A 57,671-nucleotide genomic window follows, 5' to 3' on the forward strand; every position below is an offset into this window, starting at 1 on the left:
GATGTGACTTACGCATTGCTCGGCGAGCATTGGCAGGTATTGTTGCTTGATTCGCAAGTGGTTGGTGTACCTCATGGTCGGCTCAGTGACAGTCAGTTGGACTTTTTGGATCGTAAACTGACAGAGCATTGCGACAGACATACATTAGTGCTATTGCATCACCACCCAATGTTGGTGAATAGTGCATGGCTTGACCAACACTCGCTCAAAGACGCACACGAGTTTTGGCAGGTAGTGGAAAAGCACAACAATGTTCGCGCTGTATTATGTGGCCATATCCATCAAGAGTTGGATCATCTTCGCAATGATGTTCGCGTGCTTGCAACACCTTCAACGTGTGTGCAGTTTAAACCAAACTCCAACGAGTTTGCGCTTGATACTCGCTCACCAGGTTGGCGCGAGCTAGAGCTTTGTGCCGATGGTGAAGTAAAAACAACGGTAAAAAGGCTACCGCATGGCGCATTTCGTCCCGATTTTAACGCGGAAGGTTACTAATGAGCGCAAAGCGTCCACTGCTTCTTTATATCCACGGCTTTAACAGCTCACCAAAGTCGTTTAAGGCTCAAGCTATGTTGGCGTACTGCCAGCAGGCGAGGCCCGATATAAAAGTTGTCGTGCCGCAAATGCCGTGTTTTCCCGAGCAGGCTGCGCGCTACCTTGAGCAAATCGTGGGTCAATACCAAGCGGACTACCAGATAGCGCTGGTTGGAAGCTCGCTGGGCGGCTACCTTTCTACTTGGCTTAATCATCATTATGGCTTCAAAGCGGTATTGATAAACCCAGCGGTTAAACCCTACGAGTTATTGCTCGACTTCCTTGGTGAACAACAAAACCCGTACACCCACGAACGTTACATGTTGGAAGCGAAACACATTGATGAGCTCAAAGCGCTCGATGTGGAAACCATTCAATCACCTGACGACTTTTGGCTGTTGCAGCAAGAGGGCGATGAGGTCTTGGATTATCGTCAGGCGGTCGACAAGTATCGCCAATGCAAGCAAAGCGTCGAGGAAAATGGCGATCATAGCTTTGTCGGTTTTGAACGATTCCCTGAACAGATTATCCGCTTCTTAGGTCTGTAATCGTCGCTTTTTTCGTCTCCCCTTGAGGAGACAGTCATAATTTTCCCTCCAACTTCTGCGTGAAACTTGACAACACTTGCGTTGAGCCAGACTATGATGTGTCTGTACTTGCGCGTAGCCCGCAGTGGTGCACTATTCAACGATGCACGATTTAACACACGGGCCAGCGACACTAAGTCGCAATCTCTATTTATGCTGCTAAGTATCAATCATTATTTGAGTAAAATTTCCGTATTATGACAGAACAATATAATGCTGGAGCCATTGAGGTTCTCAATGGTCTTGAGCCAGTACGTCGCCGACCAGGGATGTATACGGATACAGCGCGTCCAAACCATTTGGGCCAAGAAGTTATCGATAACAGTGTCGATGAAGCGCTAGCCGGACATGCCTCTAAGGTACAAGTCATTCTGCATGCCGACCAATCGCTAGAAGTGATTGATGATGGTCGTGGTATGCCAGTCGATATCCACCCTGAAGAGAAAATTTCAGGTGTTGAGCTGATTTTCTGTAAGCTCCACGCGGGTGGTAAGTTCTCGAACAAAAACTATCAATTCTCCGGCGGTTTGCACGGGGTTGGTATCTCTGTGGTTAACGCACTTTCGAAACGCGTTGAAGTTGCAGTGCGTCGCGATGGTCAAGTGTATGAAATGGCCTTTGAGCACGGCAATAAAGTTCAAGAACTGACAGTCACTGGCACTTGTGGTCGCCGTAATCGCGGTACTAGCGTTCATTTCTGGCCTGATGCGAGCTATTTTGACTCGGCGAACTTCTCCGTCACTCGTTTGGTGAACAACCTGCGTGCGAAAGCGGTGTTGTGTCCGGGCCTTGAAATTACCTTTACCGACAAGGTGAACGGCAAAGACTACAAGTGGTACTACGAAGATGGCCTAAAAGACTATCTAGCGGAAGGCGTAAAGGGATACGCAGTTCTACCGGAAGCACCATTTACCGGCGAATTTGCTGCAGAAACGGAAGCGGCAACTTGGGCTGTGATTTGGCAGCCGGAAGGTGGTGAGATGATCACCGAAAGCTACGTCAACCTGATCCCAACCGCTCAAGGCGGTACGCACGTCAATGGCCTGCGCCAAGGCCTGCTGGATGCAATGCGTGAATTCTGTGAGTTCCGTAATCTGCTACCTCGCGGCGTCAAGCTGACCGGTGATGATGTATTTGAGCGTTGCTCATACGTACTGTCTATTAAGATGCAAGATCCGCAATTTGCCGGACAAACTAAAGAGCGCCTCTCTTCTCGTCAGTGTGCTGCGTTTGTTTCTGGCGTGGTTAAAGACGCATTTAGCCTATGGCTAAATGAAAAACCTCAGCTTGCTGAGCAATTGGCAGAAGTCTGTATTGCCAACGCGCATCGCCGTATGCGTGCCAGCAAAAAAGTGGTGCGTAAAAAAGTAGCTTCTGGTCCTGCACTGCCGGGCAAGCTGACGGATTGTTCACAACAAGATCTTAACCGTACCGAAATCTTTTTCGTGGAGGGTGACTCAGCGGGTGGTAGTGCCAAACAGGCTCGCGATCGTGAGTTCCAAGCTGTGATGCCACTGCGCGGTAAGATCCTCAATACGTGGGAAGTATCGGCAGACCAAGTTCTGGCGTCGCAAGAAGTTCACGACATTTCCGTGGCTTTGGGCATTGACCCGGATACTGAAAACCTTGAAGGCCTGCGTTACGGTAAAGTGTGTATTCTTGCCGATGCGGACTCGGATGGTCTGCACATTGCGACGCTTCTGTGTGCGTTATTTACGAAACACTTCCGTTCATTGGTTGCAGCAGGACATGTCTATGTCGCAATGCCACCACTGTATCGTATCGACTGTGGTAAAGAAGTGTTCTACGCCCTTGATGACGATGAAAAAGATGGCGTACTTGAGCGTTTGAGCAAGAAGAAAGCGAAGATCAACGTCCAACGATTCAAAGGTCTGGGTGAAATGAACCCACTGCAGCTGCGTGAAACTACGATGGATCCTAATACCCGTCGTTTAGTGCAGTTGACCATTGATGATGACGAAGCCACCAATGAGATGATGGATATGCTACTTGGTAAGAAGCGTGCTGACGATCGTCGTAGCTGGCTACAAAACAACGGTGACATGGCTGAGGTATAACAATGTCGACTGAAATGTCTTTTGATGGTGTAGAACAGCTGCCTCTGCGAAAGTTCACTGAAGACGCCTATCTGAATTACTCAATGTACGTGATTATGGATCGTGCATTGCCTTACATCGGTGATGGATTGAAACCCGTGCAGCGCCGCATTATCTATGCGATGTCTGAGCTGGGTCTGTCCGCATCGGCGAAATACAAAAAATCGGCACGTACCGTTGGTGACGTGTTGGGTAAATATCACCCACACGGCGACTCTGCATGTTATGAAGCTATGGTATTGATGGCTCAGCCATTCTCTTATCGCTATCCGCTGGTGGACGGTCAAGGCAACTGGGGTGCCCCAGACGACCCTAAATCGTTCGCTGCAATGCGTTATACCGAAGCCAAGCTGTCTAAGTTTGCAGAGGTTCTGCTGGGTGAAGTTGGCCAAGGCACGGTTGAGTGGCAGCCAAACTTTGACGGCACGATGAAAGAGCCGAAAATCTTACCGGCGCGATTGCCTCATATCTTGCTTAATGGCATCACGGGTATCGCAGTTGGTATGGCAACGGATATCCCACCGCATAACATGCGTGAGATTGCAGACGCGACAATTCATCTTATTGATAAGCCAAAATCTGAGCTTGCTGAGGTGATGGAGTTTGTTAAAGGGCCTGATTACCCAACGGAAGCTGAAATCATTTCACCGCAAGCCGATCTAGAGAAAATCTATCGTACTGGCCGTGGTAGTGTGAAGATGCGAGCTGTTTGGCACAAAGAAGGTGCCGAGATTGTCATCACTGCTCTACCGCATCAGGTGTCAGGCGCTAAGCTACTTGAGCAGATTGCGAACCAAATGCGAGCGAAGAAGCTACCTATGGTAGACGATCTTCGTGACGAGTCTGATCACGAAAACCCAACGCGTATCGTAGTAGTACCACGCTCAAACCGTATTGATTGCGACCAATTGATGAATCACTTGTTCGCATCGACCGATCTTGAGAAGAATTTCCGTGTGAACCTCAACATGATCGGTCTCGATAACCGCCCACAAGTGAAAGGTCTGATACAGATCTTAACCGAGTGGATTGAGTATCGCCGTGAGACCGTACGTAAGCGTCTCCAGTATCGCCTAGACAAGATCCTCTCTCGTTTGCACATCCTTGAGGGTTTGTTGGTTGCATACCTCAACCTCGATGAAGTGATTGAAATTATCCGTACTGAAGACGATCCAAAAGCCGTATTGATGGCGCGATTTGGCATCACGGATATTCAAGCGGATGCGATCTTAGACACCAAACTTCGCCACCTTGCGAAGCTGGAAGAAATGAAGATCCGTGGCGAGCAAGACGAGCTTGAGAAAGAGCGCGAGAAGCTTGAAAAGCTGCTTGGCTCTGAGCGTCGTATGAACACGCTCTTGAAGAAAGAAATTCAAGCTGACGCAGAGAAGTACGGTGACGATCGCCGCTCTCCAATCGTTGAGCGCGCGGAAGCAAAAGCGATGACTGAGCGTGATTTGGTTCCAAGCGAACCAATCACGGTTGTGCTGTCAGAGAAAGGCTGGATCCGTCACGCGAAAGGTCACGATGTCGATGCGAGCGGACTCAATTACAAAGCGGGTGATAAATTCTTAGCCTCCGCCAGAGGTAAGAGCAATCAGCCTGCGGTATTCCTTGGCAGTGATGGACGCAGTTACTCGTTAGAGTCACACTCGTTGCCATCCGCTCGTAGCCAAGGTGAACCGATTACCGGTCGACTCAACATCAGTGCTGGCTCGACAGTGCGCCAAGTGGTGATGGGTGAAGAAGATCAGCTATGGTTGATTGGCTCTGATGCGGGTTATGGCTTTGTGTGTAAAGGTAGTGATCTGCTATCGAAGAACCGTAGCGGTAAAGCGCTGGTAACTCTGCCACAAGCTTCTGAAGTGATGACGCCAGCAACGGTTGGCGATCTTGAGTCAGACGAAATCTTAGCGATCACCAACCAAGGCCGTATGTTGTTGTTCCCGATTAAAGACTTGCCACAGCTAGGTAAGGGTAAAGGGAATAAGATCATCAACATTCCATCGGCTAAGGCGAAGGCGCGTGAAGAGTTTGTTTCTCACTTGATGGCATTACCACAAGGTGTATCCATTACCCTTTATGCAGGCAAGCGCAAGCTTGGGCTGAAAGCGAGTGACCTGGATAACTTCCGCGGTGAACGCGGACGTCGCGGTGGCTTACTGCCACGAGGTCTTCAGCGTGTGACTCGTATTGAGATAGATACTGGCAACGCGCCAGAAAGTGCTATCGAAGAAGAGTAACCCAATAAAACAAAAAACCTCCGACAATGTCGGAGGTTTTTTTATATCTGCTTTAAAGAGCTAGGTCGAGTGATGTGTTAGTCTCGGCTGTCTTCTCCCACAGTGACCGGTAAGATAAGCTCTTTGCCGTCCCGCAGCAGTTTCACGTCAACCGTAGTGCCGGGTCTAAGGTCGGTAACTAAATCTAAAACGCCTTGACGGCCATTCAGTTTATTACCGTCAATCATTAGGACGATGTCTTGCACTTCAATGCCCGCTTTGGCAGCTGGCCCTTCGGGATCAAGCCCTAGCACTATGATGCCGCCAATGTGTTCATTGCCTAGTAGGCGAGCAGTGACAGAGTTAATATCTTGGCCATCAATACCAATGTAGCCGCGGATAACGCGCCCATCAGCGATGATTTTTTCCATGATTTTACTCGCCAGCTGGTAAGGAATGGCAAACGAAATACCGTAGGTTTCTAAATCGGTTGCTTGTTGGAATGAGGCGGTATTAATACCGACAAGTTCGCCCAGCGTATTCACCAATGCACCACCTGAGTTACCTTGGTTGATGGCTGCATCGGTTTGAATGAAGGCTTGAATACCTCCAGCGCTAATGGATGAGCGCCCTGTAGCAGAGATGATACCAAAGGTGGTGGTTTGCCCTAAGTTATACGGGTTACCAATCGCCAGTACCACATCGCCCACTTTTGGTGAGTAGTTTGGGTTGAGTGGGATAACAGGCAGGTTACCTCCTTCAATGCGCAGTACCGCAATGTCCGTGCGCTGATCTTTACCAACGAGCTGGGCGGCAGCAACGCGCCCATCTTGGAGTGCGACAATGATTTGGTCTGCATTGGCGACGACATGATAATTGGTAATGATGTAGCCTTTGTCGCTGACAATTACGCCGGAGCCTAGGCCTTGCGTTGACAGTGTGGTGCGATCGCTTTCTTTATACTGACGGCTGTAAATATTGACGACCGCAGGTGCCGCCTTGCGTACCGCTTGATTGAATGAGACTTGCTTAGATTGGTCGTATTCAGGTTGCGAGACGATATTATTCGGTATGACGTTTTGTCTGAGGGAAGGCACCGCCAGTAGCACCAAGAGTGCTGTGATAAGACCCATAGATACAGAGCGGATTAAAAAGTTCAGCATTGTTCCCTCGAGTTGAATCGAAAATATAGCCGCAATGTCAGACTTAGCAAACGGTTACCTTGTTAAGTTAGTAATAACTAACTCGCAAAACGAGATAATTTTATGAAATCAACCGAAAAAGTAAAAGACGTACAGCAGAGTTCGAAAGGATATCATTTATACCGCTGAGAATAAAAGAGCAGCCTCAATAGGGCTGCTCTATGACACAAAATTAACCAAGTTGAGTCGTGATTATCGAACGACCAGGTAGATGGTTCTGTCGCCGCGTTGAATGTTCAGTGCTAATACGCCAGGTTTTTTCTCGAGCAACTTACGCAGCTGAGCGACGTTTTTCACTCGAGTACGGTTCACACCGATGATGATGTCATCTTTTTGTAGCTCGTACTGAGCGGCAGGAGAGCCTTCTGCAACCGATGTTACCTTAACCCCTTCAATGGCATCGCTGCTGGTCGTGTTAGCAAACTCTGCACCAGTGAGTCCTTCATGAAGCTTGTCCGCTTTGGTCGCTGATTGAGTGGACTCTTTTAGCGTCGCTTCGAAAGATTTTTCTTTGCCATCACGAACCACGCCAAGCGTGACCGTTTTGCCTGCCCCGAGTGTGGCGACTTTGGCTCTTAGCTCGCTAAAGGTGGAAATTTTCTTGCCATTTACCGAGACGATGATGTCACCGGCTTCCAGCCCTGCTTTGTCTGCTGCACTATCGGGCACGACTTGGCTGACAAATGCACCTTTACTGGAATCATAGCCAAGTGCTTCGGCAAGCTCTGAGGTGACTTCGCCACCTTGAACGCCCAGCATGCCGCGTTTCACTTCACCAAAGTCAATGATTTGATCGGTTAGGTTGGTCATCATGTTTGATGGGATGGCGAAACCGATACCGACGTTGCCACCATTAGGCCCTAAGATGGCGGTATTAATACCAATAAGCTCACCGTTGAGGTTCACCAAGGCACCACCGGAGTTACCGCTGTTAATCGCCGCATCGGTCTGGATGAAGTTTTCAAAGTTTTCAATGTTGAGGCCACTTCGACCCAATGCAGATACGATACCTGAGGTAACGGTTTGCCCTAGACCAAATGGGTTACCAATCGCGACGGTGAAGTCGCCAACACGAAGCTGATCTGAATCAGCCACTTTAATCTCTGTCAGGTTCTTAGCACCATCTACTTTTAGCAGGGCAACATCAGACATTTCATCGCCACCAACAAGCTCAGCATCGAACTCACGTCCATCACCAAGTTTGATACGGATCTCTTCCGCGCCATTGATGACGTGATAGTTAGTTACGATGTAGCCTTTCTTGGCGTCAATAACGACACCGGAGCCTAGCCCGCGGAATGGGCGCTCTTGAAGTTGTTCAGTAGGGAAGTCAGGACCAAAGAAAAAGCGAAACTGGTCTGGCAGTTGTTGTCGAGAAACTTGAGTCCCCTCTACAGCAATGCTGACCACCGCTGGGGTGACCTTTTCTAGCATAGGGGCAAGGCTTGGTAGTTGCTCACCATTAACAGACAATGGTAGGGCAGCCGTCGCAGGTAGTGGGGCGATGATTGCACTTAGGCTTAACGAAAGAACAGTTAACGCAAGTACGGGTTTTTTCATCATAAAACTCCTCATAGGATCAGTAAGGTTTATGACTCAACGATCGTGGTAAAGTTCAGCCTGAATATAAAAACGGCCAGCAATTGATTCAATGGCTGGCCGATTACGGTGTTTCTAATTAAGAAGCTTTGGCTGTGGTTACGGGCTCTTGAGCGGTGGCCGAAGGGGCTTCGACCACTTCTTTTTTCTCTTCTCTCAACAGACCGGTTGCACCGTTAACATAATCTTTAGGTGGCTGATCGGCAGAATCGTTAGCGTCAATGACTTCTACGTTGTGTTCAGCGATTTTCTTCACAAATGGATTATCTTGCTCAGGCAGGTTAGGCATTAGCTCAGTAGAGGTCTTAGCCATGTGCTGATAAAGCTTAGTGTAGTCTTTGCCCAGCGTATCGAGCATTTCTGCGGTTTGTGCAAAATGATCCGACAGTTCTTGTCTTTGCTGTTCCAATGCAAACTTAGCGGACTCGAGGTCTTTTTGTAGCGTCTTTTGTTTCTTGTATTGTGGAGTAGTCAGTCGGGAAATCACAACTCCGAGAATAGCACCAACTAGCAAGCCGACAATGGCATATATCCAAGGCATAACAGCTCCTTTATAATGATTATTAACATGTGCGTTACCAGGTGGTTACACACGTCGTATAGCCATGTTACTATGAGAGTTCGAGCCAATAAAGCAAAAATACGCGCTCTTTAGCCCTTGGATCAGTGTTGCGAGTAATCCATGACGCCCATAGAAAGATACGAACACGATATAAAAACAAATGGTTTCCAGGCAGATCCCGCCCAACGTACTGCAGTGGAAGCCTTAGACAAATTACACCACCAATTTAGTGACTATTTAAAATTTGAAGCGCCGCCGCTTTCTATGATGCAAAAGCTGCTAGGCAAGAAACCAGAGCAAGCAGTGCCTCCCAAAGGGCTGTATTTCTGGGGCGGAGTAGGGCGCGGTAAGACCTATTTGATGGACGCATTTTTTGATAGCTTGCCGACATCGAGAAAAATGCGCGTCCACTTCCACCGCTTTATGTATCGTTTACACGATGAGCTAAAGCGGCTTGGAGACGTTGAAAACCCGCTAGAGAAAGTCGCCGACACTTTTGAATCCGAAGCTAAAATTATTTGCTTTGATGAGTTTTTTGTCTCAGATATTACTGATGCGATGATTTTAGCGACTTTGCTACAAGAGTTATTTAAGCGTGGGGTTGTCCTTGTGGCAACGTCCAATATCCCTCCGGAAAACTTGTATCGCAATGGTCTCCAGCGTGCCCGATTTATGCCAGCTATTTCGTTGATTCAAAGTCAGTGTGTGGTGCTCAATGTCGACAGCGGTATTGATTATCGACTGCGTACGCTTGAGCAGGCAGAGATTTACCATTTCCCTCTCGATGAAGCGGCAAACCAAAACCTAGAGCGCTATTTCAATCAGTTGGTGATGGACGATCGTGTTCATGAGGCCAGCATTGAGATTAATCACCGTGACATTGACGTGTTTGCCGCCGCTGACGATGTCTTGTTCGCGAGCTTCGCACAATTGTGTCAAACCATGCGCAGTCAAAATGACTATATAGAGATGTCTAGAATTTATCACACGGTGCTGCTGGCTGATGTGAAGCAGATGGATGCAAAACTGGACGATGCCGCTAGGCGCTTTATTGCGTTAGTGGATGAATTTTATGAAAGGCGGGTAAAACTGATCATTTCAGCCGAAGTCGCTCTAGAGGAGTTGTACACTCAAGGTCAATTGGAGTTTGAGTTTAAGCGCTGTATTTCGCGACTCACCGAGATGCAAAGTCACGACTATTTGGCTTCTGAGCATCTTCCTTGATGTTTTTGGCAAATTTGTCCAAAAAATAGATGATTTTTTCCGCGAGCTTCTCTATAATCCTGCGACCCACCGTTACTGCAGGCGAGTTTCTTCAAACTTTTTGAGGAACGATGCCGAGAGTTTCAACACTCGAAGGGGTGATGTATGGGCTCTTAGACAGTGGGAGCGAAAGCTCCTTAAGTGTAAATTAAATTAACGGGTTATTATTAGCATGAAAACTTTCGTTGCTAAACCAGAAACTGTAAAACGCGACTGGTACGTTGTAGACGCTGAAGGTAAAACTCTTGGCCGTCTAGCAAGTGAAATTGCATCTCGCCTACGTGGCAAACACAAAGCTGAATACACTCCGCACACTGACACTGGTGATTACATCATCGTTGTTAACGCTGAGAAAGTTACTGTAACTGGTAACAAGGCTAAGAACAAAGTTTACTACCGTCACTCTGAGTTCCCAGGCGGCCTAAAATCAATCACTTTTGAAAAGCTGATCGATCGTAAGCCTGAAATGGCTCTTGAGCTAGCGGTTAAAGGTATGCTACCACGTGGTCCTCTAGGCCGTGCTATGTACCGTAAGCTTAAAGTTTACGCTGGCGCTGAGCACAACCATGTTGCTCAACAACCACAAGTACTAGACATCTAATCGGGGATTTCGAAAATGGCAGAGAATCAATACTACGGCACTGGCCGTCGCAAAAGCTCAGCTGCTCGTGTTTTCATCAAACCAGGCACTGGCAATATCGTAGTTAACAAGCGTGAACTAGAAGTATACTTCGGTCGCGAAACTTCTTGCATGGTAGTTCGTCAGCCTCTAGAGCTAACTGAACTAACTGAGAAGCTAGACCTATTCGTTACTGTAAAAGGTGGCGGTATTTCTGGTCAAGCAGGTGCTATCCGTCACGGTATCACTCGCGCGCTAATGGAATACGATGAGACTCTACGTCCTGCTCTACGTGCAGCTGGCTACGTTACGCGTGACGCTCGTTGCGTTGAACGTAAGAAAGTTGGTCTACGTAAAGCACGTCGTCGTCCACAGTTCTCTAAGCGTTAATTTTCTCTTTACCGAGAAGATTATGCTTTCCAACTTTATGTTGGAACGTGGATTCAAAAAGCTCAGCTTCGGCTGGGCTTTTTTGTTTTTATACGTCCAATAACCTTACTAAATTCAGAAACTCTGATCTTCATTCTCTCCTTTTCCCTCCTTTTGTGAACTAGCAAGCGAATTCCCGCTATAGATGTTACGAAAAGGTAGCTTTATCTTGTCAAAAAGTAGGGTTTTCTTTATCATTTGCTATCAAATAAATACAACTAAAATTCGTATTTTGTTAGCCATGCTCTACTGGTCGGAATCGATGTCTGAGCAGACTCAAGTAGCCAAAATAATTAGTACTATTGGCTCGTTCAATTTGAAGGAAAATAGCCCAAGGAATGGTTCCCCAATGGGTTATTCCATCTAAAAGAGCAACTTGGATTCGCTCAGTATTGACCCAAAGGAGCAAATGGGAGAAATGTTGGATGAGCAATGCGCCTTTAAATAACGGTCGCAGGCGTTTCCTTACTGCGACAACTGCGGTTGTCGGTGGTTTGGGAGCAGCTGCAGTCGCCGTTCCTTTTATTAAATCTTGGAACCCAAGTGCCAAAGCGAAAGCCGCTGGTGCCCCTGTCGAAGTGGACGTCAGTAAGCTTGAAGAAGGTCAAATGGTTCGTGTTGAATGGCAGGGTAAGCCGGTATGGGTTGTGCGTCGCGCACAGTCTGTTTTGGACAACCTAAATAACCTAGCCGCTCAATTGCGTGACCCAGAATCAGGGGAAGAACAGCAACCAGAGTATGCACAGAACGTGTATCGCTCCATCAAACCGGAGTACTTTGTCGCTGTTGGTTTCTGTACCCACCTAGGTTGTTCGCCTACCTATCTTGCGGATTCCTTTAGTGAACAAGTTCAGGGTGTGAAATCGGGTTTCTTCTGCCCATGCCACGGTTCTAAGTTTGATATGGCTGGTCGTGTTTTCCAGAACGTACCAGCACCACTGAACCTAGTCATTCCTAAACACATGTACTTGAGTGATACCAGAATCCTTATTGGTGTTGATGAGGGGGATGCATAATGCAAGCGTTACTTGATTGGGTAGAAAAACGTCTACCTGCGATGAATGCTTATAAAAAGCATCTATCCGAATACCCAATGCCAAAAAACTTCAACTTTTGGTACCTGTTTGGTTCACTAGCCATGCTAGTGTTGGTCAACCAGATCCTAACCGGCATTTGGCTGACAATGAACTATGTACCTTCTGGTGAAGGTGCGTTTGCTTCTGTTGAATACATCATGCGTGATGTGGAATACGGATGGCTACTCCGTTATATGCACTCAACGGGCGCCTCGGCCTTCTTCGTTGTTGTTTACCTACATATGTTCCGTGGTCTTATCTATGGTTCTTATCAGAAGCCGCGTGAGCTGCTTTGGGTATTCGGCATGCTTATCTTCCTTGTGTTGATGGCAGAAGCATTTATGGGTTACCTACTGCCTTGGGGACAAATGTCTTACTGGGGTGCACAGGTAATCATCTCGCTATTTGGTGCGATTCCAGTTATCGGTGATGACCTAACGCTTTGGATCCGTGGTGACTACATCATCTCTGGTGCAACGCTAAACCGTTTCTTCGCACTGCACGTGATTGCTCTACCAATCGTGCTACTACTGCTGGTTGTACTGCACGTACTCGCTCTACACGAAGTGGGTTCAAACAACCCAGATGGTATTGAGACCAAGCTTCCGAAAGGCAGCATGGGCGATGACTACAAGACGCAGTTCAAGTTCCACGACTACTACAGCAAGAAATACGACATCATTGATTCGATTCCTTTCCACCCTTACGGTACGGTAAAAGATCTGGTTGGTGTAGCTGGCTTCTTCTTCCTGTTCTGTTATGTGCTGTTTTTTAACCCAGAGATGGGCGGTTACTTCCTTGAGCCACCGAACTTTGAAGCTGCGAACCCGCTGAAGACACCTGAGCACATTGCTCCTGTATGGTACTTCACTCCGTTCTACGCGATTCTGCGTGCGGTACCAGATAAGTTATTAGGTGTTGTTGCAATGGGACTATCGATTGTATTCCTGTTCCTACTTCCATGGTTCGACCGTTGTAAAGTTCGCTCTTATCGCTACAGAAGTAAGATTCACCTAATCAACATCATCCAGTTCACCATTAGCTTTATTGCTTTGGGTATTCTTGGTGCGCTACCAGCGACGCCAACGTATACGCTACTGGCTCAGATCTTCAGTTTAGGTTACTTCATGTTCTTCGTTCTGCTGTTCTTCTACAGTAAGAATGAAAACACCAAGCCATTGCCAGAGAGGGTGACATTCAAATGAAAAAGTGGATTGTAGTACTTTTCGCATTGCTGCCATCTCTAGCACTAGCCGCTGGTGGTAATGTAAATCTTGATAAAGCAAACAATGATTTGACGGACAAAGCGTCGCTTCAAAACGGTGCTAAGCTGTTTATGAACTACTGCTTTGCATGTCACTCGACGCAGTATCAGCGCTATGAGCGTGTAGCAACTGACTTGGGTATCCCTGTCGATCTAGCCAAAGAAAACCTAGTTTTCGATCCAGAAGCAAAGATCGGTGACCTAATGGTTAACGCTATGCCTCAGAAACAAGCAGCAGCTTGGTTTGGTGCAGCGCCACCTGATCTTACTTTGGTTGCTCGTGTTCGTGGTGTGGATTGGTTATACACGTACCTACGCACGTTCTACGTCGATCCAAGCCGTCCGTTTGGCGTGAATAACACCACATTCCCAAATGTTGGTATGCCGCATGTTCTTGAAGAGCTACAGGGTATTCCAACGCCGATCTTCGAAACTAAAGTAGTTGATGGTGAAGAAGTTCAGGTGATTGTGGGTACTGAAACCGATGGCCGTGGTGAGCTGAGCTCTAGTGAGTATGACGATGCGGTACGTGACCTAGTTAACTTCCTTGAGTACTCAGGTGACCCTGTGAAACTTGAGCGTCACGCACTAGGTTGGTGGGTGATGGCGTTCCTAGTCATCTTCACTATCGTCGTTGTGCTGCTCAAGAAAGAGTATTGGCGTGATGTTCACTAATTGTGCTATCATAGCGCGTTAATTCCAATTTGTTCACAATGGAGGCCTTGCCTCCATTGTTTTTTGTAAGTATCCCGGAGGGCTCCATGGCTGTAGCTGCCAATAAACGTTCTGTGATGACTCTTTTTTCCAGTGCTACTGATTTGTATAGCCACCAGGTTCGAATCGTTCTAGCGGAAAAAGGGGTTAGTGTTGAAGTCGAGTTAGTGGATGACGTAAACATCCCAGCTGAGCTTGCTGAGCTAAACCCATACAAGACTGTTCCAACTTTGGTCGATCGTGAGCTAGCCCTTTACGACTCAAAGATCATCATGGAATACCTAGATGAGCGTTTCCCTCATCCACCGCTAATGCCAGTATATCCGGTAGCGCGTGGTAACAGCCGCCTAATGATTTACCGCATTGAGCGCAACTGGTACTCGCTAGCTGAGAAAGTAATGAAAGGTTCTGCAGAAGAAGCAGAAGCGGCACGTAACAAACTTCGCAATGACCTACTGACTCTAGCGCCTATTTTTGCTGAGTACGAGTACTTCATGAGCGAAGAGTTCAGCCTAATTGATTGCTACCTAGCTCCACTGTTGTGGCGTTTGCCAGAAATGGGCATTGAGCTTGTTGGTCCTGGCTCAAAAGAAATCAAAGTGTACATGAACCGTGTATTTGAACGTGATTCATTCCTAGCTTCTCTAACAGAAGCTGAGCGTGAGATGCGTTTGGTTCGCTAGTCCTTAAAGGTTTCTCTCGAGACGATGGATATTGAAAAAATGACACCTCGCCGACCATATATGCTTCGAGCATTTTATGATTGGCTAGTTGAGAATGATTTAACCCCGCATATTGTTGTTGATGCAAATATGCCGGGTGTGCGAGTTCCTTTGGAGTTCGTGCAAGATGGTCAGATCATTCTTAATATTGCTCCAAGAGCGGTTGGTCAGCTTGAGTTGGGTAACGAAGCGATTACGTTTCATGCTCGATTTGGTGGTAAGCCACACTCTGTGATTGCTCCTTTGTATTCGGTACAAGCGATTTATGCTCGTGAAAACGGCGCAGGCACTATGTTCGAACCTGAAGATGCGTATCTTTCTATTGAAGAAGAAGACATCTCAGAGCCAGAAGTGGTGACGGGTTTGTCCGTGGCAGCAGAAACTGAGCAGCTAGAGCAAAGCAATGAAGAGCCTAACGGAGATGATGAGCCGCCTAAACCAAAGGGGCGACCAAGTCTTCGCGTAGTCAAATAGCAAAAAGCCGCATCGATATGCGGCTTTTTTTGTACCTTTCACACCTTACCTTTTACTCATCCCTTCGCTAACTGTAACTCTCTTCTTGCTTTTGAGACGTGTAAAAAACGTGCCACTGTATTAGACTTTAGTCTAATGCTGATTAAACCTTGACCTGTTAAGTGTAATCAGTAAACTAGGCGTTCTTGGAGTAAGGTCACACTTTTTTGTTCACATTTTCTCCTTCCTCAAGAATGGAATTTACTTTTGATTGGACAGTATTCACTTGGATGACAATGAGTTAGGTGATAGAGGTTTGTTATGTACAATCACTTTTTGGTAAGGCTTACCATCGGCGCTTTGGTCGTACTGGGTATTAAGTTGAGCGCATTATACTTTTTGCCTATGGTGCTTCTGCTCAACACACATCATAAAGAATTCTTTGGATGGTAAAAATCGGGGCTAGCCCCGATTTTTTGTTTAGTTCATTTCGATTTCGCTGACCGTCGGTTCGATGTCTTTCATCATATCGTTGAGATATTGGGTCAGTTGTTGACGAGCACCGTCGATGTCTTTATCGAGCGTTAGCTTCATCATCTTCTCGTGCTCTTCAAGGTTAAATAACTCTGAGAACACTTTAGGTGAGTGACTTAGTGAGATGCGGCGATAGCGTTTGACTTGCCTGATGATGTCATTAAAGAAGTCGAGCATGTTCATAGAGAAGCATCCGCTGAGCAAAGAGCTATAGAAAGCTTCTTGACGATCTTCCCATTCCTGCCAGTTAAAATTATCCCCTTGGAACTTAAAGCGAGATAGCTTGTGGAACTCTGTTAGGATTTCTAACTCCCAACTTTCGCTGCCTTGCTGGATTGACTTCTCCAACAGTACTGACGAGACAACCTTTAAGCTCTCATACAAATCATACAGCTCTACCTTCGAAATAGGTGCTACCCAGCAGCCTTTTTGTGGTTCGAGTTTGACGTATTTAATCCACGAAAGTTGAATCAGTGCCTCTCGAATAGGAGAGGCTCCTACGTTGTACTTTTCCTTAAGCTCAGCGACCACCAGTTTTTGGTTAGGCTTGAGCTCCCCCGATAGAATATCCTGACAGATCATTTTAGCGACTTTGTCTGTCAATGTTGGGCTTGACACGTTACACCTCTTAACTCAGAAAATAGAATCTGGAAACGCACGGCGGTATGCCATGTTGTAAAGCGTGTCTGATAGTACAGTGTGTTGAAAATTTGGGCAAGAAAATTATAAAAAAAAGAGGGCGAAAGCCCTCTTTTTATAGATATTTTGTATGTATCTTCGAAATTATAGTACGTGAACAGACGCTGTGTTCGTAGTACCAGATGCTACTAGTGCACCAGAAACCATCACTACGATGTCGCCTTTCTTACCAAAACCAGATTCTAGAGCGTACTCTTTACCGTTTTTGTAGAACTCGTCAGTGCTGTCGATTGAATCAACAAGAACTGGACGAACACCTTTAGTAAGAACTAGCTGTGCAGCTGTTTTAGCGTTAGTCGTTAGAGCAACGATGCTTGCCGTTGGGAAGTACTTACGTACAGAACGTGCAGACTTACCACCTTCAGTAGCAACGATGATTAGAGGAGCAGCTAGCTTCTCAGCTGTGTCGACTGCACCTTTACATACTGCTTCAGTGATACGTAGGCGCGGGCTATCAAGGCGAGAACCTAGTTCAGCTTTCAGTGCGCCGTCAGTACGGTTAGCGATTTGAGCCATGATAGTTACCGCTTCAACAGGGTATTTACCTTTCGCTGTTTCACCAGAAAGCATTACTGCATCTGTACCGTCCATGATTGCGTTCGCAACGTCACCCGCTTCTGCACGAGTTGGACGTGGGTTTTGAATCATTGAATCAAGCATTTGAGTTGCAGTGATAACAGTCTTACGAGCACGGTTACACTTCTCGATCATCATCTTCTGAGCGAAGATTACTTCTTCAGCTGGGATTTCAACACCTAGGTCACCACGTGCAACCATGATGCCGTCAGAAAGCTCAAGGATCTCGTCGAAGTTATCTACACCTTCTTGGTTCTCAATCTTAGAGATGATGTGGATGTTTTCGCCACCGTTTGCGTTTAGCACTTCACGGATTTCTTTAACGTCTGCTGCTTTACGGATGAAAGATGCAGCTACGAAATCAACGCCTTGCTCACAACCAAATTTAAGGTCGTTCTTATCTTTTTCAGATAGAGCTGGAAGTTGAACAGAAACGCCTGGAAGGTTAACACCTTTGTTTTCACCAAGTGCGCCGTTGTTAAGAACTTTACACTTAACTTCAGTGTCAGTTGTAGAGATAACTTCCATTTCGATTAGACCGTCGTCTACTAGGATAGTGTTACCAGCAGAAAGATCTTTTGCGAAACCTGCGTAAGTTACAGCAACAGTGTTTTTGTTACCTACAACAGCGATGTCAGTTGTGAAAGTGAATTCTTGACCAGCTACTAGATCAACGTCGTTGCCGCCTTCTAGCTTGATAGTACGAATTTCTGGACCTTTAGTGTCTAGAAGAATTGCAAGTTGCTTACCTACGTTTGCCATTACTTCACGGAAGTTAGCAATACGAGTGCCGTGCTCTTCGTAGTCACCGTGAGAGAAGTTTAGACGCATAACGTTCATGCCAGCGTTAACAAGCTCAGTTAGCTTCTCTACTGATTCAGTTTTAGGGCCAATCGTACATACGATTTTGGTCTTTTTCATGGAAGATACTCTCCGGTAAATATTATTACAATTTGAAAGTTAGTATTAGTCTCTCTAGAAGGCTAGGGATGCCCACAAATAATTCACGTGAGCTATCAATTTCTTTCTCTAGTTTCGCTTCTTCTAGGAGTGAAAGTCTTTCATCAAGTTTAGTCATTTTATGACTAAATGAGGCGCTTTCTAGGCCACTTTTTTGGGCGCTTACTCGGTTAGTTCAGTAAGATTGCAAAAAAATAACCGCTAATTCTGTAATTTTTTTTCTTTTCGGGCACGAATTCTACCACCGAATTGATCGGATTTCACCGTGCATAAGTTGTTTTAGAGCAAGGTTTCGGCGCTTAAGATTTAATTTTTGGATCAAAATAAATAAACCGGATGAATCACCACCATTTGGTAACTTTTTTTCAAAACTGACAGATGTGCGGTAAAATAAGGTGTAAAACGGTTGCGTTAATCTTTTGTTGATAATCTCAGCGTATTTGGTGTGATTTACCATCACATTGCGATAGGAGTCAGCAGTTTTCACAAGGTTGTGAATCTAAAGAGAGGGCCGCTTACCTCAAGGTGATGTTGGTAAGCGGATTGTCATTAATGGCGTTAACGGTGACGCTCTGGTCGATTACTAGATTGGTTAAGTAGTTGGTTTGCAGCCAAAATCTGACGAGACATACTTTTGACAGAAGCATCAAGAATATCGGTCCCCCAAAGCGGCAGTTTGTCCGAAATAGAATAAAAAGCCCATTGGCTTTTTCGTCTGTCAGTGACGATGCCGCAGTTTCTCAACACTGCAAGCGCGCGAGATATCTTCGGCTGAGACTCTTGAAGCGCCTCACACAATTCGCCCACGCTCAGTTCGACTTCGATAAAGATCATTAGCGTGATCAACAGGCGGGTTGGATCGCTCAAGCATTTATGTACAACCAAAGGATCAAAATCCAGATCGTGTGTGTCGCTGTGAACTCTCATAAACAGATCAATGCGTTTTTGCAGATCATATAGAGAGGCTTCGAAGGAGATTTCAGATATCGATGTCGGGCTAGGGAGATCCCAAAATAGACTTTCGTTACTATTTTCAAATGCCCCACATTCACGCTGCGCTGATGAGCATAAGGTAATGACGTAATCAAAATGCTCGCCTTGGAACTCTTCAATAGATTTAGAGCGCAGACCATCAATAGCAAACTCTGCTTGTTGTAAGGTTTCGATGGTTCGATTGTCGACCTGACTTGGGCTACTGCCAGCGCTAGACGCTTGATAGAGCGTCGCATAATCTCTGTTAACAATGGCTTCTGCCAGTTGCGAGCGCACAGAATTTCCACGGCAAACAAAGAGAATTCTTTTGGTCATGGTGTCCTCTAGTCGTAGGAGGGATGATTAGTAGCTTCGATTATTATGATAGGGATTGCGGATCAATGAAAGCGCCAATAATCGGACGTTGAAGATGAAAGTTTTGTGACAGTCCCAAAAGATCCTTGACTCCTTTCAGTTGAGATTTAATATATTCGCATATCCATATATGAGCATCAGAATATGCTTCCGCATGAGTTTTTTAAATTGATGTCCGATGAAACCCGTATTCGAACCTTACTTTGGGTATCGGCCAACGGCTCAGTCTGTGTCAGCGATCTGGTGGAGGCGTTGGGAGAGAGCCAACCTAAGGTATCGAGGCACCTTGCCATGCTTAGACAAGCAGGCGTACTCAAGGATACGAGGCAAGGGCAGCATGTCTTTTACAGCTTGGCTGAAGGGTTGCCGGGGTGGCTCTATCGAACATTGAAAGGGCTTGAGCAATCGAACTGTTTGCAAAGCGCCTATCAACTAAACTTTAACGAGCTTGCATCATCAACAAACGATGCCTAGAGCTTGACGGAACAACCGAATATTTTACGTAATTAAGAGATTGAGTTATGGCGATTAAAGTAGGCATTAACGGATTTGGTCGAATAGGCCGTTTGGCGCTTCGCGCAGCATTTGATTGGGACGAACTTGAGTTTGTTTTGATCAATGACGTTGCAGGTGATGCAACCACACTTGGTCACCTATTGGAGTTCGATTCAGTACAAGGTACTTGGCATCACGGTGTCGCGGTTGAGGGTGATGAGCTTGTGGTAAACGGCAAGCGCATTAAAACGACCCAAGAGCGCGATATCGATGCGATTGATTGGTCTGGCTGTGATGTTGTGATTGAAGCAACTGGCGTGCATCGCAAAACTGAGTTTCTGAACAAGTACCTAGATCAAGGCGTGAAACGCGTGGTTGTCTCTGCTCCAGTGAAAGAAGAAGGCATTGCCAACATCGTTGTCGGTGTGAATGACGAAATCTTTGATGCAGAGGCTCACCGCATTGTGACCGCAGCATCTTGCACCACGAACTGTATTGCACCTGTAGTGAAAGTGATTCATGAGAAACTCGGTATCGAGCAATCATCGTTTACCACTATTCACGACCTAACCAACACGCAAACTATCCTTGATGCGCCGCACAAAGATTTGCGTCGTGCTCGTGCATGCGGCATGAGCCTTATCCCAACCACAACAGGCAGCGCAACGGCGATCGTAGAGATCTTCCCTGAGCTAAAAGGCAAGATTAACGGCCACGCAGTTCGTGTACCCCTAGCGAATGCATCACTCACTGACATCATCTTTGACGTTAAACGCGATACAACAGCTGAAGAGGTTAACGCACTTCTTAAAGAAGCATCACAAGGCGAGCTAAAAGGCATTCTTGGTTTTGAAGAGCGTCCGCTTGTGTCTATCGATTACCGCGGTGACCAACGCTCAACCATCGTTGATGCACAATCTACTATGGTCGTTGGCTCTCGCATGGTGAAAATCTACGCGTGGTATGACAATGAGATGGGCTACGCAACACGCACAGCAGAATTGGTTCGTAAAGTCGGTCTAGCGGGGTAATGATGATGCATCCAACATGGGAACTAAACGTAGATAACGCAGCGTTGGTATTAACGCCTTGTCCGGGTACCAAAGAAGCGTCATTAGATGACTCACTAGCTCAACTTAAAGAGCAAGGTGTTACGGTTATCGTCACTGCTCTGGATAATCACGAGATGGCAGAAGCAGGCGTTGCTAAGCTTGGAGAAAAAGCACTGGCGCTAGGCATCAAGTGGTTCCAAACGCCTATTGAAGATGATCGTGCTCCTGGTACTGAGTTTGCAGCTGACTGGAAAGCAATCTCACCAGAATTGCATCAAGCGGTGGAAGCGGGCGAGAAAATTGCGATGCACTGCATGGGCGGCTCGGGTCGTACCGGTCTTCTTGCGGCAAATCTGCTGCTTGAGAAAGGTTGGGAACTTGAGACGATTCGCCGTGAAGTTCAGGCGCTACGCCCTGGTGCTTTCACCAAGCAGCCGCAAATTGACTATGTAGAGAAGCTGGCTGCGACTTTCTAATCGGAATCTCTTTAGCGAGTAAAATCAGTGAATAGAAGCCCTCTGATGAGGGCTTTTATTTCTGAATCCTTACCCTTGTTATTAGGCAGAAGAATTATGTTGTCTAACCTTAGCAAAAGCGTTCGCCAGTATATGCTGGTGACTTTCAACTACTGGAATTTCACCATTACCGATGGTGCCTTGCGAATGCTGGTGGTGCTCTACTTCCACGATCTCGGCTACAGTTCGCTTGCCATTGCCTCACTGTTTCTTTTCTATGAGTTCTTTGGTGTCGTCACCAATCTTATTGGCGGCTGGCTAGGGGCGCGTTTAGGCCTTAACCGAACCATGAACATTGGTCTCGGGATGCAGATCTTTGCATTGTTAATGCTGGCAGTTCCAAGCACTTGGCTAACCATTCCATGGGTGATGGCGGCTCAAGCGCTTTCTGGTATTGCTAAGGATCTGAATAAAATGAGTGCCAAAAGTGCCATCAAGACTTTGGTGCCTGACGAGCAGCAAGGCGCGCTTTATAAATGGGTGGCCATCTTGACTGGTTCTAAGAATGCACTGAAAGGTGCAGGCTTTTTTATCGGTGGTTTATTGCTTTCGGTTCTTGGCTTCCAATATGCCGTTGCAGCAATGGCGGCAGTGCTGACACTGGTGTTTATTGGCAGCGTTATCAGCTTAGAGAGCGATATGGGTAAGGCCAAAGCGAAGCCTAAATTCAAACAGATCTTCTCGAAATCAGAGAGTATTAATATTTTATCCGCTGCGCGTATGTTCCTGTTTGGCGCTCGTGATGTTTGGTTTGTGGTTGCCTTGCCAATTTATCTTGGTTCTATCTTTGGTTGGGATCATACCTTAGTCGGTGGATTTCTAGCGTTATGGGTCATCGCTTATGGCGTGGTACAAGGCGTAGCACCAAAGATAACTGGCAAAGCGCAGGGTAGAGTGCCAGATGGAAGTGCTGCTATGTGGTGGGCACTGGCGTTAGCCGTGGTGACTGGCATCATTGCTTACTGTGTTCAGATGCAGTGGAATCCACAGATGGTCATTGTTTTGGGGCTGTTGATATTTGGCGCTATCTTTGCGGTCAACTCTTCTCTGCATAGCTATCTGATTGTGAGCTATGCAAAAGGCGATGGCGTGTCAATGGACGTCGGCTTTTACTACATGGCTAACGCTATGGGGCGTTTGATCGGCACTGTGTTGTCCGGTTGGGTGTTCCAAATAGCTGGCCTCGCTGCTTGCATGTGGGTGTCGTTTGCCTTCTTGGTCCTCACCACTATTATCTCCATTCGCTTGCCAGGCGCGCCTAAAGCGGTTGCAGGATAACGGAATTGAATAAATAAAAGAGTTAATCGTTAAAAGACGATTGACGATGTTGGAGGGTTAACATGTCTCAGCTAGCCATTGAGCAACCAAAAAAATTGGGGTTTCTGGATAGATTCCTAACCTTGTGGATCTTTTTAGCAATGGGGTTTGGCGTGCTATTAGGCGTCGCTTTTCCAAGTCAAATCGAAAGCTTGAATGAGTCAATGACGGTTGGCAGCACCAACGTGCCGCTTGCTATTGGTCTTATCTTGATGATGTATCCACCGCTTGCCAAAGTGAATTACGGTTTGATGGGTAAGGTGCTGCAAGATAAGCAGGCTGTCACTCTCTCATTGGTGATGAACTGGTTGGTTGGCCCGATCTTGATGTTTGTGCTCGCCCTAACTTTCCTTGGCGATGAACCTAGCTTGATGACAGGTGTTATCTTGATTGGCCTCGCACGCTGCATTGCTATGGTATTGGTGTGGAATGATATTGGTGGCGGTAACAAAGAATATGGCGCAGCCTTAGTCGCGCTTAACAGCGTATTCCAAATTAGCACCTATAGCTTCTTGGCATGGCTATTCATTACTGTGTTGCCACCTAAGTTTGGTTTCCAAGGGCAGGTGGTGGACATCTCGATGGCAGAGATTGCCGAGAGCGTAATGATCTATTTGGGCATCCCATTTCTGGCAGGCTTTTTGAGCCGCAAGATCTTAGTCGCGAAAAAGGGTGAGCAGTGGTACAACGACACCTTTATCCCTGCGGTATCACCGATCACGCTTATCGCGCTACTTGCCACTATCGTGCTGATGTTTAGCCTTAAGGGCGAGATGATTGTAGAGCTACCAATGCAAGTGGTTCGTGTTGCGATTCCGTTGACTATCTACTTTTTCTTGATGTTCTTTGTGAGCTTCTTTGTGGCGAAGAGAATGGGAGTACCATTCGATAAGAATGCGTCTATTGCTTACACTGCAACAGGAAACAACTTTGAACTAGCAATTGCTGTTGCGATTGCTGTATTTGGTTTGAACTCACCAGAGGCGTTTGCGGGCGTGATTGGCCCACTAATTGAAGTGCCTGTGCTGATTGCATTAGTGAACTTTACCTTAAAAATGAAGTCTCGCTATAACGCGTAATGACAATAAAAAATGGAGCGTCTTCGCTCCATTTTTTGTATTTAAGACGGATTTTTTAAACTGGCAGAACGCTTGGTATGTTTGGCTTGGTACATGGCGAGGTCGGCTTTTTTCAACGTGATGCGTAAGCTGGTTTGGTAGGGAGCATAACCGATGCTGTGACAAAGCATGGGGTACTGAGCAAAGTTGTCACGAAACAATGCGGAGAGCTTATCTAGCGCTTGGTTTAGCCTTGCTTCATCTTTATCGTGGGTCAAAACCACAAACTCATCACCACCATATCGAACTAAAATGTCTTGTCCGGAGAAAGCTTGACGCAAGCAGCGTGCGAACCGCATCAATACGATGTCGCCCTCACTGTGGCCTGAACTGTCGTTAACGTGTTTGAAGTTATCAAGGTCGATCACTACACAAAAACCAGAATGCCAGTTCACTGAGCTAAGGTAGGCCAGATTGTGCAGCTTGGTGAGTGGATCGGTATACGCCTTTTTTTCAAAAAACTTCACCTCATGATGTAAGTCGGACACATCAAAACTGGTGGTGTAAATGTAAGGTTCGCCATCAATGTACACTTTAAACTTCAGTACATTGAAGTAAGAGACAGAGTTTAAACCTTGAAACGTGAGAATTTTCGGCGCACATTGTCCCGCCTCTATGTATTCCAAGCTGGCATCGTGACACTCTTTGAGCATATCTCCGACGTTGTTTGGTACGAGTTTGGCTAATTGACTGGCATTGAGGCCTATAGGATCTGCATCAGAGTATTGGCGTAACCATGCAGTGAATTGGTCGTTTAGATAAACGTATTGGTGCTGCGCATTGCGAATCGAAAGAAAGCCAGGGAAATGGCGAAATAGCGCCAACGCCTGTTGGTACGTCAAATCTGTCACTGCGAAATCTCATTGTTTCTTTCAACCTCGAAAGCGCTTGGCTAACAGAAGTTTCTGAAAGAGTTATAGTTTTTGAGTGCTTTCTATCATGCCTTTTGCATAAGAACTGTGATGCGTATCATTCTGTGACCAGTTCTCAAGGAAGTTCGTCCTCATTCTCAGTTATGAGACAAGGTGAACACAAAAAAAGCAGCTTTTGCTGCTTTTTAGGTCGTTTAGACGTTCCTACCATTTAAGGCGTCTAGTGGTTGTGATGGTGAAGATAATGACCGGCATTATCGCTACCCATATAGCGAGCAAGGGAGCGCTGCGGGACTCGTCTTAAGTCGACGACAATCAATCCATCGAGAGCATTGTTAAAGTCAGGGTCGACATTAAAGCTGACAAGCTTGCCGTTGAGACTGAGATACTGTCTGAGTAGTACAGGTACGCCTTTGCCTTGATCAAGACGTGCGATAACACGAGAGAGTAACTGCATATCAGCCAGCGCGGACAGTAACTGAGCGTTCCAGTTGGGATGAGAAGTAAGCTTGGGTGGGTTGGGGGCACTGACATGCTGAGCACTGTCTTGGTCATAGTGATGCAAGGTCATGGTATCAGTGAGCAATTGTCTTGCGACATCGCTATAGTCACTACTGATACTGACCGGACCAAACAAGTGGGTATAGTCTGGGTGACGATGCACAAACTCGGCGATCCCCTTCCAAAGCAGCAAAAGTGCACTCATACTCTTCAGCAATCACGCTACGACCCATTTCAATCGATTTGCCCATGGTAGCCAAAAAAGGGTGTTCATAGTCAAAAAGAGTGCGCGAATAAAGACCTTGAATGCCGTGTTTCTCTAGCAATTTATCAACCAGACCAAGACGGTAAGCTCCCACTAATTTATTGTTCGCTTTGTCCCAAATAAATAAGTGTTGGTAATCCTTATCAAAGTGGTCGATATCCAGTGCTTGCCCGGTTCCTTCGCCTACCAAACGGAAGTTGTGTTCTCGCATGCGTCCAATCTCATGCATCAAGGCAGGAATATGATCCATGGTCGTGCAGTAGACATCAAACTCACCGCTAGACAGTAGGTGGTGCTGCGATGGTAGCTGGTCGATATCGTTCAGCAGTTCACTAAAAGGTAGAGCAGAGGCAACTGGCTCTGGGTGTGCTAGTGATGACGACTGTGCATTAAGGTTCGTTGCTGCTGTTGGCGTTTGGCTTTGCTTAGTAGATAAGTATTGAGACGAAGATAGTTCACCAGTTGACGATTATCTAAGGTATTGACCTCTTTGAACTTGATGGCTTCCCCAATAGAAATGCTTATGGGGCGATTTTTCTTGTTCAGTAGTTCACGGCCGAGCATGGCCGTTCTAAGCATTGGGTGAACCTTGCCCGCGAGATAAAAACGTTTGGAGTTAAGGCCGCCAATGTGAATTGGGACGGTCAGTGCTTTGTTTTTCTTGATGAGCGTGCTGACCGAGCGGCTCCACTCTTTATCCTCGAGGCGAAGTGCTTTGCTGTCGACCAGTTGTGAGACTTCGCCAGCAGGGAACACTAACAGTGCGCCACCTTGTTCGAGGTGATGATTGGCTTGGCGTAACGCACGGGTATTGGATTTATGTGCATTCGCACCATCAAATACATCAACGCCAATAAATAAAGGTTCGAGTTCGGGAACCAGTTTCAGAAACTCATTGGCTAGGATCTTCACATCTTTGCTGCGTTGCAGCAAAAGCTCAGCCAATATGACGCCCTCAACACAGCCCAATGGGTGGTTGGCGACAATGAGGGTCGCTCCCGTTTGAGGCAAATTATCTCGACTTCCAGTAACAATGTGATAATCAATGCCCAAGATCTCGAGTGCAAAACGAAGAAAACGCTCGGTATCACAACCTGGTGGACGCTGTGCATATAAGTGGTCTAATACAGAAAGGCCGGTAGCCCACTCGGCAACATTTTCTGCAATGCCCAGTGGGGTTTTTCTCGGTAAGCGAAACGGGCTGGTGGTATCCATAGCAACCTCTAAACAATTTCCATGTAATGTCGTTAAGAGGGTATGACGTCTATATGTCAGAATTGCGTAGACTAGATGGAAGATGGATGACGTATTGATGTCAAACTGGTGACGAGATTGACAATAAGAAATAAAAAAGAGCGCCGAAGCGCTCTTTGTATAAGAAAGGGATAGTTAGAATGAAGCGTTGACCGACAGTTTAAAGCGGCGCTCATTGCCATAGTGTACGTCCGTAACTACACCGTGGCTGGTGCTGTCACCCGTGCCTGATACATATTCGGTATCAAATAGGTTTTCGATGTTGAAGCGGAAATCCCAAGTTACATAGTCGCTGCTGATTTTGTGCGATGCACCGGTATCCACGCGGGTGTAACCATCAAGTGTGACTGTGTTGGCGTTATCTGCCCAGCGCTCACCTTGATAGAACAAGCCGATATTAAATGCTGTCGCGTCAGTAAATGCGTAGCGTGTCCAAACAGAGCCAGACCATTCAGGTACGTTTGCTGGAGTCTTATCTTGATATAAGTCGTGCTTGTCGTACTTGGCATCTAGGTACATGGCAGATGTCATCACAAACCAGCTATCGGATAGCTGACCTTGCGCACCAGCTTCAGCGCCACGGTGGTGTTGATTACCATTTTGAGTAGTGAAGCCATTCTCTTCGATACTGATATTACGTTTTTCGATATCAAATAACGCACCCGTCAACAGTAAGCGGTTATCCAAAAGCTCCCACTTAGTACCCAATTCGTATTGGCGGCTCTTTTCTGGCGTACGCTCAGTGATAGAGCCATCATCATTGACAACATTGTCGACTGGATTGAAGCTTTCCGAGTAGTTAGCATAGATGCTGCCGGAATAGTTTGGATGATAAATCACGCCAAATTTCGGTGAGAATGCTTGGCTGTCATTCGCGCCTTTCACGGTTTCACCGTTACTATTAGTGCCATCTTTGAAGTACTGATCGTAGCGGCCACCCACAAGCGCTTGCCACTGGTCGTTGAAAGTAATCAGATCTTGCGCATAGATGCCGTAGAAGTGGTTGCTACTTTCGTAGGCAGTATCGTCATTGTGATAGTCTAGACCTGGATTTTTAGGAGATTCGCCTGGTTTGACATTGATGGAGCTACCTTTAACTCGCAGCTGAGTGTAGTCATAAAACTGACCGTTAACGCCAAGCAGTACTTGGTGATCAACATTAAGTGCTGTGAAATCACCATGTAAGTCAGCATGGAATGCTTGGGTCTTCCAGGTATCATGACGGTCAAACGGACTCATTGTGTAGCTGCCATCGACGATGGTTTGATCCGTCGGTTTTGGGCTAGAGTCATAACGGTGACGCTTCATATGCTGTGAGTTATAGCTGAAGTTAGCGCGCCATTGTGAGTTGATGAACACATCAAGATCAGCACCCCAGTTTTCCACATCGTTGTTGATGAATGACCAAGATGCATCGCGGATCATATCACGATCACCAATTCGGTTGCCTTGCATGTCTAACCAAGAACCCGTATCCAGTGGCGCATTGTCGTTGGTCTTTTCATAGTTAACAGACAACAGACCCCAGTCAGACAGATCCGCTTCAATTACACCATAGCCTAGAAAGCGATCACGCTCGCGTTGTTCACCATTAGCATATTGACGAGATTCCACTGCGTCTTGTTTCACCAGCACAGTGCGACCTCTCAATGTGCCAGATTCATTAAGCGCACCAGAAGCGTCAATGTGATAGCGAGTGCTACCAAGGTGGTCGATATCGGTACCAACATTGACCTGTGGTGTCGCGGTTGGCTTTTTAGACACCATGTTGATCATGCCACCAGGCGCCGAGTTGCCGTAAAGCAGGCTCGACGGTCCTTTGATAACCTCGATACGATCTAAGGTCTCAATTGGCAGCATGTAATGAGTAAAGAGTGAGTGACCGTTTCTTAGATAGCCATTGGTCGACGAAAGCTCAAAGCCACGCAGATAAAATACTTCGCGATTCCACTTTTGAGAGCCAGCATTCACGCTGGCGTCGTTTTGCAGTGCTTCACCTAATGTGGTGGCCAACTGCTCATCGAGCACAATTTCAGGAATGACGTTTACCGACTGAGGAGTTTCTAGCATGGTGGTGTCAGTGCGCATGGCGCCGCTGGCACTATCGACTTTATAGTCGTCGAAGCTTTGGGCGTGTATTACCAAGGTTTCGTCAGTTGTTGTTGGTTCTGATTGGGCAAATACCGGAGAAGTATTGAGTGCAAGTACCACTGCACTGCAAAGTGTGGTCACTTTGAAATTCATTGGGGCTATCCTAGCTCGATTATCCGAGACAATTGTTTTTGTTATTAGCAGAACAAACCTGAAATAGGTCTACGATTGAACTGCGAAATAAATGCTAATGCGATTTATTATTATTTGCAATTAAAATAAATGTAAGCATTTGTATCTTTTGTAGGTACAAGGGATGGATTGCATAGAGCTGGTAAATAAGGTGTAATTATCTTGTTGTAATTAAGGAGGTTCTATCAATGGAATGGGGACAAGAACAACAAAAACAGAGCTACCGTTTCTTGCAGCCGGGAATGAAACTTACCTTGTCTTCGGTGAGTGATTTAGACATCAAAGGCGTGGCTATCACCTTGCTTGGCTACAAGGTTGATGAGTTTATTGTCGTTGACACCTCAGGACTGACTCCGGCTGTACAGCAGCAAATCAATGACGGTGAGTTTGTGGTGCGTGGACTTTCCGATACCCGTTTTGGTCACGTTATTGCTTTTCGCTGCCGTGCTCTTTCCAGTTCAGAATTGCCTTGCAGCCATCTCTTCTTATCATCGCCGACCGAGTTTGTATCCAAGCCGATCCGCGAGCATTCTCGTTATAAGCTCTCGATGCCTTGTACCGTGTTTTATGGTCAATCCTCTATAGAGGGTAAAATCGTCGACTTCTCTCTAGCAGGATGTGGGGTCCACTTAGAACAAGCTCATGACTTTTGTAAGGGGCTAGAGGTGAAAGTGGAGTCGGCACTGAATCAGTTTCTGCCTGCTGGGATGGTGTGTGAGGTGGTAACAGTGCGAAAGCAGGGGCGCGGTAGTTTGTTAGGTATCCAGTTTAACCAGCAAGTGCTGATGTCGAACCGCTTAAAGACCACCTTAGCGGAACTGTCCCTCGCAGTTTCCTAGTTCTGACTTCATGTCATAGAAGCACTGCTGCGCTTACTTAAGTACGCTGAACGTCAAGCCAGTGGTATGCGCTCGTCAAGATTAAGCTAGTGGGTGCTCACTTTTGTGCCTAGGATGCAACAATGCTTTTTCTTCGCTTATTTCAAGGTGTAAACTGTGCTATATAAAGAGCAGAATTTCTCAATGGAATGTTCCGACTTATGCGTATCTTCACTCTTGTGCTGCTAATGGTTTTTTCTTGGCTTCAATACACCCTTTGGTTTGGAAAAAACGGCATTGTTGATTTCCAACAAGTGGATACAGAAATCCAAGTACAGCAACAAGTTAATGGCAAATTACAAACTCGCAACGATGAAATGTTTGCCGAGATTGACGATCTTAGACAAGGGTTGGATGCCATTGAAGAGCGAGCACGACATGAGCTAGGAATGATTCAACAAGGAGAAACCTTCTACCGAATCATAGGTGAGGACAACCAATGATCCCTGAGCATCACCCTATTATTGCTATCGTACCTGCTGCAGGTGTTGGTAGTCGCATGCAAGCGGATATTCCCAAGCAATATCTCAAAATCCACGAACAAACCATTCTTGAGCACACCATAGAACGTTTGTTGGCGCATCGAAGTATCGATAGTGTCATCGTTGCTATTAGTGACGGAGACCCATACTTTGAAGGCTTATCGTTTATCTCGGATAAGCCTGTCATACGAGTGTCTGGTGGCAGTGAACGAGCAGATTCAGTGCTGTCGGCCGTTGAATACGTTAAAGCGCGTGTTCCTAATGCGTGGTGCTTGGTTCATGATGCAGCAAGGCCGTGCATTACCCATGAGGATATTAACAAACTCATCTATGAAGTAAGCACTCACCCGGTTGGTGGTATACTCGCAGCCCCCGTGAAAGACACGATGAAGCGCGCCAACGATGCACAAGGTATCGACCATACTGTTGATAGAGCGGGTCTTTGGCATGCACTAACCCCGCAGATGTTTAAAGTGGAATTACTGCACAGCGCGCTTAGTGATGCGCTCGCAGAAGGGGTCACGATCACTGATGAAGCATCAGCGGTCGAGTGGACCGGCTTGTCTCCACTGTTAGTCGAAGGGCGCAGCGATAACATTAAAATTACTCGTCCAGAGGATCTCGCTTTGGCGGAGTTTTATCTCAAAAATAAGGAATTAGAACAATGAGAATAGGTCATGGCTTTGATGTACATAAGTTTGGTGGTGAAGGCCCTGTTATCATTGGCGGTGTCGCCATTCCTTATGAACAAGGGCTAATTGCTCATTCTGATGGTGATGTGGCTTTGCATGCGTTATGTGATGCATTGTTAGGCGCTATTGCGGCGGGCGACATTGGCCGTCATTTTCCTGACACGGATGAAGAGTGGAAAGGAGCCGATAGCCGAGCATTGCTGCGTGATGTCTACAGTAAGGTCAAATCACAAGGTTATGAGTTAGTGAATGCTGACGTCACCATCATGGCACAAGCACCAAAGATGGCTCCGCACATTGAAGCTATGTGCCAAACTATAGCCGCGGATTTGGAAACCGACATTGGCAACATCAATGTAAAAGCAACCACGACGGAAAGACTCGGTTTTACAGGACGTAAAGAAGGTATCGCCACAGAAGCTGTGGTTCTGATCAACAAAGTAACGTCCTAAAGGCAAATATCATGACTGATGTGTTAGACAACCTGAATTATCTTCACGGCAAACCTGCGGTTAGCGCTAAGTTTAAAGCCAGCAACCAAGACTTCGTTGTGAATGAGGTTTTGGGATTTGAGTTCGCGGGAGAAGGGGAGCATTTGATGCTCCAAATACGAAAAAATGGTGAAAACACCAGTTTTGTCGCCAATGAACTGGCCAAAGTGTGTGGCGTAAAATCGAAAGATATCGGTTGGGCTGGTCTTAAAGATCGTCATGCCGTGACTGAACAATGGCTAAGCGTCCACTTACCAAAGAAGAACGTACCAGACTTTAGCGCCTTCTTAGCGCAGTATCCTAGTATTGAGATAGTGGCGACAGATTGGCACAACAAAAAGTTACGTCCGGGCGATCTTGTAGGCAATGAGTTTGCGATCCGTTTGACTGAGGTGTCTGACGTTGAAGCACTGAAAGCGCGTTTAGCGCTGGTTTGTGACTCTGGCGTGCCAAACTATTTTGGTCAGCAGCGTTTTGGACACGATGGTAACAACGTGAGCGAAGCGAAGCGTTGGGGGCGCGACAACGTGCGCACTCGCAATCAGAATAAACGCAGCTTGTATCTATCTGCAGCGCGCTCATGGATCTTTAACCACATTGTTTCAGAGCGTTTGCAGCAAGACTGCTTCAATACTGAACTAGCTGGGGACATTCTTGACGAAACTGGGATGATCACCGCGGCATTGGCAGGTGATAATGCGCTACCTACCACGGATGATGCCGAGCTGCTTGAGCAACGCATTGTCGATCAAGAGCCTGATTTGATGGCACTTATCCGCGGGAATCGCATGCGTCACGACAGACGCGCTATTGTGTTAAAGCCTGACTCATTGAATACACAATGGGATGAAGACTCGGTAACACTAAGCTTTTTCTTGGATTCAGGGAGCTTTGCGACCTCGATTCTTAGAGAGCTGGCAAATGTAGAAGAAGTAGAAAGGCAATTCTAGGATTCATGGAAACAAACAAACAGAGAATCAAAGTCCTCATCAGCAATGATGATGGCGTACACGCCGAGGGAATTCGCACATTAGCGGCGGAGCTGGCAAATATTGCTGATGTAACTATCGTTGCACCAGACAGAAACCGTTCGGGTGCATCGAACTCATTAACACTAGAGCAACCGCTGCGTGTTAATGAAATTGAACCCGGTGTTTTCTCGGTTCAAGGAACGCCAACAGATTGTGTGCACTTTGCGCTTAATGAATTGATGAAAGACGATCTTCCCGATTTGGTTCTGTCTGGCATCAACCATGGGGCTAACTTGGGCGACGATGTGCTCTATTCTGGTACGGTAGCAGCGGCTATGGAAGGGCACTTTCTAGGGGTTCAATCCATCGCTTTTAGTCTGGTTGGTAAACAGCACTTTTCCGCAGCGGCGATCGTCGCTCGTCAATTTGTAGAACGTCATTTAGCGACTCGTGTACCGACTAATCGACTGTTGAATATTAACATTCCAGATAAGCCGCTGGCGCAGCTTGGTGATGTTGCGGTGACTCGATTGGGTGCCCGTCACCATGCTGAGGCGATGATTAAGCAGCAGGATCCAAGAGGACACGACATTTATTGGTTGGGACCTCCGGGGAAAGAGCAGGACGCCGGAGAGGGCACCGATTTTTACGCGGTTGAACATGGGCGCATTTCTATTACGCCACTGCAGGTGGATTTGACCGCACATGAGTCAATTGGTGCGATGGAACGTTGGGTGTCAGGGAGAGAGTAATTAATGAACCCACAAGCAGCGAAATTAGTGGAGTTTATCCGAGCGCACGGTGTGGCTGATACCCGTGTGCTGGATGCTATTTTTTCCGTACCCCGTGAGCAGTTCGTCTCACAAGCGATGATTCACCAAGCCTACGATAACAACGCTTTGCCTATTGGGGCTGGGCAGACGATTTCTCAGCCCTACATTGTCGCGAGAATGACAGAGCTGCTTGAGCTAACACACGATACTCGAGTGCTGGAAATCGGGACTGGCTCAGGCTATCAAACTGCCGTGCTGTCGCAGTTGGTGGAGCATGTCTATTCGGTTGAGCGAATAAAGGCACTGCAATGGGAAGCCAAGCGCAGGCTAAAGCGTCTTGATATTTATAATATTTCCACCAAACACGGTGATGGCTGGCAAGGCTGGCAAGCCAAAGGGCCGTTTGATGCCATTATCGTCACGGCTGCAGCTTCCGAAGTCCCTCAAGCCCTATTGACCCAGCTCAATGATAGTGGACGTTTAGTGATCCCTGTCGGTGATAATGAGCAACAACTATTAAAAATCACTCGTAAAGGTGATAGTTTTACTACCGAAGTTATTGAATTAGTGAGGTTTGTTCCTCTCGTAGCAGGTGAATTAGCGTAAATGCAAAAGCGGCTAAAAGCAGTGGTCTCCGTTGTTTTTTTGTCCAGTGCACTGGTTGGGTGTGCTGGGCATTCGCCTGCGCCTGTCTCAAATCTGGGAGGCAAGTACGATAGCGTTTCTCGAGGCAGTTATCGTGGTAGTTACTATGAAGTGCAAAAAGGGGACACCCTATATTTCATCTCATACGTCACGGATAAAGATGTTAAAGATCTGATAAGACTCAATAATCTCAAGAAACCTTACACGATTCACCCTGGTCAACGCTTGAACTTATGGCGTCCGGTCTATTCCCCTCCGGCATTTGCAGGTTCTGGCTCTGGTGAGGTTGTAACCGCCTCTGCAGCAACGGTTGCCGCGAGTTCGAGTGCTGCGACAGCTGCGTCAAAACCGCCGGCAAAAGCGGGTAGCTCATCAACGCAAAATAGTCAAAAAACCGCCGCAAAGAAGGTTGATCAAACTCAAACAAAGGAGTATGGTGAGGCTAAAGGTAAACAAAATGTTAACAACACTAAACCCCAAACGGTAAAACAGACAACCAAGCCAGCCGCGAAGCAAACCGTCGCCAAGGCGAAACCAGCACCGAAACCGGCGCCAAGCACAGCGGCAAAAGTATCGAGTTGGGTCTGGCCGACTAAGGGTCGTGTCATAAAGAACTTTTCTGCAGGGGACCAAGGAAATAAAGGAATCGATATTGCAGGCCGCAGAGGCCAAGATATCGTCGCCACTGCAAAAGGAACCGTGGTTTACTCAGGCAACGCACTACGTGGTTATGGAAACCTCGTTATTGTTAAGCATAACGACAATTACCTAAGTGCTTACGCTCACAATGACAGACTATTGGTATCGGAAGGACAAAGTGTTAAAGCCGGACAAAAAATCGCTACGATGGGAAGCTCCGGAACCAACAGCGTTAGACTGCACTTTGAAATTCGTTATCAAGGAAAATCAGTAAACCCAAAACGCTACTTGCCGTAACTGCCGTATAACGAATACACCATACGAAAAGCTACTTGCAATTTGATTGACTTAATCAGAGAAAGTTAGCGACATAGTTGAGTTGTCATGTCTTGCTAGCTCGCCAGGGGGAGGCGCTATGAGTATCAGCAATGCAGTAACCAAGAACGAAAACTTCGACACCAACAGTGAGACCGTTGATGTTGTAGAACCTACACTGACTAACGATGACGCCGCTACAGAAGCTGAAGACAAGGATTTGTACGATGCTTCTGCGAAAAGCTTAGACGCTACCCAGCTCTATCTTGGCGAAATCGGCTTTTCACCACTTTTGACCGCAGAAGAAGAAGTGCTCTACGCAAGGCGTGCATTGAAAGGCGATGAAGCAGCCCGTAAGCGCATGATCGAAAGTAACTTGCGATTAGTGGTTAAGATCTCTCGACGCTACAGTAACCGTGGTCTAGCGCTTCTCGATTTAATTGAAGAAGGCAACCTAGGCCTTATTCGTGCGGTAGAGAAGTTTGACCCTGAACGTGGCTTCCGTTTCTCAACGTACGCAACATGGTGGATTCGCCAAACGATAGAACGTGCTTTGATGAATCAAACGCGCACGATTCGTCTGCCTATCCATGTTGTAAAAGAGCTCAACATTTACCTGCGTACTGCGCGTGAACTGTCCCAAAAACTCGACCATGAGCCAACCGCTGAAGAGATCGCACAGAAGCTGGACAAGCCGGTCAGTGATGTCTCTAAGATGCTGCGACTCAATGAACGCATTAGTTCGGTTGATACGCCAATCGGTGGTGACGGTGAGAAAGCGCTATTGGACATCATTCCGGATTCAACGCACTCAGATCCAGAAGTCTCAACTCAAGATGACGACATTAAATCATCGCTTATCCACTGGCTTGATGAACTGAACCCGAAACAAAAAGAAGTGTTGGCACGACGCTTTGGGTTATTAGGCTATGAGCCTTCAACTCTCGAAGAAGTAGGTCGAGAAATCAATCTAACTCGTGAGCGTGTACGTCAGATTCAGGTCGAAGGTCTACGTAGACTGCGTGACATCCTAGTTAAGCAAGGCTTGAATATGGAATCACTGTTCAACTTTGATGACGATTAAATCTCTATCGAGCTAACCGCAATAAAAAAACCGCCGAAAGGCGGTTTTTTGTATTCAAAGCTATGTTTTAAAGCGTTATGCCCAGCCGTTAGGACTCTTCTTACGACGTGGAATAATGTGCGGAAGGATAAGGCCAAACAAAAGGCCGATACCCGCAACACCACCACCGTACATGAAGTAACGTAGTAGTAGGTCTTCTTTCTGTGTATCCAGCTTAGCGCGTAGCTCGCGGATTTCAGTTTGAGAAGATGTTAGCTGTGCGCTGATGTCAGAGTAGTTTTGCTCAAGCTCAGCAATTTGCTTATTGCGTGCTTCTAGCGAGCTGACTAGGCCTCCTTTCTCGCTGTCCGCTGTTTCGCGGGCATTCGATAGTTGAGATTTAACTTGCGTCAGCTCTTTCTCAAGACGAGGTAGGCGTACCGCCATGCTTTCTTGTGTTGTGACGAACTTCGACTCTACCCAGCCCTTACGGCCACGGCTGTCTTGAACTTGGGAGTAGCCCGTTTCACGGTTAGAAGATAGCAGTTGCACTTTGTCACCAGCGTTAATGCTGCCGATGATACGATACTGAGCGCTTGGCCCTGAGTGCAGATAGGTAAATAGCTTGTCAGCAATATATCGATCTTGAGCCAACGCCGCAGGAGCAGCGAGTAACGACACCATGATCATGCAGATCAGTTTTTTCACAGTAAGTCCCTTAAGTGTATCAATGGGGAATGATGAAGAAAGTAGCGCTGGCAGCAAGGCTGATACGCACTCTCAAATTGTAAACTTTTTAGAATGGGCAAATAGTATGAAGTTTCTTAACCGGGTGCAACAAAGAAGGGAGGCAAAGCCTCCCTTTATTTGAATTTGAGCCAAATATGACGTGAGCTTCACATCTCTCTGACTTAATCTAAGCCTTGGCTTATGCGCCAAATATCGCTTGCATCATGTAGTAGAATACCACTGCTAGCAGTGCGCCAGCAGGCAGGGTTACTACCCAAGAAGCCACGATGTTACGGACAACACCTAGGTTAAGCGCTGCGATACCACGAGCGAAACCAACACCCAATACCGCACCAACTAGAGTCTGTGTTGTAGAGATTGGCAGACCCGTACCAGATGCTAGAACAACGGTACACGCTGTTGCGAGTTGTGCTGCGAAACCGCGGCTTGGTGTTAGCTCTGTGATGCCGGTACCTACGGTTGCCATTACTTTATGACCCATAGTCGCAAGACCCACAACGATACCGATACCACCTAGAGGTAGAATCCACCATGCGATAGTGCTCTTCGCTGTGATTTCACCCATATGCTCAACCGTTGAAACAACAGCAGATAGTGGGCCAATCGCGTTTGCTACGTCGTTTGAACCGTGTGCAAATGCCATCGCACAAGCTGTGATAACCATAAGCACGCTGAAGATACCTTCTACGCCGCTAAAGCCGTGGTCTTCTTCACGGTCAGCAAATTTACGTTGGATGTAGATGTAACCGCCAATCATAACTAGAGCCGAAACGCCTGCAGCCCAAGCCCATGCTTCCATACCTTCAAGGTGTAGCCCTACGTGTTTTAGACCTTTCTTGATGGTTACCAGCGCAATCACCATTGTTGTGATGAACATGTACACTGGAACAAAGCGTTTGGCGTTAAACAGTGGCTTCTCAGTATCAAAGATCAGGCGCTGTGCACTGACGAAGATAAGGTAAGCGAAGAAACCAGAAATCACAGGCGTGATAACCCAGCTACCAACGATGCCTTTTACTGAGCCCCAGTCAACCGCTTCAGTACCCACTGACACACAAGCGAAACCGATGATCGCGCCGATGATTGAGTGAGTGGTCGATACCGGCCAGCCCATGTAAGAAGCGAGCAATAGCCAAGTACCTGCCGCCAATAGCGACGACATCATACCGAATACAAGAACGTCTGGCTGGTGAGCAAACAGCGAGGTTTCAATCACACCCTTACGGATAGTGTCTGTTACCTCACCGCCAGCAAGGTATGCGCCGGCGAATTCGAAGATCATCGCGATGATGATAGCTTGCTTAACTGTTAGAGCTTTAGAGCCAACAGAAGTACCCATTGCATTGGCAACATCGTTTGCACCGATACCGATCGCCATAAGGAAACCGAACATCGCCGCAACAAGAATCAGGATAGTGCCGTAGTTTGCAAGAATATCCATTGTAATACCTAGTTTTGTTTCATAACAAGCGGAGCAAAAGTCTGGCGCATGGCAATCTCTTAAGCATTGTCTGTGCTCAACGCCTAATACTTTTTCGCTCTTTGTTACTTAGTTAACGTGTGTTTAAGACCTAGACAGCATGAGTTCAAGACGAGCGCCTACGCGCTGAGCTTGATCTGCAATACCGCCGACCCATTCAAGAATTTTGTACAAGAACATGACATCGATAGGATTCATATCTTGTTCGAGCGTCATCAGTTGCTGACGAAGCTGGATTTGCATGGCATCGGTATCATCTTCGATGACATCGAGTTGGTGAATCATCTCTGCAACCAGAGTGACTTCACGACCTTTAAAGCCTGTCTCTAGCAGTTCATCCAGCTCGTTGATAACTTTTTGAGCTTGGTTGGCTGCATCAAGACAACGCTTCACGTAAGCGATGAAGTTTTCTTGAAGTGGCGCAGGAATGACAAGTTGGCGACCGTAAACACGACCGGCAATGTCTTTGGCAAGGTTGGCAAGCTTATCTTGCTGCGTCAGTAGCTCTAGCATATCGCTACGGTCTACAGGCAAGAACAGGCCGCGTGGTAGTTTAAGACGGATCTCACGTTTCAAAACGTCGGCTTCTTTCTCAAGATGAGAAATCTGCGCACGGATCTCCGCTGCTTTCTCCCAATCACCTTTCGAGCTAGTCTCGAAGAAGTTTACTAGATGAGAGCAACATTCTGTTACGCACACAACGTGGCGCTGCAAAGGCTTAATTGGGGACTTTGCAAATAACCCCATAATTGTATTTACTGGCATGGTTGTTCAACCTAATTAATATAACCTGAAATAAACATACACCAATATCATGGTGAAATGTTGAGCGATGGCTATAAAGGCGCGCATGTTAACCCATTAAAACGCCGATTTAAACTGTTTTAGATCATCATTTGGTTGATATTTGTCACTTGCTGATTAGTACAATTGCTCATATCCTGTTGTGAGTGTCCCCGAAAGGTAAAACTATGGAAACCGAGATAGAACTGAAGTTTTTTGTTTCTCCTGATTTTTCAGAAACTTTACTCAGCAAAATTGCTGAAACAAAAGTACTTCAGCACAGTTGTCGCGAGTTAGGAAACACTTACTTCGACACCCCCGATAACTGGCTTCGTCAGCATGACATTGGACTGAGAATTCGTCGTTTCGATGATGTTTTTGTACAAACCATGAAAACCGCCGGTCGCGTTGTTGCGGGATTACATCAACGTCCTGAATTTAATGCTGAACACACATCAAATGACCCAGATCTGACGTTACATCCCCTCGACATCTACCCAGAAGGGAGAAGTGTTGAAGAGCTGCAAGCGCAGTTGGTGCCGATTTTTGCCACCGACTTTACCCGTGAGCAATGGTTGATTGGTATGGCCGATGGCAGTCAAGTAGAAGTGGCGTTTGACCAAGGTTTAGTGTCATCTGGGGACAAAACTTATCCTATCTGTGAAGTTGAGCTCGAGCTTAAATCTGGGCAAACCGACGCGCTATTTACGCTTGCGCGCGCCTTCTGTGAAGCGGGCGGCATCCGTCTTGGTAACCTAAGCAAAGCCGCGCGGGGCTATCGTCTAGCGGCGGATTATGCCGGCGATCCGGTGAAAAGCTTGGAGCTGGTGGACACCACGGACACAGACAGCGTTGAAACCTGCTTTATTCAGTCTTTAGAGCATGCCTTGGCGCATTGGCACTATCACGAGCAGATCTACACCGAACACGAGTCGATTGAGGCGTTACTCGAGATCAGCCATGCACTAAGCTTTATACGTCAAACCTTGACCGTATATGGCAGCATTGTTCCACGACGCGCTAGTGCTATCGTTAGACAAGAGCTTAAATGGCTAGAACAAGAACTTGCTTGGCTGAAGAACTATGAACATTTTGAAACACTTTTGGAAGACAAAGGGCACGTGCTGCGTAAGCTTGATGCTCGAAAATTCCTCGTTTCAGAGCTCAAAGAGCGTGAGCAGGACCTGCCAGATCGCGAAGATATGTTACGACTGATTCATTCTGGGCGCTATGCGGGTCTGTTACTCGACCTTAGCCGCTGGATTTTATCTCGCGGTTGGCAGCCATTTTTAGATGATAAAGCTCGCGAGAAGATGGCTGAGTCAATCAAGCCATTTTCCATGCAGCAATTGGCGCGCACATGGGCTGAGCTGATGGGTGCCTTCCCGCCAGAAAAATTACTGTCACGTCAGGAATACATAGAGCAGCAGTATCGACTGATGCGCAACCTGTACACCGGTGTTGGGTTTGCCAGCTTATACAGCATGGAAGATCGTAATAACTTCCGTTTGCCATGGGCGGACTTGCTGCAAGGCATCGATGATTTGTTGATGTTAGAGCTTTTAGAGCCGCTGGTGGAAAAACTGGAAGGGGAAGAGCGTGAGCAGCTTGAGCGCTGGCTACGTCGCCAAGAGAGCTCGATTTTGCACGCCATGGAGCAAACTCGGCAAATCAGTATTGAAGCTGAGCCATACTGGCAAAACTAGTACGATGTGAATTGTCAAACGACTAAAGAGAGGCTTGCCTCTCTTTTTTGTCGATTGAGTATCGCTTTCGCTTAGTGGGTGTTACCGAATTACATTCTTTACACTGCTTCTGTGTCGTAGATCGAATCTTAGCATTTAGCGCAGTAAAACGCCTTTAGGAAGCTCCTCACCGGCCGATAGTAGCCATACCTTTGTAACGTTTGAGCTGGGGAGCCAACAAGGTAGAGATCACAAATCACACCATTAAAGACAATAAACTCAGAGGCTTGTTGTCAGTTTTGGTATCATTTGTATTCATACGAGGCTCAAAATAAATAATTCAGCTTCATGCTACCGACCCCTCAGCTCATAGAACTATGGCAAAACACATCGGTAGCACTGTTGGGGAAAGATTCCCCAACCAAGATACCAAGAATGGAGAACAGATAATGACCATACTGGCATTTAAGCCCTGGGAACGACTCATCACCGATGTTCGCCTTGTTCCTAAGATGTTAATGTTGATGATTTTTAGTACGGTGTTGCTGGTAAGTAAACAGCTTTGGGATGCCAGTACTTTTTATGACTCATTGCTCGCTGCGACCCAAAACGAAGCGGTGGCACAGCAGCACTATGAAGCCTACTTAATTCAAGTTGTATGGCAAACCGCATTGATGATCGTGTTGTTTGTTGTGCTCCTAATGTTCGCCGCGAAAACCATGCTCAAGCAGACTAACTACCTGAGTGACGCGATAAAACGTATGGCTGACAAAGATCTTACAGTTCCTGTGCTTATGGAATGTAAAGATGAATACGGCGATGTGGCGCGTGAGCTTGAGAAAACGCGTGTCCACCTGCAAGACATCATCAAGACTCAGGTGGCGACCTCTCAAGAGCTCGCGACGCTAACTGAAGTGATGACGCTTAGCATGTCTGAAACCAAAGAGTCCTCTCAAGAAGAGTTCCAAGAGATTGACCAGTTAGCGACGGCGATGAGCGAAATGACGTCAACAGTACAAACTGTGGCTGATCATGCGCACAACGCTTCGCAATTGACTGAACAAGCGTCGGGTCAAGCTGAGACAGGTCAGCGCTTTGTACAAGGCACCGTGACTAAGATGAGTGAGCTATCCAATGACATCTCTGCATCAGCACAGGCGGTGAACCAAGTGGAAGAGCGTGTTGAGTCGATTGGCAGCGTTGTGGGTACCATTCAGGGCATTTCAGAGCAAACCAACTTACTAGCGCTTAATGCAGCGATTGAAGCGGCACGTGCAGGTGAAGCCGGTCGCGGTTTTGCAGTGGTAGCGGATGAAGTACGTAACCTAGCGCAGCGCACGCAGCAGGCGACGGTTGAAATCCAAGAGATGATTTCTCACCTTCAATCGAGTGCCAATTCTGCAGTAGAGCTGATGGAGAAAAGTGTGGTTGAAGCGGCTGATGGCGTAGAGCTTGTGACCAATGCTGGCTCTGAGCTTGATGGCATCGTTAGCCAAGTCAATCAAATCAATGACATGAACTTCCAAATCGCGACAGCAGCGGGTCAGCAAAGCAGCGTGGCGGAAGAGATGAACCAAAACCTGACTAATGTTCGTGAGTTGGTTGAAGCGTCTGTAACTGTCGTGACAGAGCTTTTAGAGACATCAGAGATGATGCAAAACAACGCGGAAGAGTTGGACGGAAAGATCAAATCATTCAGAGTTTAGTTCGAACTCATTTCGTTTGAAGCACAAGGTTTAGATCATTAAAAAGCGGCTCACTTGATATCAAGTGAGCCGCTTTTCTATTTATTGATCATCGCCACTTAGTGGCTGTCCTTATTGGCTGACAACCACAATTTTGATGATTATTGATTCTCTTCGCTGCTTGTCTCTGGTTCTACAGAAGTTTGCGCAAGCTCAAGGACTTGATTGTCAATCAGGCGCGCTTTGCCCAAAAACGCTGACATCAAAATGACTGCTTGCGTCGAGCTCTCGTTGATCGCTTGTAGGGAGTGCGCATCACGAATGAAAATTTCATCCGGCTGTAGACCTGCTGCACGTAATTGGTCGCTCGCATCTTCAATGATAGATGGGTAGTCGTCACGGCCGCCGCGAATCGCGCTGTTCATCCAACGCATGGTTTTAGCCAGTACTGGTGCACGTTGACGCTCATCCATAGTTAGGTAGCCGTTACGTGAACTCATGGCGAGACCGTCCATCTCTCGGACAGTTGGCACACCAATGATCTCGATATTCATCGCCAGATCGCTCACCATTTGACGGATCAAAGCCAGCTGCTGGTAGTCTTTCTCACCAAAGCAAGCGACATCTGGTTGCACGATGTTAAACAGCTTAGTGACGATCGTAGATACGCCTCTAAAGTGCCCGGGGCGTGACGCGCCTTCGAGCATGTGTGAGATGCCAGGTACTTCAACAAACGTCTGTTTATCTAAACCTTGTGGGTACATTACTTCTGGTGTCGGTGTGAACACCAAATCGACGCCTTCAGCGGTCAGTTTGCTAAGATCATCGTCGAGTGTGCGAGGATAGTTGTTGAGATCATCCGCACGCTCAAACTGCATAGGGTTAACAAAAATACTCGCTACCACTACATCTGCATTCTCACGAGCTTTGCGCATCAGCGTTAGGTGACCTTCGTGAAGGTTACCCATAGTCGGAACAAAAGCAATTCGGCGTTGTTCACGCTTTAGCTGAGCAATTTGCTCTCTAAGTTCTGCAATATCAGCGAAAGTTTGCATGATTCCCCCTAGGCAATCGTATGAGCGTCGTCTGGGAAAGCACCGCTTTCCACATCCGCGATATATTTAGCAACGGCGCTGCGCATGTCACCCGTTTCAGCCAAAAAGTTCTTTGAGAATTTAGGCATGTAGTTCGCTGAGATGCCAAACATGTCATGCATAACTAGGATCTGACCATCGGTGCCATTACCAGCGCCAATGCCTATCACTGGAACATCCAGCACTTCCGTAATACGCGCTGCAAGTTCAGCAGGAACACACTCGAGTAGAATGATCTGCGCACCAGCTTCTTGTAGTGCAAGTGCGTCACGTACCATTTTGTCCGCGTTCTTTTGATCGCGGCCTTGTACCTTGTAGCCACCAAAGATGTTCACACTTTGTGGTGTTAGACCTAGGTGAGCACAAACTGGAACCGCGCGCTCAGTCAACATTCTTACTGTATCAACCAGCCAGTCGCCACCCTCTAGCTTCACCATGTTTGCGCCCGCGCGCATCAGTGTTGCTGCGTTCTCACACGCTTGTTGTGGGGTTGCGTAGCTCATGAACGGCATATCAGCCATCAATAAGCAGTTAGGGCTACCAGCACGCACTGCGCGCGTGTGATAGGCGATGTCTTCGACAGTCACTGGCAAAGTGTCGTTGTGGCCTTGCAGTACCATGCCGAGTGAGTCGCCGACTAAAATAACAGGCATCTCTTGGCTTTCAAACAACGCCGCAAAGCTCGCATCATACGCGGTGGATGTTGCAAATTTGCGACCTTCGTTTTTCCACTTCATGAGGTCGTTAATGTTGATTTTTTTCATTTTTAATCCTTATTAGGGGCTTGGCTAGGATTGCCAAACTCTGAGTCCATTGCGGTCGACTTGGTCTATAAGTGCCGTGAGCTCAGTCCCATCAGGGAGTTGTAAATTTGGTGCGATTTCCATAAGCGGATAGAGAACAAACTCACGTTGTTTCATTCCATAGTGCGGAACAGTTAAGCGCTCGGAATCGATCACCTCATTGCCATAAAGAATGATGTCGAGATCGAGAGTTCTTGGGCCCCATCTCTCATCTTTACGGACACGCCCACGTTCCAGTTCGATAGCTTGGGTGCAATCGAGCAGTTCCAAAGGCGTTAATTCGGTAGATACCTTTGCCACAGCATTGATGTAATCGGGCTGATTTTGTGGCCCCATCGGTGTGCTGCTGTAAAGGGAAGAGCAAGCGAGTAGCTCGCTCTTTGGTAGTGTTTTCAATGCCTCAATAGCCACTTTGGCTTGCGAGACAGGATCGGACAGGTTACTGCCTATCGCAATGTAGCAAATGGTCATTACTCAGCACTCTTCGCTTTTTTGGCTTTTGGGCTGCGTCTGCGACGTGAGCCAGTACGCGAGCTCGAACCACCAAGGTCATTCACCATTGCTTGACGCATATTTCGCCCAGCAGACTGGAACGTGCCCCACCATTTAGCTAGACCTGCCACTTCACCACCTTCGATTTCGCCACGCATTTCGAGGAAGTCGAAGCCGGCGCGGAACTTGTTGAGCTCCATAAGGCGGAAAGCACGTTTGCCAGAGCGGCGCGGTAAGCGAAGCTGAAGTTGCCAAATCTCGCGAATTGTCGCGGTGTGACGACGTGGAATGGCTGTAGATTTCACTTGCTCATCAAGGACAATGTTGCTGGCTTCCATCATGGCGTCATATTCGGACATACCGCGTTCCATGAGTTCTTTGGCATGCTCCATCATTGGGTACCAGAGCATGGCAGCAAACATAAACGCTGGATTGACGCGTTTACCTTCCTCGATGCGCTCATCAGTGGCATCAAGGACTAAATCAAGGACTTGCTCAGACTGAGATGAATAGTCCTCGGTAAAGTGCGGCGCAATGAGTGGGAACAACTGTTGGAACAAGTTGTACTCACGCATTAGGTGGTAGGTTTCTAAACCGTAACCAGATTGCAGCAGCTTGAGTGACTCTTCGTACAAACGTGCCGATGGGATGTCACGCAGCAGTGGCGCAAGCTCTTCAATCGGTGCTGCTGTATCTTCTTCGATATCAAAATCGAGTTTGGCGGCAAAACGAACCGCACGCAGCATACGAACAGGATCTTCACGATAGCGCACATCAGGCTCACCAATGAGGCGAATCAAACGGTCTTCAAGATCTTCAACACCGCCAGCGTAATCATGAATCGAGTAGTCACCAATGTTGTAGTACATCGCATTGATAGTGAAATCACGACGCTCGGCATCTTCATCAATACTGCCGTAGACATTGTCACGCAGCAACATGCCATCTTTGCTCTGTTGAGAGACGTTCTTTTCTTGCTCTTGGTGATGACCTCGGAACGTCGCGACCTCGATAATGTCACGCCCAAACATGATATGTGCAAGGCGGAAACGGCGGCCAATAAGGCGACAGTTTCGAAATAGCTTCTTGATCTGTTCTGGCGTTGCGTTAGTTGCTATATCGAAATCTTTAGGTTGTTCTCCAAGCAGCAGATCACGCACGCCACCACCAACGAGGTAGGCGTCATAACCTGCACCGTTTAAGCGGTATAGGACTTTTAACGCGTTATCGCTGATTTGCTTGCGCGAGATGTTGTGCTCGTCACGTGTATAAACCTGTAACGATATGTCACTATATACCTGATGAGCTTTCTGGGAATTTTCTTTTTTATTCATAGTATTAACGCAATTGAGGTTCGCGAAACTGGGTGGTTTTCACCCAAGTTTCGTGCCTGACGCATGAAATTTGCCGCTTATTCTAGCCTAGAGCGACCCATTTGAGAATGGTGGTTTGATTTTGAGCGGGTCTGGAAGCTGAGATAGCCGCCAATTCTCAACGCCCCACTGGATGATTTTGGTGATATTTTGACCGGCGATATCATCATTGATCTTAAAGCCTAGAAAGCGCATCGCATTAAGCAGAGTCGGTTTTGGGTTGTCGAGATCAATCGCTGTCGCATGATTTTGCTTGGACAATTTATTGCCACTATCATCAATCGCGAGCGGCAGATGCAAATAAGTGACAGGCGCGGCACCTAAAGTTTTGTACAAGCTGATTTGGCGCCCGGTTGGCTCGATGAGGTCTGCACCGCGCACCACTTCGGTGACACCTTGATAGATATCGTCGAGCACCACTGCTAGGTTATACGCAAACAAGCCATCACGACGTTTGATGATGAAATCTTCCTTAGCTAGGGCATCTGGGATCGCGAGTGTGCCGTGTTTCTCATCAACAAAAGAAGAAATGGGATAGTGCATTTTAAGGCGTACTGCGCAGCCTTGGCTGTCTGTAAGTGTTTTGTCGCGGCATGTCCCTTGGTAGAAACCACCTACAGCCTTAATTTGCTTACGAGTACACTCGCACAGATAGGCTTGCTTCTCTGCTAGCCAGCGGTCAATTTGCGCTTGATAGGCAGCTAGGCGCTGACTTTGGTATAAGACCTCACCATCCCAATGAAGCTCATAGGCTTTTAGGGTTTGCAGAATCAGCTCTGCGGCGCCTTCAACTTCTCGTGGTGGATCGATATCTTCGATGCGAACCAGCCAACGTCCATTCTGAGACTTAGCTTGAAAGTAACTACCTAGTGCAGCCACGAGAGAACCAAAATGAAGGGGGCCTGACGGAGAGGGGGCGAATCGACCAATATACATAGTGCTTAAAAATAGCCAGTGCTTAATTGTGTTTGAGGAGTGGATCAAAAAAGGGAGCGTGTGCTCCCTTTTTTCGCTTGTTAGCCTTGCATCTGTCTTTCTTTGATTTCTGCAAGTGTCTTACAGTCGATACACAAATCAGCTGTAGGACGCGCCTCTAAGCGGCGGATACCGATCTCGATACCACATGATTCACAGAAGCCAAAATCGTCTTCTTCAATCTTGTTTAGTGTCTTTTCGATCTTCTTAATCAAACGACGCTCGCGGTCACGGTTGCGTAGCTCTAGGCTGAACTCTTCTTCCTGAGAAGCTCTGTCAACCGGATCAGGAAAGTTAGCTGCTTCGTCTTGCATGTGGTGCACAGTACGATCAACTTCTTCCCTAAGTTGGTTGCGCCAAGCGCTTAAGATTTTAGTAAAGTGATCCAATTGAGGCTGTGACATGTATTCTTCACCAGCTTTTTCTTGGTATGGATCAACACCTGCAATGGCTAGGATGCCTAGCGCTTTTTTCTTAGATTCTGGCATGCAGCATCTCCTACTTACACCTAGTCAACTGTGCGAACAGTTAATTTTAAGGCGGGTATCTATAGCAAAAACAAATGCCGGAGGCAAACGATGTTTGTTAATCTTCTTCTCAATGTGAAGTGGCATCACTTTTAATTGAAATCCAGCGCCGATACGAGCCTAATTTCATTGTCAGAAAACGCTGCCTTATAACAAATCACTTCAACCCCAGCCTGCCTTGCTTGCTCAAGTAATTGTGAATATTTCGCATCTATATGGTGTGCCACTGACACTTTTTCAATCCCTGAATGCAAAACTGCGAAAAATAATACGGCTCTATGTCCGGTTTGAACCATTTCTGTGAGCTCTCGCAGGTGCTTCTGACCACGAGTGGTCTTGGCATCTGGAAAATACCCTTGCCCCGAATTGCCTTCATTCAGCAGTGTGACACTTTTTACTTCGATGTAGCAATCTGCGCGATCACTATCTTGCAATAAAATATCCACTCTGCTGTTTTCTTGACCGTATTTCACTTCCGTCTTTAGAGTTTGGTAACCAATCAGCTCTTTTACAACGTTATTCTCAATCGCTTCAACGACTAAAGTGTTGGCTTTGGCCGTATTGACGCAAATCGAATGTCCCGCTTTGGTGTGGGTCAGCTCCCAACTGTTTGGGTATTTGCGCTTTGGATTGTCGGAGGTGGAGTACCAAACGGTCGAACCTGGCTCAGCGCATCCCGTCATAGCACCGGTATTGGCGCAGTGAATGGTGATCTCCTCGCTATCGTTAAGGGTGATGTCAGCGAGGAAGCGTTTGTAACGCTGGATGAGTTTCCCTGATTTGAGTGGCGGATCGAAGTGCATTTTGAGGCCGTTTTTTATTAGAATGATGAACTTCATTACAACATAAGGTCATGCCCTTGTCACAGTTGCCTATCGAACTCGTGTTGCCACAGCTCACCCAAGCCATTGCTGCATCGAACCAAGTTATCCTTAAAGCGGCCACTGGCGCTGGTAAATCGACCCACTTCCCGTTGAGATTGCTGCAATCTGGCACTGTTAGCGGCAAGATTATTATGCTGGAGCCTCGGCGTATCGCGGCGCGCAACATTGCGGTCTATATCGCTTCTCTATTAGGTGAATCGGTGGGTAAGCAAGTAGGCTATCGCGTGCGAGGCGAGAGTAAAGTCAGTGCAGAAACAAAGCTAGAGATCGTGACTGAAGGTGTATTAACCCGCATGCTGCAAGACGATCCTGAGCTGACGGATATTGGGATGATCATCTTCGATGAATTCCATGAGCGCAGCTTGCATGCTGATACTGCGCTCGCTTTTGCGTTGGAGAGTCAAGAGGCGCTGCGTGATGATCTTTGTATTGTCGTAATGTCGGCAACTTTAGACGCCAATGATCTCAAACGGGTACTTCCTGATGCGCAATACATTGAATCTGAGGGGCGCTCTTTTTCCGTTGATATCGACTATCAGCCCATGTCGCAAAACGATCGACTGCCTGAGTTTATGGCGAAACAGATTGAGCGCTTGCTACTTCGTGAGTCGGGATCTTTACTCGCATTCTTACCTGGTGTGGGCGCGATTAAGCGAGTACAAGAGCTACTTGAGCAAGCGCATATTGAAGCTAGCATTTGTCCACTGTACGGACAGCTCGATTTTGCTGCGCAGCAAGCGGCAATCGCGCCGGCAAAGTTCGGTGAGCGTAAAGTCGTACTGGCAACTAATATCGCGGAAACTTCACTGACGATTGAAGGTATTCGCTTGGTGGTCGATTCTGGCCTCGAAAACCAAGCATGGTTTGATTTAAAAACCGGTATATCCCGTCTTGAACAGGGGCGTATTGCTCAGTCTTCGGCGATTCAGCGAGCTGGCCGAGCTGGACGAATAGAGTCAGGGCTGTGCGTTCGCCTTTATAGCGAGACTCAATTTCAATCACAGCCAGAGCAGAGTACCCCGGAAGTCTTGCGCAGTGACTTAGCCTCATTGCAACAAGAATTGATTCGCTGGGGCTGTAACGATGCCAGTGATCTTGCTTGGATTGATGCGCCGAAACACGCTCATCTTCAGCAGGCAAGCGACTTGCTGACCAAGCTCAAACTCATTGATAGTGCAGGAAAAGCCACGCAACTTGGTCAGAGGGCCTATCAGCTTGGCGTTGAGCCTCGCTTAGCCAGTATGTTATTGCAAGCAGAAGCGCTTGGTGAGCAAGCGCTTGGCTGTGCTATTGCGTTGTGTGCCTTGATTGAGGAGCCTGAGCGCAATGAAGTTGATATGCGTCAATCGCTGCATCGTTGGCAGCAAGGCACTATCGCGCGTCGCTCGCTTCTTATGCAGCGAGCCAAAGCCATCGCTTCTCGTCTCAAGCTTAACTTCTCACTTGGTCGTGTTGAGGAATCTTTACTTGGCGTTGTCGCAGCGTTGGCATTCCCCGATAGAATAGCGCTGGCGCGAAACCACTCAGGACATTATTTGCTTGCAAATGGTCACGGTGCTTCGTTGGATACTCAGCATCGCCTCTCTGATGAGACGCTGTTGGTAGCACTGGATTTAATGCGCGCAGGGCAGGGCAGCAGTGCGATTTACAAAGCGCTGCCGATTGATATCGATGAGTTGGAAAACACTCTACCGGGACTGATTGAAGCGGTCAACGTTGTTGATTGGGATGACGACAAGGGCCGACTCGTTGCGAGTGAGCAGCGCCGTATTGGTGCAGCGGTGATTACCAGCCATGAGATCCCTGTGCCAGATGACGCAGATATTGCCAGTGCCTTGCTTGGGTATGTTCGTCGCAAAGGGCTAGACGCCTTAAACTGGAGTGACAGTGCTGAGGCGCTTATCCAGCGAGTGCAATGCGCAGCCCTATGGTTGCCAGAAGACAACTGGCCAACCATGAGTCAAGAAGCATTACTTGTTGACCTTGAGCAGTGGCTACTGCCTTTTATGTCAGGCATTAGTAACGCCAAGCAGCTAAAGAAAGTGGATCTAATGGCCGCCTTAGGAGCGATGCTGGGTTGGGATAAGCAAAGGCTACTCGACGAGCTTGTGCCCACGCACCTTACCGTGGCGTCAGGTAATCGAAAACGGATTCGTTATCAGGTAGGAGAAGCACCGATGCTATCGGTGAAGTTGCAAGAGATGTTTGGAGAAAAAGCGTCACCAACCATTGCTCGCGGTACTCAGGCAATTGTGCTTGAGCTGCTTTCACCTGCGCAAAGGCCACTGCAAATCACCCGCGATCTCGCGGCGTTTTGGCAGGGAGCCTATAAAGAAGTACAAAAAGAGATGAAAGGGCGTTACCCCAAACATCCTTGGCCGGATGATCCGATGAATCATCAGGCGACCAGTAAAACCAAAAGACAACTAAATTCATGATAGTAAGAAATAAACAAGCGGCGCCGGGCAAGAAACCTGCGCCAAAGAAAACGCCTGCCAAAACGGCGACAAAACGCAAAACAACGCCACGTCGTCCAAAGCGCAAATCGACGCGCGGTAAGAAAGGTAAAGTGGGCTTAGGCAAACGTCTATTTTCCATAGGTTGGAAACTGGCGTTAGTTGGCGCGGTTGCGATGGGGGCGGTGATTTACTACTTGAATCAAGTTGTAAAAGAGCGCTTTGAAGGGGAGTTATTTGAGCTGCCGACAGTGGTTTATGCTCGAGTGCTTAACCTCTCTGTGGGGGATGCAATTACGCCGGCTCAGCTTCGTAATGAATTGGACGTACTTAGCTATCGCAAGGTGTCTGCGCCGCGGCATCCCGGAGAGTATTCGTCCTCATCAACGAAAATAGAGCTGATTCGTCGTCCATTTGAATTTGCGGATGGCCCTGAGCCTGATCGCCATGTGATGCTTTATTTCAATGACGGCACACTGTCTCGCATTCAATCGCTAGAGCAAAAGGGCGATCTAGGCTTTTTGCGTATTGAACCGAAAATGCTGGGTATGCTTGAGAAACAGGCGGATGAACAGCGTCTGTTCTTAAGACGTGACCAGTTCCCAGAGATCATGATCGATGCATTGATTGCCACCGAAGACAGAGATTTCTATCAACATGACGGTATTTCGCCAACGGCGATCGCGCGTGCTTTTTTCGCTAATATTCGCGCCGGACGCACCGTGCAGGGTGGTAGCACGCTGACCCAGCAGCTAGCGAAAAACCTATTTTTAACCAGTGAACGAACCTTGTGGCGTAAGGTACGTGAGGTGTTGATTGCGCTGATTTTGGATTACCGCTACAGCAAAGATCAGATCCTAGAAGCGTACTTAAACGAAGTGTATTTGGGGCAAAGCCGAGGTGAAGCGATACACGGTTTTGGTCTGGCGGCGCGTTTGTACTTTGGTCAGCCGCTGCAAGATTTGCGTATTGATCAGCTTGCGCTGTTGGTCGGCATGGTTAAAGGACCGTCTTACTACAACCCTATTCGTCATCCAGAGCGAGCGAGGCAGCGCCGCGACTTGGTCCTAAAGCTGATGATGGATCAAGAGATGCTTACTGGGCGTGAGTTTGAAATGGCCGCATCGCGCGATTTGGATCTGCAAAAAAATCCGCAGATCGCCAGTCGTCAGCCTGCTTATTTCCAGCAGCTTAAGCGAGAGCTTAGCCGTAAGGTCGGCGACAAAATTAAGGCATCAAAAGGTGTCAGGATCTATACATCACTCGATCCGGTATCGCAGGATAAGCTAGAAAAAGCGATCGCAAAGCGTGTTCCTCAGCTTGAGAAAACGTCAGGTAAAGGACTAGAAGCCGCAGCGGTTGCGGTGGATAGAACAACGGGTGAGATCCGCGCTATGGTGGGCGGTAAACGCACCGGATACAGCGGCTTCAACCGAGCGCTGAATGCCAGTCGCCCTATTGGTTCTTTGGTGAAACCTGCAGTCTACTTGACTGCTTTAGAGCAGCCAGAGAAGTATGACTTAGCGACGACATTGCAAGACACACCACTGACCTTAAAGGGCAGCAAGGGCAATGTGTGGCAGCCACGTAACTACGATCGTAAGTTCCGTGGTGATGTGCCTTTGTATCAAGCTTTGGCGAAATCTCTAAACGTACCGACCGTGCGTCTTGGCATGTCTTTGGGCATTAAAAACGTGTCCGATACTTTAGTGCGCCTTGGTGTCGATGCTGACGAAATCCGTCCTGTACCATCGATGTTCCTAGGAGCGATCTCGTTGACGCCTTATCAAGTGGCGCAGATGTACCAAACGCTGTCAAACTCAGGGCGCCAAGCAGAGCTATCAGCGTTGCGCTCAGTGGTTACCGTCGATGGCGATGTGATTTACCGCTCGCTACCAAAAGCGAGTCAGAAAGTGCCTCAGCAAGCGGCATGGCTGACCACCTTTGCGATGAAAAAAGGCGTAGCAGAGGGCACGGGGCGTTACTTAAACAGCCAATTTGCTTGGGCGGCACTGGCAGGTAAAACTGGTACCAGTAACGATACCCGGGACAGTTGGTTTGTCGGTGTGGATGGGCGTGAGGTCACCACTATTTGGGTCGGCCGTGATGACAACAAGTCGACCAAACTGACGGGTTCAAGTGGTGCATTGCGCGTTTACTCCGATTACCTGGCTGCACGTATCCCAGAGCAGCTCATTTTACCGTGGCCTAAGAGCATCAGTATTATTGGTTTTCAGTCGCAGCAAGGTGGTGCGCTGCAGCTTGATTGCGGTAATCAGTTCGAGTTACCGGTGTGGGATGAAGGTGGTGAGCTTAAAGCATCGTGTGACAACCAACCCAAACAGTGGATAAAAAATCTATTTGATTGGTAAATTGGATTAGTGTTAATTATATGGAGACTAGTTAATATACTGATATATTAACCATAATTATTAAGCGCTTTTAGGGATGAATGTGAAACGCCTGACTCATTGGCTTTTAGCCGTCGCCACCTTCTCTTGCAGTGGAGTGCTGGCCGCACAAAACACGACACCAAAGGCAGAACATGCTAATGAGCGTCCAACCATTGGGGTGGTGCTTGCCGGCGGCGGTGCGAAAGGCGCCGCGCACATTGGTGTCCTAAAAGCGCTAGAAGAGATACAAATACCGGTGGACATCATCACCGGTACCAGCATGGGTGCCTATGTCGGAGGGCTTTATGCCACGGGCATGAGCGCCGAAGAGATTGAAAGCTTCATCTACACGGTTGATTGGAATAATGGTTACCGCGATCGCGTTAACCGCAGTCAGCGCCGTATCCGCGATAAAGAAGCCGAAGACCGCTATCAAATCCGTACCGATATTGGCTTGCATTTTGGTTCCATCGAAGCACCGAAAGGGGTGGTTCAGGGACAAAATATGCTGCGTATTTTGCGCAAAACCACAGGCAATCTTCCTCAGTTTGAATCCTTTGACGAACTTGCTATTCCATATCGCTCGGTTGCGACTGACATCCTTAAACTTGAACCCGTGGTCATGGAAGATGGCTATCTGGTTGATGCCATGATGGCCAGCATGTCTGTGCCGGGTGCCCTTCCTCCTTATGAAGTTGATGGCTATCTGTTGGTCGATGGCGGCGTGACCAACAACATGCCAGTTGAACTCGCTAAACAGATGGGTGCTGACATCATTATAGCGGTGGACATCAGCAGTGATTACAAAACTCGTGACGATTTCAATAGCTTCTTTGCTGTCGGTGAGCAATTGTCTAACTACTTGGTAAGACGTAGCACTGAAGAGCAGATGCAAGCCCTAGAGGAGGGTGATATCTACCTTCATCCGGGGGTTGGACAAATCGCGACCACAGACTTTTCCTCCATGCCTCGTGCCTATGAACTTGGCTATCAAGTGGCGTATCAAAATGAGCAGCAGCTGCGTGCCTTGTCGGTCAATGGTGCACAATATCAGCACTATATTGATGACAAGCAAGCGGCGAGACGTGAGTTGGTGTACGGTGACGAGAATGTTATCGATAAAATCGTGATTAATAATCAGAGCCACTACAGTGATGAGCTTATAACCACTCGCCTTGGTCTAACCGCGGGTGAAGTGTTAGAAACCGATGAAATTGAACAGCGTATCGAAGAGCTGTATGCCCTCGATCGTTTTGAGCTGATTACCTACCAGTACAAAGAGGTCGATGGTGAGACCAATCTGTTAGTCAATGTGAAGGAAAAGTCCTGGGGTCCAAACTACATGGACTTTCGCTTTTACCTTGAGGAAGACTTTAACGCCAATAGCTTCTATTCCATTGGTGTGAGTACCAACTTTACTGATCTCAACGACCGTGGTGCAGAACTTCGTGTCAACGCTGACTTTGGTACTGATAAGCGTGTTGAGGCAGAGCTATATTCGCCGTTTATGCTCAACCAGGACTTCTTTTGGTTAGCGGGCGTAAAATACAGCAGCGACAAACGCAATGTACTTTGTGAGATTAACACCACTGCAGATGATTGTGTGGACCCAGCCCTTAAAGGCAAGGCGGACTTTATTCCTGTTACGTATCGTGAGTGGGAAGGTGAACTTGCTGCAGGTTATCAACCAACATTATGGCAAGAGTTCAAGTTAGGTGCTCGATACACAGTGGGCGAATCGATAGTGTCTCCGCTACCATCGGCAGGGAAGTTCGACTTCGACCGTAAAGGTCTGTTTGTCAATTACCGCCTCGATACCCTCGATGACTTCGTTCTGCCGACCAAAGGCTGGTATGTTAATCTGGAGTACTTACACTCTCACGATAGCGGAGACCAAAACTTAAATACCGAAGCGTCGAGTTTTTCGGATTATGCCAAAGAAATCACGGTGGAGACGAAATATGCACGCACGATTGGGCGCAATACCTTCGTTGGTTCTGTCGATGTAGGGATGATCTCCACGGAGAATGACTCTCTACCTGTTAGCCCCCGAGAGCTTGGCGGATTCTTGAATTTATCCGGTATCCCACGCAACAGTTTGATAGGTCAGAATAAAGCCTATGGAAGCTTAGTCTACCGCTACCGCTGGTTTGATAATGACTTTGGTATGTTCCAGTCCCCGGTCTATTTGGGGGCCTCTGCTGAATATGGTGGCGTATGGACAGATGAGGGTATTTCGGATGCACCGTTATTTTTAGCCGGTTCGGTGTTTGCGGGTATCGACTCTCCGGTTGGACCGATTATGCTTTCATACGGCCAAGTGGAAACGGGACTGCGTTCGTTCTACTTAATCATTGGTTCAGCATACTAGCCCAGCTATCACTAAGGTTGATACCGAACATAAATGCAAAAAATGAAGGACCAATTTGACGCTAACGCGTTGCGACTTTAGTCGGAAATCGTTGATTTTTACTCAAACTTGCAATGTTGGTCAAAATGGGAAGATTTTAATTTAACGTTAAATTTGGTATCCTTCGCCCCACAGTTTGGCCTCTCTGGCGCTGTTGATTCAATTAGTTGAAGACGACCAATGGCAAGGGAGAGCCAAGTTTCCAAGGATGTCCACTCCGAATTCTAATTATAAGGAGGGACCGCAATGAGAGGAAAAAAGTCGTGCTTGAAGCCTATCGTAAACACGTCGAAGAGCGTGCTGCTGAAGGAGTTGTTCCTAGACCCTTAGACGCTGAACAAGTTGCAGGACTTGTTGAATTACTAAAGAACCCGCCTCAAGGTGAAGAAGAGTTTATCCTTGATCTCCTAGAGAACCGTATCCCACCAGGTGTTGATGAAGCTGCTTACGTTAAAGCCGGCTTTCTGACGGCCATTACCAAAGGTGAAGTGGAATCACCTCTAGTGAGCCGTGAAAAAGCAGCGCAACTGCTTGGTACGATGCAAGGCGGTTACAATATCGAATCTCTCGTGTCATTGCTCGATGACGCAGAGCTCGCCCCTATCGCGGTTAAAGCCCTATCACACACGCTACTGATGTTCGATGCATTCTACGATGTCGAAGAGAAAGCTAAAGCTGGCAATGCTTATGCGAAGCAAGTGATGACCTCATGGGCTGAAGCAGAATGGTTCCTATCGAAACCTGAGCTTCAAGAGAAGATCACGCTGACCGTATTTAAGGTAACGGGTGAGACAAACACCGATGACCTATCTCCAGCACCAGATGCATGGTCGCGCCCAGATATCCCTGTACACGCGCTAGCTATGCTTAAGAACGCTCGCGATGGTATTGAACCGGATCAACAAGGCTCAATTGGTCCAATCACACAGATCGAAGCGCTTAAAGAGAAAGGTCACCAGCTAGTTTATGTCGGTGACGTTGTTGGTACGGGCTCTTCTCGTAAATCAGCGACTAACTCAGTGCTTTGGTTCATGGGTGATGATATCCCTAACGTACCAAACAAACGTGCTGGCGGTTACGTACTTGGTGGTAAGATTGCCCCTATCTTCTTCAACACAATGGAAGATGCAGGCGCGCTACCTATTGAAGTTGACGTGACTAAGCTGAATATGGGTGACGTGATAGATGTTTATCCATACGAAGGCAAAGTCTGTGACCACGCTTCTGGCGAAACGCTGGCTGAGTTTGGTCTAAAAACAGATGTACTGATTGATGAAGTCCGTGCTGGTGGTCGTATTCCACTGATCATTGGTCGTGGTCTAACAGACAAAGCACGTCAATCACTAGGTCTTGCACCTTCTGAAGTGTTCCGTCTTCCTGTAGCTGCTGAAGATACTGGTAAAGGCTACACACTTGCTCAGAAGATGGTAGGTAAAGCATGTGGCGTTGAAGGTATTCGTCCTGGCACTTACTGTGAGCCGAAGATGACAACGGTTGGCTCTCAAGATACAACCGGTCCTATGACGCGTGATGAGCTTAAAGACCTTGCGTGTCTAGGCTTCTCTGCTGACCTCGTGATGCAGTCTTTCTGTCACACGTCTGCATATCCAAAACCAGTTGATGTGAACACGCACCACACGTTGCCGGACTTCATTATGAACCGCGCGGGTGTATCACTTCGTCCAGGTGACGGTGTTATCCACTCATGGCTAAACCGCATGCTACTGCCGGATACAGTAGGTACTGGTGGTGACTCTCATACGCGTTTCCCTCTAGGTATT

Annotated in this window: 50 protein-coding genes and 1 pseudogene (2 of these 51 cut by a window edge); 32 read left to right on the top strand and 19 right to left on the bottom strand. The window is 47.4% G+C overall.

All coding sequences use genetic code 11. The annotated features are described in order from the left end of the window. From cpdA to parC, 4 genes are all read left to right on the top strand, one after another. Positions 1–495, top strand: partial view of a 3',5'-cyclic-AMP phosphodiesterase gene (cpdA, locus tag ACJB0T_RS08915; protein WP_479288711.1) — the 3' portion only. 330 nt of this gene lie to the left of the window's left edge; the window shows 495 of its 825 coding nt (coding positions 331–825); the start codon falls outside the window, past its left edge; it ends in the stop codon at positions 493–495. After that, positions 495–1,082: an esterase YqiA gene (yqiA, locus tag ACJB0T_RS08920; RefSeq protein ID WP_479288712.1), complete on the top strand. Its 588-nt coding sequence runs from the start codon at positions 495–497 to the stop codon at positions 1,080–1,082. Before cpdA ends, yqiA begins: the two co-directional genes overlap by 1 nt. A gap of 236 nt (positions 1,083–1,318) precedes the next feature. Then, positions 1,319–3,199: a DNA topoisomerase IV subunit B gene (parE, locus tag ACJB0T_RS08925; protein WP_479288713.1), complete on the top strand. Its 1,881-nt coding sequence runs from the start codon at positions 1,319–1,321 to the stop codon at positions 3,197–3,199. A gap of 2 nt (positions 3,200–3,201) precedes the next feature. Continuing rightward, positions 3,202–5,481, top strand: a complete 2,280-nt coding sequence (parC, locus tag ACJB0T_RS08930; RefSeq protein WP_479288714.1) for a DNA topoisomerase IV subunit A — start codon at positions 3,202–3,204, stop codon at positions 5,479–5,481. 77 nt (positions 5,482–5,558) lie between these two features. Here the strand turns inward: parC and degS are convergent, their stop codons facing one another. From degS to zapG, 3 genes are all read right to left on the bottom strand, one after another. Further along, positions 5,559–6,623, bottom strand: coding sequence for an outer membrane-stress sensor serine endopeptidase DegS (gene degS, locus ACJB0T_RS08935; protein ID WP_479288715.1), 1,065 nt, complete (start codon positions 6,621–6,623; stop codon positions 5,559–5,561). A 231-nt stretch (positions 6,624–6,854) separates the two neighbouring features. Then, positions 6,855–8,222, bottom strand: a complete 1,368-nt coding sequence (locus ACJB0T_RS08940; RefSeq protein WP_479288716.1) for a Do family serine endopeptidase — start codon at positions 8,220–8,222, stop codon at positions 6,855–6,857. Between the two features lie 118 nt (positions 8,223–8,340). Next, positions 8,341–8,802, bottom strand: coding sequence for a Z-ring associated protein ZapG (gene zapG, locus ACJB0T_RS08945; RefSeq protein WP_479288717.1), 462 nt, complete (start codon positions 8,800–8,802; stop codon positions 8,341–8,343). A gap of 141 nt (positions 8,803–8,943) precedes the next feature. Here zapG and zapE point away from each other — a divergent pair, with 141 nt between their 5' ends. From zapE to sspB, 8 genes are all read left to right on the top strand, one after another. Continuing rightward, entirely contained in the window at positions 8,944–10,047 is a 1,104-nt protein-coding gene (gene zapE, locus ACJB0T_RS08950; RefSeq protein ID WP_479288718.1) for a cell division protein ZapE, read from the top strand. A 211-nt stretch (positions 10,048–10,258) separates the two neighbouring features. Then, positions 10,259–10,687 (top strand): 50S ribosomal protein L13, encoded by a 429-nt coding sequence (gene rplM, locus ACJB0T_RS08955; RefSeq protein ID WP_234494550.1) that lies wholly within the window; start codon positions 10,259–10,261, stop codon positions 10,685–10,687. 15 nt (positions 10,688–10,702) lie between these two features. After that, positions 10,703–11,095, top strand: a complete 393-nt coding sequence (gene rpsI, locus ACJB0T_RS08960; RefSeq protein ID WP_042501109.1) for a 30S ribosomal protein S9 — start codon at positions 10,703–10,705, stop codon at positions 11,093–11,095. A gap of 464 nt (positions 11,096–11,559) precedes the next feature. After that, the gene (petA, locus tag ACJB0T_RS08965; RefSeq protein WP_479288719.1) at positions 11,560–12,150 is read left to right on the top strand and encodes a ubiquinol-cytochrome c reductase iron-sulfur subunit; all 591 of its coding nucleotides are present in this window, start codon (positions 11,560–11,562) and stop codon (positions 12,148–12,150) included. Then, entirely contained in the window at positions 12,150–13,415 is a 1,266-nt protein-coding gene (locus ACJB0T_RS08970; protein ID WP_042501117.1) for a cytochrome b, read from the top strand. The genes petA and ACJB0T_RS08970 overlap by 1 nt, the downstream gene beginning before the upstream one ends. Further along, positions 13,412–14,149 carry a cytochrome c1 gene (locus ACJB0T_RS08975; protein WP_479288720.1) on the top strand — a complete coding sequence of 246 codons (738 nt, stop codon included), beginning with the start codon at positions 13,412–13,414 and terminating at the stop codon, positions 14,147–14,149. Before ACJB0T_RS08970 ends, ACJB0T_RS08975 begins: the two co-directional genes overlap by 4 nt. 86 nt (positions 14,150–14,235) lie before the next feature. Further along, positions 14,236–14,871: a stringent starvation protein SspA gene (gene sspA, locus ACJB0T_RS08980; protein ID WP_042475917.1), complete on the top strand. Its 636-nt coding sequence runs from the start codon at positions 14,236–14,238 to the stop codon at positions 14,869–14,871. Positions 14,872–14,895: 24 nt separating this feature from the next. Further along, positions 14,896–15,384 (top strand): ClpXP protease specificity-enhancing factor, encoded by a 489-nt coding sequence (gene sspB / locus ACJB0T_RS08985; RefSeq protein WP_479288721.1) that lies wholly within the window; start codon positions 14,896–14,898, stop codon positions 15,382–15,384. A 459-nt stretch (positions 15,385–15,843) separates the two neighbouring features. On the opposite strand, the gene ACJB0T_RS08990 is transcribed toward sspB, so the two are convergent. The 3 genes from ACJB0T_RS08990 to ACJB0T_RS09000 form a co-directional block, all read right to left on the bottom strand. Next, the gene (locus tag ACJB0T_RS08990; RefSeq protein WP_479288722.1) at positions 15,844–16,515 is read right to left on the bottom strand and encodes a GntR family transcriptional regulator; all 672 of its coding nucleotides are present in this window, start codon (positions 16,513–16,515) and stop codon (positions 15,844–15,846) included. A gap of 165 nt (positions 16,516–16,680) precedes the next feature. Continuing rightward, on the bottom strand, positions 16,681–18,093 hold the full coding sequence (gene pykF / locus ACJB0T_RS08995) for a pyruvate kinase PykF (RefSeq protein ID WP_479288723.1): 1,413 nt from the start codon (positions 18,091–18,093) through the stop codon (positions 16,681–16,683). A gap of 597 nt (positions 18,094–18,690) precedes the next feature. Continuing rightward, positions 18,691–19,440 (bottom strand): metalloregulator ArsR/SmtB family transcription factor, encoded by a 750-nt coding sequence (locus tag ACJB0T_RS09000; RefSeq protein ID WP_479288724.1) that lies wholly within the window; start codon positions 19,438–19,440, stop codon positions 18,691–18,693. Positions 19,441–19,623: 183 nt separating this feature from the next. On the opposite strand from ACJB0T_RS09000, the gene ACJB0T_RS09005 reads away from it, so the two are divergent. The 5 genes from ACJB0T_RS09005 (at position 19,624) to arsB (ending at position 23,937) form a co-directional block, all read left to right on the top strand. Continuing rightward, positions 19,624–19,953 carry a metalloregulator ArsR/SmtB family transcription factor gene (locus ACJB0T_RS09005; protein WP_479288725.1) on the top strand — a complete coding sequence of 110 codons (330 nt, stop codon included), beginning with the start codon at positions 19,624–19,626 and terminating at the stop codon, positions 19,951–19,953. Between the two features lie 47 nt (positions 19,954–20,000). Further along, the gene (locus ACJB0T_RS09010) at positions 20,001–21,005 is read left to right on the top strand and encodes an ArsJ-associated glyceraldehyde-3-phosphate dehydrogenase (protein WP_479288726.1); all 1,005 of its coding nucleotides are present in this window, start codon (positions 20,001–20,003) and stop codon (positions 21,003–21,005) included. Between the two features lie 2 nt (positions 21,006–21,007). After that, a complete protein-coding gene (locus ACJB0T_RS09015) occupies positions 21,008–21,502 on the top strand; it encodes a cyclin-dependent kinase inhibitor 3 family protein (protein WP_479288727.1) in 495 nt (164 codons plus the stop codon). 96 nt (positions 21,503–21,598) lie between these two features. Continuing rightward, the gene (gene arsJ / locus ACJB0T_RS09020) at positions 21,599–22,819 is read left to right on the top strand and encodes an organoarsenical effux MFS transporter ArsJ (protein ID WP_479288728.1); all 1,221 of its coding nucleotides are present in this window, start codon (positions 21,599–21,601) and stop codon (positions 22,817–22,819) included. Positions 22,820–22,881: 62 nt separating this feature from the next. Beyond that, positions 22,882–23,937, top strand: coding sequence for an ACR3 family arsenite efflux transporter (gene arsB, locus ACJB0T_RS09025; RefSeq protein WP_479288729.1), 1,056 nt, complete (start codon positions 22,882–22,884; stop codon positions 23,935–23,937). Positions 23,938–23,978: 41 nt separating this feature from the next. Here the strand turns inward: arsB and ACJB0T_RS09030 are convergent, their stop codons facing one another. The 3 genes and pseudogenes from ACJB0T_RS09030 to ACJB0T_RS09040 form a co-directional block, all read right to left on the bottom strand. Then, entirely contained in the window at positions 23,979–24,827 is an 849-nt protein-coding gene (locus tag ACJB0T_RS09030) for a GGDEF domain-containing protein (protein WP_479288730.1), read from the bottom strand. Positions 24,828–25,068: 241 nt separating this feature from the next. Beyond that, a pseudogene (locus ACJB0T_RS09035) lies at positions 25,069–26,829 on the bottom strand (bifunctional lysophospholipid acyltransferase family protein/GNAT family N-acetyltransferase). A gap of 174 nt (positions 26,830–27,003) precedes the next feature. After that, positions 27,004–29,112, bottom strand: coding sequence for a TonB-dependent siderophore receptor (locus ACJB0T_RS09040; RefSeq protein ID WP_479288731.1), 2,109 nt, complete (start codon positions 29,110–29,112; stop codon positions 27,004–27,006). Between the two features lie 227 nt (positions 29,113–29,339). Here ACJB0T_RS09040 and ACJB0T_RS09045 point away from each other — a divergent pair, with 227 nt between their 5' ends. From ACJB0T_RS09045 to rpoS, 9 genes are all read left to right on the top strand, one after another. Further along, a complete protein-coding gene (locus ACJB0T_RS09045) occupies positions 29,340–29,990 on the top strand; it encodes a PilZ domain-containing protein (RefSeq protein ID WP_479288732.1) in 651 nt (216 codons plus the stop codon). Positions 29,991–30,190: 200 nt separating this feature from the next. Beyond that, positions 30,191–30,472 carry a cell division protein FtsB gene (ftsB, locus tag ACJB0T_RS09050; RefSeq protein WP_112459479.1) on the top strand — a complete coding sequence of 94 codons (282 nt, stop codon included), beginning with the start codon at positions 30,191–30,193 and terminating at the stop codon, positions 30,470–30,472. Continuing rightward, positions 30,469–31,179: a 2-C-methyl-D-erythritol 4-phosphate cytidylyltransferase gene (gene ispD / locus ACJB0T_RS09055; protein WP_479288733.1), complete on the top strand. Its 711-nt coding sequence runs from the start codon at positions 30,469–30,471 to the stop codon at positions 31,177–31,179. Before ftsB ends, ispD begins: the two co-directional genes overlap by 4 nt. Continuing rightward, positions 31,176–31,655: a 2-C-methyl-D-erythritol 2,4-cyclodiphosphate synthase gene (gene ispF / locus ACJB0T_RS09060; RefSeq protein WP_112459481.1), complete on the top strand. Its 480-nt coding sequence runs from the start codon at positions 31,176–31,178 to the stop codon at positions 31,653–31,655. The genes ispD and ispF overlap by 4 nt, the downstream gene beginning before the upstream one ends. 11 nt (positions 31,656–31,666) lie before the next feature. Continuing rightward, positions 31,667–32,644 carry a tRNA pseudouridine(13) synthase TruD gene (gene truD, locus ACJB0T_RS09065; RefSeq protein WP_479288734.1) on the top strand — a complete coding sequence of 326 codons (978 nt, stop codon included), beginning with the start codon at positions 31,667–31,669 and terminating at the stop codon, positions 32,642–32,644. Between the two features lie 5 nt (positions 32,645–32,649). After that, on the top strand, positions 32,650–33,417 hold the full coding sequence (surE, locus tag ACJB0T_RS09070; RefSeq protein ID WP_479288735.1) for a 5'/3'-nucleotidase SurE: 768 nt from the start codon (positions 32,650–32,652) through the stop codon (positions 33,415–33,417). A gap of 3 nt (positions 33,418–33,420) precedes the next feature. Continuing rightward, positions 33,421–34,044 (top strand): protein-L-isoaspartate(D-aspartate) O-methyltransferase, encoded by a 624-nt coding sequence (locus tag ACJB0T_RS09075; protein ID WP_479288736.1) that lies wholly within the window; start codon positions 33,421–33,423, stop codon positions 34,042–34,044. Continuing rightward, a complete protein-coding gene (gene nlpD / locus ACJB0T_RS09080) occupies positions 34,045–35,019 on the top strand; it encodes a murein hydrolase activator NlpD (protein WP_479288737.1) in 975 nt (324 codons plus the stop codon). Between the two features lie 118 nt (positions 35,020–35,137). Further along, on the top strand, positions 35,138–36,121 hold the full coding sequence (rpoS, locus tag ACJB0T_RS09085) for an RNA polymerase sigma factor RpoS (RefSeq protein WP_479288738.1): 984 nt from the start codon (positions 35,138–35,140) through the stop codon (positions 36,119–36,121). A 75-nt stretch (positions 36,122–36,196) separates the two neighbouring features. On the opposite strand, the gene ACJB0T_RS09090 is transcribed toward rpoS, so the two are convergent. From ACJB0T_RS09090 to ACJB0T_RS09100, 3 genes are all read right to left on the bottom strand, one after another. Next, a complete protein-coding gene (locus ACJB0T_RS09090) occupies positions 36,197–36,808 on the bottom strand; it encodes a TIGR04211 family SH3 domain-containing protein (protein WP_042501174.1) in 612 nt (203 codons plus the stop codon). Positions 36,809–37,028: 220 nt separating this feature from the next. Next, on the bottom strand, positions 37,029–38,291 hold the full coding sequence (locus ACJB0T_RS09095) for an inorganic phosphate transporter (RefSeq protein ID WP_479288739.1): 1,263 nt from the start codon (positions 38,289–38,291) through the stop codon (positions 37,029–37,031). 123 nt (positions 38,292–38,414) lie between these two features. Beyond that, complete coding sequence (locus ACJB0T_RS09100) at positions 38,415–39,095, bottom strand: TIGR00153 family protein (RefSeq protein ID WP_338163505.1); 681 nt, start codon at positions 39,093–39,095, stop codon at positions 38,415–38,417. Positions 39,096–39,301: 206 nt separating this feature from the next. On the opposite strand from ACJB0T_RS09100, the gene ACJB0T_RS09105 reads away from it, so the two are divergent. Beyond that, entirely contained in the window at positions 39,302–40,819 is a 1,518-nt protein-coding gene (locus ACJB0T_RS09105; RefSeq protein ID WP_479288740.1) for a CYTH and CHAD domain-containing protein, read from the top strand. Between the two features lie 428 nt (positions 40,820–41,247). Beyond that, entirely contained in the window at positions 41,248–42,504 is a 1,257-nt protein-coding gene (locus ACJB0T_RS09110) for a methyl-accepting chemotaxis protein (RefSeq protein ID WP_479288741.1), read from the top strand. A gap of 140 nt (positions 42,505–42,644) precedes the next feature. Here ACJB0T_RS09110 and panC read toward each other — a convergent pair whose 3' ends face one another. From panC to sfsA, 7 genes are all read right to left on the bottom strand, one after another. After that, positions 42,645–43,538: a pantoate--beta-alanine ligase gene (panC, locus tag ACJB0T_RS09115; RefSeq protein WP_479288742.1), complete on the bottom strand. Its 894-nt coding sequence runs from the start codon at positions 43,536–43,538 to the stop codon at positions 42,645–42,647. Between the two features lie 8 nt (positions 43,539–43,546). Continuing rightward, positions 43,547–44,341, bottom strand: coding sequence for a 3-methyl-2-oxobutanoate hydroxymethyltransferase (gene panB / locus ACJB0T_RS09120; RefSeq protein ID WP_042501188.1), 795 nt, complete (start codon positions 44,339–44,341; stop codon positions 43,547–43,549). A 24-nt stretch (positions 44,342–44,365) separates the two neighbouring features. Then, on the bottom strand, positions 44,366–44,851 hold the full coding sequence (folK, locus tag ACJB0T_RS09125; RefSeq protein ID WP_479288743.1) for a 2-amino-4-hydroxy-6-hydroxymethyldihydropteridine diphosphokinase: 486 nt from the start codon (positions 44,849–44,851) through the stop codon (positions 44,366–44,368). Continuing rightward, on the bottom strand, positions 44,851–46,206 hold the full coding sequence (gene pcnB / locus ACJB0T_RS09130; RefSeq protein ID WP_479288744.1) for a polynucleotide adenylyltransferase PcnB: 1,356 nt from the start codon (positions 46,204–46,206) through the stop codon (positions 44,851–44,853). The genes folK and pcnB overlap by 1 nt, the downstream gene beginning before the upstream one ends. 87 nt (positions 46,207–46,293) lie before the next feature. Then, on the bottom strand, positions 46,294–47,181 hold the full coding sequence (gluQRS, locus tag ACJB0T_RS09135) for a tRNA glutamyl-Q(34) synthetase GluQRS (protein ID WP_479288745.1): 888 nt from the start codon (positions 47,179–47,181) through the stop codon (positions 46,294–46,296). Positions 47,182–47,261: 80 nt separating this feature from the next. After that, entirely contained in the window at positions 47,262–47,708 is a 447-nt protein-coding gene (dksA, locus tag ACJB0T_RS09140; protein WP_042501194.1) for an RNA polymerase-binding protein DksA, read from the bottom strand. Positions 47,709–47,839: 131 nt separating this feature from the next. After that, entirely contained in the window at positions 47,840–48,550 is a 711-nt protein-coding gene (gene sfsA / locus ACJB0T_RS09145) for a DNA/RNA nuclease SfsA (protein WP_479288746.1), read from the bottom strand. Positions 48,551–48,600: 50 nt separating this feature from the next. Here sfsA and hrpB point away from each other — a divergent pair, with 50 nt between their 5' ends. From hrpB to acnB, 4 genes are all read left to right on the top strand, one after another. Next, entirely contained in the window at positions 48,601–51,069 is a 2,469-nt protein-coding gene (hrpB, locus tag ACJB0T_RS09150) for an ATP-dependent helicase HrpB (RefSeq protein WP_479288747.1), read from the top strand. Further along, positions 51,066–53,459 carry a penicillin-binding protein 1B gene (gene mrcB / locus ACJB0T_RS09155; RefSeq protein ID WP_479288748.1) on the top strand — a complete coding sequence of 798 codons (2,394 nt, stop codon included), beginning with the start codon at positions 51,066–51,068 and terminating at the stop codon, positions 53,457–53,459. Before hrpB ends, mrcB begins: the two co-directional genes overlap by 4 nt. A 76-nt stretch (positions 53,460–53,535) precedes the next feature. Then, positions 53,536–55,851, top strand: a complete 2,316-nt coding sequence (locus tag ACJB0T_RS09160) for a patatin-like phospholipase family protein (RefSeq protein WP_479288749.1) — start codon at positions 53,536–53,538, stop codon at positions 55,849–55,851. 302 nt (positions 55,852–56,153) lie between these two features. Then, on the top strand, positions 56,154–57,671 hold the 5' portion of the coding sequence (acnB, locus tag ACJB0T_RS09165) for a bifunctional aconitate hydratase 2/2-methylisocitrate dehydratase (RefSeq protein ID WP_479288750.1). 1,080 nt of this gene lie beyond the right edge of the window; the window shows 1,518 of its 2,598 coding nt (coding positions 1–1,518); its start codon is at positions 56,154–56,156; the stop codon falls past the right edge of the window.

The sequence above is a fragment of the Vibrio sp. CB1-5 genome (assembly GCF_059412285.1).

What these genes read in the sequence shown, in the direction of transcription:
- yqiA (WP_479288712.1), top strand. Translation starts at nt 495, where the DNA reads ATGAGCGCAAAGCGTCCACTGCTTCTTTATATCCACGGCTTTAACAGC.
- parE (WP_479288713.1), top strand. Translation starts at nt 1,319, where the DNA reads ATGACAGAACAATATAATGCTGGAGCCATTGAGGTTCTCAATGGTCTT.
- parC (WP_479288714.1), top strand. Translation starts at nt 3,202, where the DNA reads ATGTCGACTGAAATGTCTTTTGATGGTGTAGAACAGCTGCCTCTGCGA.
- degS (WP_479288715.1), bottom strand. Translation starts at nt 6,623, where the DNA reads ATGCTGAACTTTTTAATCCGCTCTGTATCTATGGGTCTTATCACAGCA.
- ACJB0T_RS08940 (WP_479288716.1), bottom strand. Translation starts at nt 8,222, where the DNA reads ATGAAAAAACCCGTACTTGCGTTAACTGTTCTTTCGTTAAGCCTAAGT.
- zapG (WP_479288717.1), bottom strand. Translation starts at nt 8,802, where the DNA reads ATGCCTTGGATATATGCCATTGTCGGCTTGCTAGTTGGTGCTATTCTC.
- zapE (WP_479288718.1), top strand. Translation starts at nt 8,944, where the DNA reads ATGACGCCCATAGAAAGATACGAACACGATATAAAAACAAATGGTTTC.
- rplM (WP_234494550.1), top strand. Translation starts at nt 10,259, where the DNA reads ATGAAAACTTTCGTTGCTAAACCAGAAACTGTAAAACGCGACTGGTAC.
- rpsI (WP_042501109.1), top strand. Translation starts at nt 10,703, where the DNA reads ATGGCAGAGAATCAATACTACGGCACTGGCCGTCGCAAAAGCTCAGCT.
- petA (WP_479288719.1), top strand. Translation starts at nt 11,560, where the DNA reads ATGAGCAATGCGCCTTTAAATAACGGTCGCAGGCGTTTCCTTACTGCG.
- ACJB0T_RS08970 (WP_042501117.1), top strand. Translation starts at nt 12,150, where the DNA reads ATGCAAGCGTTACTTGATTGGGTAGAAAAACGTCTACCTGCGATGAAT.
- ACJB0T_RS08975 (WP_479288720.1), top strand. Translation starts at nt 13,412, where the DNA reads ATGAAAAAGTGGATTGTAGTACTTTTCGCATTGCTGCCATCTCTAGCA.
- sspA (WP_042475917.1), top strand. Translation starts at nt 14,236, where the DNA reads ATGGCTGTAGCTGCCAATAAACGTTCTGTGATGACTCTTTTTTCCAGT.
- sspB (WP_479288721.1), top strand. Translation starts at nt 14,896, where the DNA reads ATGGATATTGAAAAAATGACACCTCGCCGACCATATATGCTTCGAGCA.
- pykF (WP_479288723.1), bottom strand. Translation starts at nt 18,093, where the DNA reads ATGAAAAAGACCAAAATCGTATGTACGATTGGCCCTAAAACTGAATCA.
- ACJB0T_RS09000 (WP_479288724.1), bottom strand. Translation starts at nt 19,440, where the DNA reads ATGACCAAAAGAATTCTCTTTGTTTGCCGTGGAAATTCTGTGCGCTCG.
- ACJB0T_RS09005 (WP_479288725.1), top strand. Translation starts at nt 19,624, where the DNA reads ATGCTTCCGCATGAGTTTTTTAAATTGATGTCCGATGAAACCCGTATT.
- ACJB0T_RS09010 (WP_479288726.1), top strand. Translation starts at nt 20,001, where the DNA reads ATGGCGATTAAAGTAGGCATTAACGGATTTGGTCGAATAGGCCGTTTG.
- ACJB0T_RS09015 (WP_479288727.1), top strand. Translation starts at nt 21,008, where the DNA reads ATGATGCATCCAACATGGGAACTAAACGTAGATAACGCAGCGTTGGTA.
- arsJ (WP_479288728.1), top strand. Translation starts at nt 21,599, where the DNA reads ATGTTGTCTAACCTTAGCAAAAGCGTTCGCCAGTATATGCTGGTGACT.
- arsB (WP_479288729.1), top strand. Translation starts at nt 22,882, where the DNA reads ATGTCTCAGCTAGCCATTGAGCAACCAAAAAAATTGGGGTTTCTGGAT.
- ACJB0T_RS09040 (WP_479288731.1), bottom strand. Translation starts at nt 29,112, where the DNA reads ATGAATTTCAAAGTGACCACACTTTGCAGTGCAGTGGTACTTGCACTC.
- ACJB0T_RS09045 (WP_479288732.1), top strand. Translation starts at nt 29,340, where the DNA reads ATGGAATGGGGACAAGAACAACAAAAACAGAGCTACCGTTTCTTGCAG.
- ftsB (WP_112459479.1), top strand. Translation starts at nt 30,191, where the DNA reads ATGCGTATCTTCACTCTTGTGCTGCTAATGGTTTTTTCTTGGCTTCAA.
- ispD (WP_479288733.1), top strand. Translation starts at nt 30,469, where the DNA reads ATGATCCCTGAGCATCACCCTATTATTGCTATCGTACCTGCTGCAGGT.
- ispF (WP_112459481.1), top strand. Translation starts at nt 31,176, where the DNA reads ATGAGAATAGGTCATGGCTTTGATGTACATAAGTTTGGTGGTGAAGGC.
- truD (WP_479288734.1), top strand. Translation starts at nt 31,667, where the DNA reads ATGACTGATGTGTTAGACAACCTGAATTATCTTCACGGCAAACCTGCG.
- surE (WP_479288735.1), top strand. Translation starts at nt 32,650, where the DNA reads ATGGAAACAAACAAACAGAGAATCAAAGTCCTCATCAGCAATGATGAT.
- ACJB0T_RS09075 (WP_479288736.1), top strand. Translation starts at nt 33,421, where the DNA reads ATGAACCCACAAGCAGCGAAATTAGTGGAGTTTATCCGAGCGCACGGT.
- nlpD (WP_479288737.1), top strand. Translation starts at nt 34,045, where the DNA reads ATGCAAAAGCGGCTAAAAGCAGTGGTCTCCGTTGTTTTTTTGTCCAGT.
- rpoS (WP_479288738.1), top strand. Translation starts at nt 35,138, where the DNA reads ATGAGTATCAGCAATGCAGTAACCAAGAACGAAAACTTCGACACCAAC.
- ACJB0T_RS09095 (WP_479288739.1), bottom strand. Translation starts at nt 38,291, where the DNA reads ATGGATATTCTTGCAAACTACGGCACTATCCTGATTCTTGTTGCGGCG.
- ACJB0T_RS09100 (WP_338163505.1), bottom strand. Translation starts at nt 39,095, where the DNA reads ATGCCAGTAAATACAATTATGGGGTTATTTGCAAAGTCCCCAATTAAG.
- ACJB0T_RS09105 (WP_479288740.1), top strand. Translation starts at nt 39,302, where the DNA reads ATGGAAACCGAGATAGAACTGAAGTTTTTTGTTTCTCCTGATTTTTCA.
- ACJB0T_RS09110 (WP_479288741.1), top strand. Translation starts at nt 41,248, where the DNA reads ATGACCATACTGGCATTTAAGCCCTGGGAACGACTCATCACCGATGTT.
- panC (WP_479288742.1), bottom strand. Translation starts at nt 43,538, where the DNA reads ATGCAAACTTTCGCTGATATTGCAGAACTTAGAGAGCAAATTGCTCAG.
- panB (WP_042501188.1), bottom strand. Translation starts at nt 44,341, where the DNA reads ATGAAAAAAATCAACATTAACGACCTCATGAAGTGGAAAAACGAAGGT.
- folK (WP_479288743.1), bottom strand. Translation starts at nt 44,851, where the DNA reads ATGACCATTTGCTACATTGCGATAGGCAGTAACCTGTCCGATCCTGTC.
- pcnB (WP_479288744.1), bottom strand. Translation starts at nt 46,206, where the DNA reads ATGAATAAAAAAGAAAATTCCCAGAAAGCTCATCAGGTATATAGTGAC.
- gluQRS (WP_479288745.1), bottom strand. Translation starts at nt 47,181, where the DNA reads ATGTATATTGGTCGATTCGCCCCCTCTCCGTCAGGCCCCCTTCATTTT.
- dksA (WP_042501194.1), bottom strand. Translation starts at nt 47,708, where the DNA reads ATGCCAGAATCTAAGAAAAAAGCGCTAGGCATCCTAGCCATTGCAGGT.
- sfsA (WP_479288746.1), bottom strand. Translation starts at nt 48,550, where the DNA reads ATGCACTTCGATCCGCCACTCAAATCAGGGAAACTCATCCAGCGTTAC.
- hrpB (WP_479288747.1), top strand. Translation starts at nt 48,601, where the DNA reads ATGCCCTTGTCACAGTTGCCTATCGAACTCGTGTTGCCACAGCTCACC.
- mrcB (WP_479288748.1), top strand. Translation starts at nt 51,066, where the DNA reads ATGATAGTAAGAAATAAACAAGCGGCGCCGGGCAAGAAACCTGCGCCA.
- ACJB0T_RS09160 (WP_479288749.1), top strand. Translation starts at nt 53,536, where the DNA reads ATGAATGTGAAACGCCTGACTCATTGGCTTTTAGCCGTCGCCACCTTC.